At 37.8% G+C, this 57,671-nt stretch carries 45 protein-coding genes (1 of these 45 running past the window's edge); 39 read left to right on the top strand and 6 right to left on the bottom strand.

What is annotated here, in order from left to right; translation table 11 throughout:
- A protein-coding gene (locus AC1DDK_RS19525; protein WP_337718077.1) for an undecaprenyl-phosphate glucose phosphotransferase crosses the window boundary here: on the top strand, window positions 1-896 show its 3' portion. 499 nt of this gene lie to the left of the window's left edge; 896 of the gene's 1,395 nt are visible here — the last part of the coding sequence; the start codon falls outside the window, past its left edge; its stop codon occupies window positions 894-896.
- Here AC1DDK_RS19525 and AC1DDK_RS19520 read toward each other — a convergent pair.
- Entirely contained in the window at window positions 871-1,611 is a 741-nt protein-coding gene (locus tag AC1DDK_RS19520) for a tyrosine-protein phosphatase (RefSeq protein WP_337718079.1), read from the bottom strand. The two genes, AC1DDK_RS19525 and AC1DDK_RS19520, sit on opposite strands and share 26 nt — an antisense overlap.
- A 208-nt stretch (window positions 1,612-1,819) precedes the next feature.
- On the opposite strand from AC1DDK_RS19520, the gene AC1DDK_RS19515 reads away from it, so the two are divergent.
- The 21 genes from AC1DDK_RS19515 (at window position 1,820) to AC1DDK_RS19415 (ending at window position 25,751) form a co-directional block, all read left to right on the top strand.
- Window positions 1,820-2,596 (top strand): polysaccharide biosynthesis/export family protein, encoded by a 777-nt coding sequence (locus tag AC1DDK_RS19515; protein ID WP_337718081.1) that lies wholly within the window; start codon window positions 1,820-1,822, stop codon window positions 2,594-2,596.
- Window positions 2,597-2,611: 15 nt separating this feature from the next.
- Window positions 2,612-4,999, top strand: a complete 2,388-nt coding sequence (locus tag AC1DDK_RS19510) for a GumC family protein (protein ID WP_337718083.1) — start codon at window positions 2,612-2,614, stop codon at window positions 4,997-4,999.
- Window positions 5,000-5,017: 18 nt separating this feature from the next.
- Window positions 5,018-5,995 carry an SDR family oxidoreductase gene (locus tag AC1DDK_RS19505; protein WP_337718085.1) on the top strand — a complete coding sequence of 326 codons (978 nt, stop codon included), beginning with the start codon at window positions 5,018-5,020 and terminating at the stop codon, window positions 5,993-5,995.
- A gap of 17 nt (window positions 5,996-6,012) precedes the next feature.
- Window positions 6,013-7,305, top strand: a complete 1,293-nt coding sequence (locus AC1DDK_RS19500; RefSeq protein ID WP_337718087.1) for a nucleotide sugar dehydrogenase — start codon at window positions 6,013-6,015, stop codon at window positions 7,303-7,305.
- Window positions 7,306-7,317: 12 nt separating this feature from the next.
- On the top strand, window positions 7,318-8,505 hold the full coding sequence (locus tag AC1DDK_RS19495; protein ID WP_337718089.1) for a UDP-N-acetylglucosamine 4,6-dehydratase: 1,188 nt from the start codon (window positions 7,318-7,320) through the stop codon (window positions 8,503-8,505).
- Between the two features lies 1 nt (window position 8,506).
- On the top strand, window positions 8,507-9,649 hold the full coding sequence (locus AC1DDK_RS19490; RefSeq protein WP_337718092.1) for a LegC family aminotransferase: 1,143 nt from the start codon (window positions 8,507-8,509) through the stop codon (window positions 9,647-9,649).
- Between the two features lie 97 nt (window positions 9,650-9,746).
- The gene (gene neuB, locus AC1DDK_RS19485; protein ID WP_337718094.1) at window positions 9,747-10,760 is read left to right on the top strand and encodes an N-acetylneuraminate synthase; all 1,014 of its coding nucleotides are present in this window, start codon (window positions 9,747-9,749) and stop codon (window positions 10,758-10,760) included.
- Window positions 10,761-10,762: 2 nt separating this feature from the next.
- The gene (neuC, locus tag AC1DDK_RS19480; protein WP_337718096.1) at window positions 10,763-11,857 is read left to right on the top strand and encodes a UDP-N-acetylglucosamine 2-epimerase; all 1,095 of its coding nucleotides are present in this window, start codon (window positions 10,763-10,765) and stop codon (window positions 11,855-11,857) included.
- Window positions 11,858-11,861: 4 nt separating this feature from the next.
- Window positions 11,862-12,908, top strand: coding sequence for a nucleotidyltransferase family protein (locus AC1DDK_RS19475; RefSeq protein WP_337718098.1), 1,047 nt, complete (start codon window positions 11,862-11,864; stop codon window positions 12,906-12,908).
- Window positions 12,909-12,917: 9 nt separating this feature from the next.
- Window positions 12,918-13,607: an acylneuraminate cytidylyltransferase family protein gene (locus AC1DDK_RS19470; RefSeq protein WP_337718100.1), complete on the top strand. Its 690-nt coding sequence runs from the start codon at window positions 12,918-12,920 to the stop codon at window positions 13,605-13,607.
- 62 nt (window positions 13,608-13,669) lie between these two features.
- On the top strand, window positions 13,670-15,127 hold the full coding sequence (locus AC1DDK_RS19465; protein WP_337718102.1) for an MATE family efflux transporter: 1,458 nt from the start codon (window positions 13,670-13,672) through the stop codon (window positions 15,125-15,127).
- A gap of 17 nt (window positions 15,128-15,144) precedes the next feature.
- Window positions 15,145-16,167 carry a hypothetical protein gene (locus tag AC1DDK_RS19460; protein ID WP_337718104.1) on the top strand — a complete coding sequence of 341 codons (1,023 nt, stop codon included), beginning with the start codon at window positions 15,145-15,147 and terminating at the stop codon, window positions 16,165-16,167.
- 8 nt (window positions 16,168-16,175) lie between these two features.
- The gene (locus tag AC1DDK_RS19455; RefSeq protein ID WP_337718106.1) at window positions 16,176-16,676 is read left to right on the top strand and encodes an acyltransferase; all 501 of its coding nucleotides are present in this window, start codon (window positions 16,176-16,178) and stop codon (window positions 16,674-16,676) included.
- 13 nt (window positions 16,677-16,689) lie between these two features.
- Window positions 16,690-17,916, top strand: coding sequence for a right-handed parallel beta-helix repeat-containing protein (locus AC1DDK_RS19450; RefSeq protein WP_337718108.1), 1,227 nt, complete (start codon window positions 16,690-16,692; stop codon window positions 17,914-17,916).
- Between the two features lie 2 nt (window positions 17,917-17,918).
- Complete coding sequence (locus AC1DDK_RS19445) at window positions 17,919-19,031, top strand: hypothetical protein (RefSeq protein WP_337718110.1); 1,113 nt, start codon at window positions 17,919-17,921, stop codon at window positions 19,029-19,031.
- Window positions 19,028-20,164 carry a glycosyltransferase gene (locus AC1DDK_RS19440; RefSeq protein ID WP_337718112.1) on the top strand — a complete coding sequence of 379 codons (1,137 nt, stop codon included), beginning with the start codon at window positions 19,028-19,030 and terminating at the stop codon, window positions 20,162-20,164. The genes AC1DDK_RS19445 and AC1DDK_RS19440 overlap by 4 nt, the downstream gene beginning before the upstream one ends.
- A 91-nt stretch (window positions 20,165-20,255) precedes the next feature.
- Window positions 20,256-21,350, top strand: a complete 1,095-nt coding sequence (locus AC1DDK_RS19435) for a glycosyltransferase family 4 protein (RefSeq protein WP_337718114.1) — start codon at window positions 20,256-20,258, stop codon at window positions 21,348-21,350.
- A complete protein-coding gene (locus AC1DDK_RS19430; protein WP_337718116.1) occupies window positions 21,331-21,933 on the top strand; it encodes a sugar transferase in 603 nt (200 codons plus the stop codon). Before AC1DDK_RS19435 ends, AC1DDK_RS19430 begins: the two co-directional genes overlap by 20 nt.
- Window positions 21,934-22,542: an acetyltransferase gene (locus AC1DDK_RS19425; RefSeq protein ID WP_337718118.1), complete on the top strand. Its 609-nt coding sequence runs from the start codon at window positions 21,934-21,936 to the stop codon at window positions 22,540-22,542. It abuts the gene before it with no gap.
- Window positions 22,542-23,669, top strand: a complete 1,128-nt coding sequence (locus AC1DDK_RS19420) for a DegT/DnrJ/EryC1/StrS family aminotransferase (RefSeq protein WP_337718120.1) — start codon at window positions 22,542-22,544, stop codon at window positions 23,667-23,669. Before AC1DDK_RS19425 ends, AC1DDK_RS19420 begins: the two co-directional genes overlap by 1 nt.
- A gap of 150 nt (window positions 23,670-23,819) precedes the next feature.
- Entirely contained in the window at window positions 23,820-25,751 is a 1,932-nt protein-coding gene (locus AC1DDK_RS19415; protein ID WP_337718122.1) for a polysaccharide biosynthesis protein, read from the top strand.
- Between the two features lie 345 nt (window positions 25,752-26,096).
- Here AC1DDK_RS19415 and AC1DDK_RS19410 read toward each other — a convergent pair whose 3' ends face one another.
- Window positions 26,097-27,923 carry an acyltransferase family protein gene (locus AC1DDK_RS19410; protein WP_337718123.1) on the bottom strand — a complete coding sequence of 609 codons (1,827 nt, stop codon included), beginning with the start codon at window positions 27,921-27,923 and terminating at the stop codon, window positions 26,097-26,099.
- A gap of 802 nt (window positions 27,924-28,725) precedes the next feature.
- Between AC1DDK_RS19410 and glmS the strand changes: the two genes are divergently transcribed.
- From glmS to AC1DDK_RS19345, 13 genes are all read left to right on the top strand, one after another.
- Window positions 28,726-30,564 carry a glutamine--fructose-6-phosphate transaminase (isomerizing) gene (gene glmS, locus AC1DDK_RS19405; RefSeq protein WP_337718125.1) on the top strand — a complete coding sequence of 613 codons (1,839 nt, stop codon included), beginning with the start codon at window positions 28,726-28,728 and terminating at the stop codon, window positions 30,562-30,564.
- Window positions 30,565-31,000: 436 nt separating this feature from the next.
- Entirely contained in the window at window positions 31,001-31,804 is an 804-nt protein-coding gene (locus AC1DDK_RS19400) for a polysaccharide biosynthesis/export family protein (RefSeq protein ID WP_048903529.1), read from the top strand.
- Window positions 31,805-31,831: 27 nt separating this feature from the next.
- On the top strand, window positions 31,832-34,183 hold the full coding sequence (locus tag AC1DDK_RS19395; protein ID WP_337718127.1) for a GumC family protein: 2,352 nt from the start codon (window positions 31,832-31,834) through the stop codon (window positions 34,181-34,183).
- A gap of 1 nt (window position 34,184) precedes the next feature.
- Window positions 34,185-35,738, top strand: a complete 1,554-nt coding sequence (locus AC1DDK_RS19390; RefSeq protein ID WP_288883501.1) for an MATE family efflux transporter — start codon at window positions 34,185-34,187, stop codon at window positions 35,736-35,738.
- 23 nt (window positions 35,739-35,761) lie between these two features.
- The gene (locus tag AC1DDK_RS19385; protein ID WP_288883500.1) at window positions 35,762-36,745 is read left to right on the top strand and encodes a nitroreductase family protein; all 984 of its coding nucleotides are present in this window, start codon (window positions 35,762-35,764) and stop codon (window positions 36,743-36,745) included.
- A 4-nt stretch (window positions 36,746-36,749) separates the two neighbouring features.
- Window positions 36,750-37,865, top strand: a complete 1,116-nt coding sequence (locus AC1DDK_RS19380) for a polysaccharide pyruvyl transferase family protein (protein WP_337718129.1) — start codon at window positions 36,750-36,752, stop codon at window positions 37,863-37,865.
- Window positions 37,866-37,875: 10 nt separating this feature from the next.
- A complete protein-coding gene (locus AC1DDK_RS19375; RefSeq protein WP_288883498.1) occupies window positions 37,876-39,126 on the top strand; it encodes an O-antigen ligase family protein in 1,251 nt (416 codons plus the stop codon).
- A gap of 28 nt (window positions 39,127-39,154) precedes the next feature.
- The gene (locus AC1DDK_RS19370; protein WP_337718131.1) at window positions 39,155-40,270 is read left to right on the top strand and encodes a glycosyltransferase family 4 protein; all 1,116 of its coding nucleotides are present in this window, start codon (window positions 39,155-39,157) and stop codon (window positions 40,268-40,270) included.
- Between the two features lie 2 nt (window positions 40,271-40,272).
- Window positions 40,273-41,409, top strand: a complete 1,137-nt coding sequence (locus AC1DDK_RS19365; protein ID WP_337718133.1) for a polysaccharide pyruvyl transferase family protein — start codon at window positions 40,273-40,275, stop codon at window positions 41,407-41,409.
- A gap of 57 nt (window positions 41,410-41,466) precedes the next feature.
- Window positions 41,467-43,449, top strand: coding sequence for a right-handed parallel beta-helix repeat-containing protein (locus AC1DDK_RS19360; RefSeq protein WP_337718134.1), 1,983 nt, complete (start codon window positions 41,467-41,469; stop codon window positions 43,447-43,449).
- Entirely contained in the window at window positions 43,446-44,402 is a 957-nt protein-coding gene (locus AC1DDK_RS19355) for a glycosyltransferase family protein (RefSeq protein WP_317171721.1), read from the top strand. The genes AC1DDK_RS19360 and AC1DDK_RS19355 overlap by 4 nt, the downstream gene beginning before the upstream one ends.
- The gene (locus AC1DDK_RS19350; protein WP_172661992.1) at window positions 44,399-44,947 is read left to right on the top strand and encodes a CatB-related O-acetyltransferase; all 549 of its coding nucleotides are present in this window, start codon (window positions 44,399-44,401) and stop codon (window positions 44,945-44,947) included. Before AC1DDK_RS19355 ends, AC1DDK_RS19350 begins: the two co-directional genes overlap by 4 nt.
- A gap of 603 nt (window positions 44,948-45,550) precedes the next feature.
- A complete protein-coding gene (locus AC1DDK_RS19345; RefSeq protein ID WP_337718136.1) occupies window positions 45,551-47,035 on the top strand; it encodes a Fic family protein in 1,485 nt (494 codons plus the stop codon).
- Between the two features lie 252 nt (window positions 47,036-47,287).
- Here AC1DDK_RS19345 and fcl read toward each other — a convergent pair whose 3' ends face one another.
- The 3 genes from fcl to gmd are packed head-to-tail and all read right to left on the bottom strand — an operon-like array spanning window position 47,288 to window position 50,090.
- The gene (fcl, locus tag AC1DDK_RS19340) at window positions 47,288-48,220 is read right to left on the bottom strand and encodes a GDP-L-fucose synthase (protein ID WP_288883489.1); all 933 of its coding nucleotides are present in this window, start codon (window positions 48,218-48,220) and stop codon (window positions 47,288-47,290) included.
- Window positions 48,217-48,966 carry a WecB/TagA/CpsF family glycosyltransferase gene (locus AC1DDK_RS19335; protein ID WP_337718138.1) on the bottom strand — a complete coding sequence of 250 codons (750 nt, stop codon included), beginning with the start codon at window positions 48,964-48,966 and terminating at the stop codon, window positions 48,217-48,219. Before AC1DDK_RS19335 ends, fcl begins: the two co-directional genes overlap by 4 nt.
- Window positions 48,967-48,977: 11 nt before the next feature.
- Window positions 48,978-50,090, bottom strand: coding sequence for a GDP-mannose 4,6-dehydratase (gene gmd, locus AC1DDK_RS19330; protein ID WP_172661989.1), 1,113 nt, complete (start codon window positions 50,088-50,090; stop codon window positions 48,978-48,980).
- A gap of 433 nt (window positions 50,091-50,523) precedes the next feature.
- On the opposite strand from gmd, the gene AC1DDK_RS19325 reads away from it, so the two are divergent.
- Window positions 50,524-51,945: a UDP-glucose 6-dehydrogenase gene (locus AC1DDK_RS19325; RefSeq protein WP_172661988.1), complete on the top strand. Its 1,422-nt coding sequence runs from the start codon at window positions 50,524-50,526 to the stop codon at window positions 51,943-51,945.
- A 38-nt stretch (window positions 51,946-51,983) separates the two neighbouring features.
- Entirely contained in the window at window positions 51,984-52,925 is a 942-nt protein-coding gene (locus AC1DDK_RS19320; RefSeq protein WP_172661987.1) for a nucleotidyltransferase family protein, read from the top strand.
- Here the strand turns inward: AC1DDK_RS19320 and AC1DDK_RS19315 are convergent.
- Complete coding sequence (locus tag AC1DDK_RS19315; RefSeq protein ID WP_337718140.1) at window positions 52,922-54,430, bottom strand: capsule assembly Wzi family protein; 1,509 nt, start codon at window positions 54,428-54,430, stop codon at window positions 52,922-52,924. The genes AC1DDK_RS19320 and AC1DDK_RS19315 overlap by 4 nt on opposite strands.
- 482 nt (window positions 54,431-54,912) lie before the next feature.
- Between AC1DDK_RS19315 and AC1DDK_RS19310 the strand changes: the two genes are divergently transcribed.
- Both AC1DDK_RS19310 and AC1DDK_RS19305 read left to right on the top strand, forming a co-directional pair.
- Window positions 54,913-56,304 (top strand): undecaprenyl-phosphate glucose phosphotransferase, encoded by a 1,392-nt coding sequence (locus AC1DDK_RS19310; protein WP_172661985.1) that lies wholly within the window; start codon window positions 54,913-54,915, stop codon window positions 56,302-56,304.
- Between the two features lie 19 nt (window positions 56,305-56,323).
- The gene (locus AC1DDK_RS19305) at window positions 56,324-57,400 is read left to right on the top strand and encodes a mannose-1-phosphate guanylyltransferase (protein ID WP_337718142.1); all 1,077 of its coding nucleotides are present in this window, start codon (window positions 56,324-56,326) and stop codon (window positions 57,398-57,400) included.
- Window positions 57,401-57,671 lie beyond the last annotated feature (271 nt).

Here is a 57,671-nt window from a genome sequence, read left to right as displayed (position 1 = left end):
GTTATAAGGTGGTTGGTTTTTTTGACGATGATATTGCGGATGATGATGAGGGCTTTAATATTTTGGGTAAGGTAAGCGACTGCATCGATTACGTTAAGGGGAGCAGTATTCGGGAGATCTTTTGCGCATTACCCGATAGTTCATTGGATAAGATAAATACCCTGATGCGGGAGGCAGATAAGGAGATGATCCGTTTTAAACTTGTACCCGACATAAAACACTATTTTAAAAAGAATGTTAAAGTGCAGGTGTATGGGCATATACCCATATTGAGTCAGCGGATGGAGCCTTTGGAGATCATGATTAACCAGGTCGTTAAACGGATCTTTGATGTGGTGTTTTCGCTTATGATCATTGTTTTTGTGATGAGCTGGATGCTGCCACTTATGGCAATTTTGATCAAGCTGGAATCAAAAGGACCTGTTTTTTTTAAGCAGCTGCGATCAGGAAAAGACAACCAGCCCTTTTATTGTCTCAAATTCAGAAGCATGAAAGTGAATTCGGATGCAGATTGCAAGCAAGCAACTAAAGACGATGACCGGATTACTAAAATTGGTGCGTTTATGCGTAAGAACAGCATTGATGAGTTGCCCCAGTTTTTTAATGTATTGATGGGAGAGATGTCTGTGGTAGGGCCAAGGCCTCATATGTTGCAGCATACTGCCGAATATTCCGCCATTATAGACCAATTCATGGTCAGACATTTTTTGTTGCCGGGCATTACCGGCTGGGCGCAGGTTAAAGGATTCAGGGGTGAAACAAGGATCGACGATTCTATGGCTGCAAGGGTTGAAGCCGATATCTGGTACTTAGAAAACTGGTCCTTTCTTTTGGATTTAAAGATTGTATTCTTAACGGCCTGGCAAGTGCTTACTGGCCATGAGAATGCAAGGTAGTATTCTTTAGTAACCCACTGTGTAGCAAACGTTCGAAATGCTTTGTTAATGGAACTCTTTTTAAACCTTCCAGGTGCCTAATGTGGTGGATATCTGTTCCAATAAAATCAATCATGTCTTTTTCAATTAATTTTTCCGCAATTGATTTTACATGTTTTCCATAATGTTCTGTTAAGGATAGTGCATTAATCTGCAATTCAACGCCCATTTCTTTAATTCGTTTGTAGTAATCGAACTGTTTGTGAAAGAACAAATATCGTTCTGGATGGGCAAGGATAATCTGATAACCTTTAATGCCAAGATCAAAGAAAACCTCTTCCAGGTCATGAGGTCTTGATATCTGACTAAATTCTACCAACAATCTATTACCCGGCAATGGCATTAAATTCCCTTCCGTAAGTTGATTTTGAAATTGTTCGTCAAGATAATATTCTGAAGAAAGGTTTAAGGTAATTCCATCGGGTAACTTGCCCTCTAGTTTAGAATGTCCATCTCTTAAGGTTTCGGTGGTATTGGGGTGGATGTCTTGTAAAGTGTGCGGTGTAGTAATCAAATGATGAAACCCTAATTCTTTTAATCCGGAAATTAATTGAATACTATCTTGTATGTCCTTTGAGCCATCGTCAACCCCTGGAATTAGGTGAGAATGCATGTCAATGCCTATTGAGCTAAAATCAGTATACTTAAATTTACTGGAACGATTGAAAAAAAACATGTGATCTTTTTTTATAATAATTAATCAATACGAAGCTAAGTATAAAATTTAAAACTTTATGGTATGGAATTTGTGATTGGGGCTGTGAATTAGAACAGAGGATAATTTGTATTTATTATTGAACCTAATAATTAATGATTATTTATCATAGAGGAGTAAATCTTAAGTATTATCTTTGGAAAATTTAATAAATGTGCTATATAAGCCTATGAGAAAATTTCTTTATTTAATTGTTGCTGTACTCTTTATGAGTTCTTGTGGCGTGAAATATAAAACCGTACCCTATTTTACAAACCTACCAGCTGATTCATTGCTTCAAGAAAACATCTTGAATAAGGTAGTGTTTAAAATTCAGAAGAATGATATTTTAGCCATTACTGTGAGTAGTTTAAATCCTGAAGCGTCTGCTATTTTTAATATGGGCACAACGAGTTCTTTGCAGGGAAGTACTGCAGCAAATGTAAATCCATCAAATACTGCTAATGGCTTTATGGTAGATGATAGAGGCGAAATTCAGCTACCTTTATTAGGCCCTGTTCGGATAGAAGGTTTGACTACAAGTGAAGCCAGAGCCTTAATTCAGAATAAATTAGTGAATTACCTTAAGGAGCCTGTAGTTAGTATCCGACTAGTTAATTTTAGAGTATCTGTTTTGGGAGATGTTGCTAGGCCTGGGGTTTATCCTGTAAATAATGAGCGTGTAAATGTTTCGGAAGCTTTGAGTATGGCTGGCGATTTAACGATTACTGCTGTGCGTAATAATGTATTATTGGTTCGCGAGATTGATGGTAAAAGACAATACATTCGACTGGATATGCAAAATAAAGAATTGTTTAATTCTCCTTACTATTATTTGCAAAACAATGATGTCTTGTACATTCAACCTGGCAAGGCGAAATACGCAAGTGTGGACTCAAGCTACAGAAATGTAAGTATTGTTCTATCTGCGTTGTCAGTAATTGCATTAATCATTAGTCGCTTTTAATAGAGTATTATATTTATGAATGAAATAATGAATTCTGAAAGTGTTAATGATTTAAGCATTGACCAAGATAAAATAAATTTAGGGGAAATTATAAGGAAGTACTTGTATCACTGGCCTGTTTTTTTTCTAGGAATAGTCTTCACACTAATTTTAGCCTTTTTATATTTACGTTATACCAAACCTGTTTATGGGATTAGTAGTACGCTATTAATTAAGGATGAAAAGAAGGGGACAGCTTCTGATGACATGCTAAGTCAGCTGGAGTTATTTGGTGGGTCAAAAGTCGTCGATAACGAAATTGAGATTTTGCAATCTAAAACATTAATGAGATCTGTCGTTAAAAGATTGTTTCTAGATGTTAATTTGAGCGCAGAAGGAAGGGTTGTAAGTACGGATATCTATAGTGATCGGCCAGTCAATTTTCAAACCTTTGAAATTCAGAAGAAATATTTTGGAAAGGAGTTTATTCTTTCATTTCCAAACAGCAATCAATATGCTCTTGAGAATGCTGAAACAGGAAAAAAAATAACGGGTCCACTGAATCAATTGCAACGGAATTATCTAGGTACCTATAAAATCGATAAAACTTCTTTTTTCCCAAAACAAATACAAGAATCGTTTACATTTTCTTTTAGTAACCCTGAAAAAGTTGTAGATGAATGTTTATCTAATTTATCAGTTGAGGTAGCAAGTAAGCAATCAACTGTATTGAAATTAACATATCAGAGCACAGTTGCCAACCGAGGTAAAGACGTTTTGAATACGTTAATCCAGGTGTATAACGAGGCTGCTTTGAGAGATAAAAATAGAACAACTCAAAGTACGATCGATTTTATTGATGAACGATTAGCTTTGATTACTGGAGAATTGGTCGAAGTTGAAAAAGACGTAGAAGGTTTTAAAAGTAGCCAAGGTTTAACCGATATAAGTAGCGAAGCATCCCTCTATTTGGATAATGTTAAGGCTAATGATGCAAAGTTAAATGAAGTAAATCTGAAATTGGGAATAATAAAGAATTTGCAGAGGTATGTGGATTCGGAAAGCGCCCAAGAGAAATTACCAAGTACTATGGGCATTGATGATCCTGTACTTTTAGGTCAGATTAATCAATTGAGTGAGTTACAATTGAAGAAAATAAATTTGTTGGCTACTACGCAACCAAACAACCCTATGTTTGAACCTATTAATCAGCAAATTGAGGCAACTCGAGCAGGGATTAGAGCAGGGATAAAAAATGTCCAACAAACTTTAGAAAGCACCCTAAAGGGTTTGATGTCAAATAACACTCAATATGAGGGGTCGATTAAAAAAATTCCCGGCCAAGAGCGTAAATTTATTAGCATTAAACGCCAGCAAAGCATTAAAGAGAGCCTTTATTTGTACTTACTTCAAAAAAAGGAAGAGGCTGCTTTATCTTATGCGTCTGCAGTTGCAGATAGTAGGGTAGTAGATGCTGCATTTGCAACAACGAATCCCATTAAACCAAAGAAAGCTTTAACTTATTTGATGTCTTTTTTAGTCGGGCTATTATTACCTATAGGCTATTTATACAGTAAAGATTTGATAAATAATAAAGTGATTTCATCTTCTGATATATCTAAGTTAACTTCGACGCCTGTTTTAGGAGAATTAATGTATGAAGATGGTGGAGAACCTATTGTTGTTCAGGTTAGCAGTAGAAAGGCTATCGCTGAACAGTTCCGGGCAATTCGGACAAATTTACAATATATACACGGTAAGCAACATGAGAAAAAGGGGATAGTTACCCTAATCACTTCTAGTATGTCTGGCGAGGGCAAGAGCTTTGTTGGAAGTAATATTGCAACTGCACTTTCAATCAGTGGCAAAAAAACTATTCTATTAGAATTAGATTTACGTAAGCCAAAGGTTAGTAAGTATTTAAATTTAAGCAATAAGATGGGACTGAGTAATTATTTGATTGGAAAAGCCAGCTTTGCTGATATTATCCAACCATCAGGTATAAGTCCTAACCTTATGGTTATTGGTTCAGGACCAATACCTCCAAATCCATCAGAATTATTGACTGGTAATGAAATGGAGGAGTTATTTAAATATTTAAGAGAGAATTTTGAGGAAATAATAATCGATACGCCTCCAATTGGTTTAGTAACTGATGCGCAAATACTGGCACGTTTGGCAGATGCAAGTTTATACATTGTTCGGCATGGCGTAACCTTTAAACATCAGATCTCCCAATTAGATAATTTACATAAAGCTAATAAATTCCCTAAATTAAATATTGTTTTTAATGGTGTTCAAATTGGCGGTAACTATGGGTATGGATACGGATATGGATATGGTTACGGATATTATTCTGACGATGTAAAGCATGGAAGTAAAGGATTATCTGAATTATTAAAAGATTTCTTCAAGCGGTTTTAATTTATACGATCAATAAAAATGAGTGATAGTAAAGTAATTTTAATTACTGGCGGAGCCGGTTTTATCGGATCTAATCTATGTGAATATTTCTTATCCAAAAGCTATAAAGTACGTGTGTTGGATAATTTTTCGACAGGTCATAGATACAACATAGATCCTTTTATGAAAAATGAGAATTTTGAATTGTATGAGGGGGATATTCGTAATATAGAAGATTGCAATAACGCACTTAAGGGAGTAACTTATGTTCTGCATCAAGCAGCTTTAGGTTCTGTTCCTCGATCAATTAATGATCCTATAACTACAAATGATGTAAATGTCTCAGGTTTTCTTAATATGTTAGTCGCATCTCGCGATGCTAAAGTTAAACGATTTGTTTACGCGGCAAGCTCCTCTACATATGGTGACTCACAGAATCTTCCTAAAGTCGAGAATGTCATTGGCAAGCCTTTGTCTCCCTATGCAATTACCAAGTATGTCAATGAGTTGTATGCAGACATCTTTTCTAAGGCATATGGTTTAGAAACTATCGGCCTGCGTTATTTTAACGTTTTCGGTCGTAGGCAGGATCCAAAAGGAGCATACGCTGCTGTTATTCCTAAATTTACTATGCAATTCATGAATCATGAAAGCCCCATTATTAACGGAGCCGGGGATTACTCACGAGATTTCACTTATATAGATAATGTAGTTCAAATGAATGAACTAGCTATGACTACTGAAAATTCAGAAGCAATTAACACTGTATATAATACTGCAGTTGGGGATCGCACTACATTGAATCAACTAATTGAATATTTAAAAGAGTTTTTAACAGAATATGATACTGAAATCGCAAAAGTTGAAGTGACACATGGACCCAATAGAGCTGGAGATATTCCTCATTCTCTAGCTAGTGTTGAAAAAGCTGTAAATCTTTTAGGTTATAAGCCAACACATGTAATAAAAGAGGGTTTAAAAGAGGCTGTTAAATGGTATTGGAATAATTTGAAATAAAAATATTAATAAAATATATGTCATCTCTAGAAAATATAAAAATCACAGTTGTTGGTCTTGGTTATGTAGGTTTACCTTTGGCGCGTTTGTTTGCTACGAAATACCCTGTAGTCGGTTTTGATATTAATCAAGGAAGAATTAATGAATTAAATTCAGGAACTGATTCCACACTGGAAGTATCGGCTGACGTGCTGCAGTCTGTTTTAGTTGATAAACCTTCAGATTCAAATGGATTATACTGCTCATCAAATCTAGCTGATATAAAAGGTTGTAATGTGTATATCATAACAGTTCCTACACCAGTTGATAAGAATAATCGTCCTGATCTAACACCTTTGTATAAATCCAGCGAAACAGTCGGCAAAGTATTGTCTAAAGGTGACATTGTTATTTATGAATCAACTGTTTATCCTGGAGTAACGGAGGAGGAGTGTATTCCCGTTTTAGAAAAAATATCGGGTTTGATCTTCAATAAAGACTTTTTTGCAGGTTATTCTCCAGAGCGCATCAATCCAGGTGATAAAGAGCATACGGTAGAGAAAATTTTAAAAGTGACATCTGGCTCTACACCAGAAATTGGACAGAAAGTCGATCAATTATATAAGTCTGTCATTATAGCGGGGACACACTTAGCACCATCTATTAAGGTGGCAGAAGCAGCTAAGGTAATAGAGAATTCACAACGAGACATTAATATTGCCTTTGTAAATGAATTGGCTAAAATATTTAATAGATTGAATATTGACACCCATGCAGTATTGGAAGCTGCAGGTACGAAATGGAATTTCCTTCCATTTAAGCCAGGGCTGGTAGGCGGGCATTGTATTGGAGTTGATCCTTATTATTTAGCACAAAAGGCTCAAGAGCATGGATATCATCCCGAAATTATTTTAGCTGGGAGAAGACTAAATGATGGTATGGGTGAGTATGTTGCTCATGAGGTTGTTAAATTGATGGTGAAGAAAGATATACCAGTAAAAAACGCCAATATCCTAGTTCTTGGTATAACTTTTAAAGAGAACTGCCCAGATGTTCGGAACACTAAAGTCATTGATGTATTAAATGCGTTAAAGGACTATGATGCAAATATCACAGTTTATGATCCTTGGGCGGAACCTGCTGAAGTTAAGCATGAATATGGTTGGGATTCCATTAGAGAGCTAAACGACTTCAGAGATTACGATGCAATTGTTTTAGCGGTAGCACATGATCAATTTAAAAAATTAGACTTAATGGCTCTTTGCAAAGAAAACAAAGTAATTTACGATGTGAAAGGTATACTTGGTGATATTGCAGACGGTAAATTGTAATAATTTATACAGATGAATATTTTAAATCTAATTGGGCGAAATCAGGAGCTCTTTCCTGGCGATATTCGTAAACACGAAAGTGAACTAAAGAATATTGTCTCAAATTCAAAGTTCTTGGTTATTGGCGGAGCGGGATCTATTGGACAGGCGGTCACAAAAGAGATATTTAAACGAAATCCTCTAAAACTACATGTTGTTGATATTAGTGAGAATAACATGGTTGAATTAGTTAGAGATATTCGGAGTTCTTTTGGATATATCGGGGGCGATTTCCAGACCTTTGCTCTGGATATTGGCTCCGTTGAATATGATGCATTTATTGAAAGTGATGGTAAATATGATTACGTACTAAATCTGTCTGCTTTAAAACATGTACGTAGTGAAAAAGATCCGTTTACGTTAATGCGTATGATTGATGTAAATGTTTTTAACACTGATAAAACAATTCAGCAATCTATTGCCAAAGGGGTCAAGAAGTATTTTTGTGTATCGACTGATAAAGCTGCAAATCCAGTAAACATGATGGGAGCATCTAAGCGCATTATGGAAATGTTTTTGATGCGTAGAAGTAAAGATATAAATATCTCAACTGCACGTTTTGCAAACGTCGCTTTTTCAGACGGTTCATTGTTACATGGCTTTAATCAGAGAATTCAAAAACTACAACCAATAGTAGCGCCTAACGATATTAAACGATATTTTGTAATACCGAAAGAATCTGGAGAGCTTTGTCTGATGTCTTGCATTTTTGGTGAGAATCGCGATGTGTTCTTTCCTAAACTTAGTGAAAGTCTGCACTTGATCACCTTTGCAGATATTGGGGTTAAATATTTAAAAGAGTTAGGATTTGAGCCTTATTTATGCGAAAGTGAAGATGAGGCCAGAGAACTAATTAAAACATTGCCTAAAAAAGGACAATGGCCTTGCTTGTTTACCAATAGTGATACTACCGGGGAAAAGGATTTCGAAGAATTCTTCACCGAAAATGAAGTTTTGGATATGGAGAGGTTTGATAATCTAGGGGTAATAAAGAATGAATTTTATTTTAATGATGAACTGTTAAATTTGTTTTCGTCACGAATCAAAGAGCTGAAATCAAATAAATCGTGGTCTAAAGAAGATATTGTTGAATTATTCTTTAAGATGATCCCGGATTTTGGACATAAGGAAACAGGTAAATATTTAGATGCAAAAATGTAATATGAAGGATCTGAAAGATATTATTTCGTTTATTCAAAATTCATATAACACCAAAGAGTTCATTCCATTGCACGAACCCAGGTTTAGAGGTAATGAAAAAAAATATTTGCTGGATACTATTGATTCTACTTTCGTTTCTTCCGTAGGTGCATATGTTGATCGTTTCGAAGACATGATGCAAGTAGCGACTGGTTCACAGAAAGCAATTGCGGTTGTGAATGGCACAGCTGCGTTGCAGGTGGCTCTTCGACTTGCTGGAGTTGAATCAGGAGATGAAGTAATTACACAGGCACTAACTTTTGTAGCCACTGCTAATGCTATTGCTTATAATGGAGCAATCCCTGTTTTCGTTGATGTTGACCTTGACACAATGGGCTTATCTCCAATAGCAGTTGATGCATTTTTGGAAGAATATGCAGAACTTAGAGACGATGTCTGTTATAATAAAACAAGTGGCAGAAAGATTTCAGCTTGTTTGCCTATGCATACTTTCGGCTTTCCTGTTCATTTGGACAAGCTAATTACGGTTTGCAATAAATGGAATATCCCGTTAGTAGAAGATGCAGCCGAGTCTCTTGGGAGTAAATATAAGGGGCGTAGTACTGGAAGCTTTGGTAAGCTAGGCATATTCTCTTTTAATGGGAATAAAACAATAACCTGTGGTGGCGGTGGTGCCATTGTATCAAATGATCTTGAGATTGGAAAAAGAGCAAAGCATTTAACAACTACTGCTAAGAGACCCCATCCTTATGAGTTCTATCATGATGAATTAGGGTACAACTATAGAATGCCCAATCTAAATGCTTCATTAGCATGTGCACAATTAGAACAACTTCCATTAATGTTGCAAAGTAAAAGAGAATTGGCAGACATATATCATGATTTTTTTGCGGAACAGGGTGTGAATTTCAGAACAGAGCTTCCGGATACGAAAGCGAATTACTGGCTGATGTGTGTAGAACTGGAAAATAAAGTAGAGAGAGATCTTTTCTTAAAAGAAACTAATGAAAATAAAGTAATGACACGTCCTATCTGGCAACTAATGTATCGCTTGCCGATGTACAATCATTGTCAACGCGATGATCAGAAAAATGCTGAGTTTTTAGAAGAGCGAATTGTAAATATACCAAGCAGTGTTCGATAAGATTCACATGATAGGAATGTCAGGTCGAGGGGGTGTTATAGCTGATATAGTTCATGTACGCCAATCATAAAATTGCAGGTAATCCAGATATAATGATATGAAAAAGGAAAGTGTAATAATTATTGCAGAAGCAGGAGTAAATCATAATGGAAGTTTGGAAAATGCCTTTCGCCTTGTTGATGCAGCAGTTGATGCTGGTGTGGATTACGTAAAATTTCAAACCTTTAAAGCTTCAAATTTAGTTTCTATAAAGGCAAAGAAAGCTGAATATCAAATAGAAAATACTAAAAATAGTACGGAATCGCAATTGCAAATGCTTCAAAAGCTTGAGCTTTCGGAAGATGATCACGAAAAGATCATCGCATATTGCAATTTGAAGAATATTAAATTCTTCTCCACTGCATTTGATTTAGATTCTTTGGAATACCTGTCAAAAATAGGTATGGATATGGTTAAAATTCCATCTGGAGAAATCACTAACCTTCCTTACCTGAGAAAGGCCGGGAATTTATTTAAGAGAGTCATCATTTCAACGGGGATGGCTACTTTGAATGAAATAAAAGATGCTGTTGCTGTTTTTGTCAATGTTGGAATTAAAAAAGAAGACATTACAATATTGCACTGTAATACGGAATATCCTACACCGATGAAGGATGTGAACCTGTTGGCTATGTTACATATTGGAAAGGAATTTAAAACTTCCATTGGTTATTCTGATCATACGCTAGGAATTGAAGTTCCAATTGCTGCCGTTGCTTTGGGAGCTGTGATGATTGAGAAACATTTTACTTTGGACAAAAATATGGAAGGCCCTGATCATAGAGCTTCTCTAGAGCCTGCAGAACTTAAAGCCATGTCTTTAGCGATTCGTAATATTGAGCTGGCTATTGCTGGTTCAGGATTAAAAGAGCCTTCAGAATCGGAAATGAAAAATATCGCTATTGCAAGAAAAAGTATTGTAGCGAAAACAGATATAAACAAGGGAGATGTGTTTTCAGAGGAAAATCTAACGGTCAAGCGTCCTGGTGATGGTATTTCTCCAATGAGATGGGATGATCTTATGGGTAAGATTGCGATGGAAGACTTTGAAGCTGATGATTTAATTCGATAGACATGAAAATCGCAGTATTAACAAGTTCAAGAGCTGATTACGGGATTTATCTGCCTTTATTAGAGCAAATAAAAGAAAGCCCGGATTATACCCTGGAAATTATAGCTTTTGGTACTCACTTATCTAAATATCATGGGTATACAATAGACAACATTAAGGAAGACGGCTTTGAAAATATTTATGAAATTTCATCTCTTCTTACAAATGATGATGAAACTTCAATTTCTACCGCTTACGGCTTAACAGTATTAAAATTTGCAGATTTTTGGAGGAGTCATCAATTTGACTGGGTATTTTGCCTGGGCGACCGATATGAAATGTCGGCAGCTGTTCAAGCTGGCATACCTTATGGTGTAAAATTTGCACATATTCATGGCGGAGAGACTACTTTGGGTGCAATAGATAATATTTATCGTCACCAAATATCTTTGGCTTCTAAAAAGCACTTTCCAGCTACTGAAGTTTTTGCAAAAAGAATTGAAGAATTAGTTGGTAGCTCTGAGAATATTTTTGCCGTAGGTTCTTTATCTATTGATGAGCTGGCGGAGATGCCGATACCTACTGAATCAGATTTCCGGGAAAAATATCAGATCAAAGATGAGTTTGCCTTATTAACTTTTCACCCCGAAACAGTTTCTCCTGAGAAGAATGTTGAGTATGCGACTGAAATGCTGAATGGCCTGAAGGAGATTTCTAAGGGAATTTTGCTTGTAATCACAATGCCAAATGCTGATACATTTGGAACAATCTACCGTGATGCTTTATTCAAGTTAAGAGAGTTGACAGCAGAGCGTGTAATTCTAATAGAGAACTTTGGCAAGTTAAATTATTTTGCAGCCATGCGTTATTGCAAACTGCTGATTGGAAATACATCCAGCGGAATTATTGAAGCCGCATCATTTGGTAAATACGTATTAAATGTAGGCGACAGACAAAAAGGAAGAGCTCAAAGCGATAATATAATAAATGTTCCATTCTCCGCCACCGAAATGGTTAGGGCATTTTTTCTTGCTTTAGAAAGAAAAAATTTTAAAGGAAATAATATTTATTATCGTTCCGGCACCGTGAACTTAATACTTAATAACCTGAAAAGTTAGCAATATGAGAAATTATAAAGATCATTTAATTCCATTTAATAGCAAAATAATGCAAGCCCTTGTCCAGTTGGATTATCTTGCTAAAGATGCAATATTATTTGTAGTAGATGAAGAAGATAAGCTAATTGGTTCATTAACGGATGGAGACGTTAGGCGTGGTTTAATAAAAGGAATGGCGACATCAGATCCTGTTAGCAATATCATTCAGTCTAATCCGCGTTATCTTCGAAAAGGAGAAATGGATATAGATAAGGTTATTGAGTACCGGGAAGGTAATTTTCGAATTCTTCCAATCCTTGACAAAGATAGTAGGGTGGTTAATGTGATTAATTTCAGGGAAACGAGATCCTATCTCCCTGTTGATGCAGTTATTATGGCTGGAGGCAGAGGGCAAAGGCTTAAACCATTAACGGATACTACGCCTAAACCTCTTCTAAAGATTGGCAATAAACCGATCATGGAACATAACGTAGATCGTTTGGCGCTATATGGAATTGATGATTTTTGGTTTTCTGTAAAATATTTGGGAGAACAAATTGAAAATTATTTTGGTAATGGAGAGAATAAGAATGTTCTAATCCGGTACGTTTGGGAAGATGAACCATTGGGTACGATAGGTGCTGTCTCGAAGATTAATGATTTTGAGCATGATTACGTGCTAGTTACTAATTCCGATGTTTTGACAAACCTGGATTATGAACACTTTTTTTTAGATTTCATCAAAAAAGATGTTGATTTTGCAGTGGTGACCATCCCTTATGAGGTAAATATACCGTATGCAGTTTTGGAAACTACAGATGGTCATGTACAAAGTTTTAAGGAAAAACCTACTTATACATATTATTCTAACGGAGGGATTTACCTGATGAAAAGGGAAGTTCTGAAGTATCTGCCTAAAGAGTCTTATTTTGATACAACAGATCTCATGGAAAAGTTGTTGGCTGAAGGCTGTAAAGTGCTGTCTTATCCATTGGCAGGTTATTGGTTAGATGTTGGAAAACATGAGGACTTTGAAAAGGCTCAAAAGGATATTTTACAAATTAAATTTTAGAACTTTCATATGTTAGCCATTATTCCAGCTAGAGGCGGTTCAAAAGGGTTGCCAGACAAAAATATAAAAATGCTTAACGGAAAGCCTCTGATTGCATATACAATTGAAGCTGCCATCTCAGCTAAGTACGTTTCAAAAGTGATAGTAAGTACCGATAGTGAAAAAATAGCTGCTGTCGCTATTTCTTATGGAGCGGAATGCCCATTTATGCGCCCTGATCATTTAGCTGACGATAATTCTCGATCTATTGATGTATACAGATATACAATTAAAGAATTAGAGAACAAAGAAGACATCCTTATTAATGAGTTTATAGTTTTGCAACCAACAAGTCCCTTTAGGACAGGTCAAGACATTGATGATGCTATTAAATTGTTTAAAGATAGAAATGCAGACTCAATCGTTAGCTATTGTAAAGAACATCATCCTATTAAATGGCACAAATACATTGATGAAAGCGGGAGATTTGAAAATATTTTTGAGAATGTAGCAACTAATCGTCAATTAGAAAGAACTTCGTATTTTCCAAATGGGGCAATTTACATCTTCAAAACCCATTTAATTGAGAATGATAATTATTACACAGAAAACTCATTCGCATATTTGATGGATGCGATAAAATCAGTCGATATAGATACAATCGATGATTTTAATTTTGCAGAGTTTTTGATGGGTAAACAAACCAAAGGAAGAAAATAAAAACAAATTATCTGTAGTTTTTATAGCCATTTAATTTAAAATTATTATTAAATATTTGAAATGTGAGTAAAAGTCTAATTAAAAAAGTATTGGGAAACAAGATAATTGTTTATTTATCTAGTCGATATCTCATCTATTTACTGCAGTTTATAAATTCCATAATAATTGCAGTGAATTTGGGGCCCTATTATTTAGGAGTTTGGGGCTTTTCGAATTTAATAATTCAATATTTTAATCAAATTGATTTTGGAGTAACTCAATCATTTAACGCATTGGGATCAATACACAAGGAGGACAATGAATATGTATCAGAATTATTGGGGTCAACTATTATTATTGAATTTGTTCTCTGCGCCTTAGCATGTATGTTTTTAATCCTTATTCAGAATTCAAGTATTGGTCTTGGTGATAAGTACAATTTTTCACACTATTATTTAGTCGTAATCCTAAGTATTATCCTCAATTACTTTGTCCCGACGCTCTTGTCGTTATTGAGAATTTATGGGGATATTCAGATTATTTCAATTTGTCAGAGTTTATTGCCAATTCTGAACTTCTTATTTATGTTTTTCTTTAAAGGTGAGGTTCTTTTATTAATAATGTTATGGCTTGTACCCGTATCATTAATATTGACAGTTGCTTTATGTCTTATAAAATTACCGATCAAGATAAAATTTAGTTGGAATTTTGAATTAACTAAAAAGCTTATGAAAAAAGGGCTTCATCTGTTTCTTTATAGCTCCAGCTTCTATTTTATCCTTTACTCTACGCGTTCATTTGTTAGTATGAAATATACTGTAGAAGAATTTGGATTATTTACTTTTGCTTTCTCTTTAGCTAATGCAATTATTTTATTGTTTAAATCATTTTCATTCTTGGTATTTCCAAAATTAATTAATCGTTTATCAAAAAGTGGTAAGGACGCTTTAGCTTTAATTTCAGGCCCGAGACAAGAGTATATGACAATGACTCATTTAGTTGCCCATCTCGCAATACTCTTTTTCCCTTTGTTCATTTATTTTATACCGAAGTACACTGGTGCTGTTTCTATGTTTAGCCTGACTGTTTTAGGTCTTATTATATATAATAATTGCTATGGATTTCAGGAGCTCCTTATAGCTAAAGGCAGAGATAGAAAACTAGGTTCAATAGCATTTATTTCTTTAACTGTAAATGTTATAGCGGGGTTAATATTAGTCTTTTATTTCTTTGTGCCCCCTCATATAGCAATATTTTCAATTGTAATTTCTTATTTCACTTTTCTTTTTTTACTAGCTATTGCTTGTAGAAGTATTTTGGAAATACCTGTAGATTATAAAGAAATAATTATGGATGCTTTCCCCATAAGATTACTTGTGCCGTATTTATTTAGCATGTACGTGTCATTATCTTCCTATAATAACTACTTCCTCTATATTATTGTTCTATTAATATTTTTGGTTTTAAACCGTAAAGAGTTATTAAATATAAAAAAGACAATAGTTGTGATATTGAACAATCCGAATCTTGTTAACGTTTAACTATTTAACAATTTAATATGAATAAATTAAAAGAATTTATACAATTATTAAAGAGATACGTTCTTATTAAAGAGCTTCTCCCATATCACAGGAAAGGCTTTAATCGTGTCTTTAAATTTGTTATGGTCAGAGATTATAAAACAGCCTTACTTATGCTTAATGAGACTCTTAAATCAATAATAGCTATAAAGGGTTCAGTAAAAGATGGCTATAACTATTTAAATACTAAAAGTATTTCGGATAATAAAAAGTCAGATACGCTGTTTATATTAGGTAGTGGCCCGAGTATAAACGAAATAACAGATGAAGAATGGTCTTATATAAAGAAAAATGAATCATGGGGATTTAACTTTTGGTTTTGTCATGATTTTATCCCATCCGCTTACATTATCCAATCTGTTTATAGAAGAAGTGATGACAAGCAAAAGGCATTTGCCGATAGCTTAGATCAATTAATGACAGATATGTTGACAGATAAAAAAGAGAGGTACACTAAAGTGAATTTTTTTGCGAGAGGAGATGGTGTCAATAACCAAAAATTCTTTAATTCAAAAATTGGCACGTTTATAAAGAACAACTTTAGGGAAAATATTTTTCTAATGCCGGAATGCCCAATTAGTTCTAAAAATAAGGTTAATCCATACCTCTTTATGCAAGTGTTAAACAAGAATGGATTTCTCACTTCTACGAAAGAAGTATTACCGATTCCAAAATTCGGTAGCACAATAGGGGAGTTAATTCCCTTAGCTCTTATTCTGGGATTTAAGAAGATCGTCCTTTGTGGAATAGATATGAATGATGGGGCACATTTTTATGATAAAGAAATTAATTATGAGAAGTATCCTATGCTTAGGACGCTTAGCGAACTAAATAATAATAGAGAGAAGCACGAACATATGGATTCTTCTACACGCTTATATACAGTGAAAGACATAGTTATTGAACAAAATCGCTTTGCAACGGAGAATATGGGGGCGAAAATTTATACATTTAAAACATCAAGTTCCTTATATCCAGATATTTCTAAATTTGAATATTAAATAGAAGAATGAAAATATTAAGTTTATATAGTCAAATTAGATCGTACTTTTGGACGTACTTGGTACGTAAAAGTTGCGGATCGTATAAAGGTAGAGTAAAGGCCAATAGAAAAACCATCGTTAATAAAAATGTACATTTAGGTTCAAATGTAAATTTTAACGGGATGCTAATATCAAAAGGGGGAATTGTACAAATTGGAGATAATTTTCATTCTGGAGCTGAATGCAGAATTATTGCTCAGAACCACAACATTAATGGAGATGCAATCCCTTACGATAAAACATATATTAAAAGAAATGTTACTATTAAGGATAATGTTTGGATTGGTCATAGAGTAATTATTCTAGGAGGGGTAACCATTGGTGAAGGTGCTATTATTCAGGCCGGAAGTGTTGTTGTAACCGATATCCCTGATTTTGGTATTGCAGGTGGGCATCCAGCTAAAGTTTTTAAATATAGAGATCAAGATCATTATCGTAATTTAAAAAACCAGGAAAAATTTCATTAAAACATTAAATATCATGAGAGTAATTGATTCCATTTCTTTGCCTAATAGAACTTTTAGATTCAAGAGAATGCATTCGACATTTTTTAGTCTGATATTTATAGGATGTATATGTCTAGTTTTAGATTCTTATGGCCAGCAACAATTTTATACAAGAAAGAGTGTGCCGTCAGAATATGTTTCCGTATCTAATGAGCTGAAAAAACAAGCATTCGATATGACAAAGGTACTTCCAGCTGGTTATGTCCAAAATGGTGGCGCTGACTATACTCAATTTTTGCAAACTGCTATTGATAAACAATCTATTGTTCTTATGCCTGCATTTCCAGTACTGATAAATGAAAATGGTTTGAAACTTAGAGATAATTCGATACTTATATTTCAAAGGAATTCAAGAATCTTAGTTAAACCTAATAAGCGAAAAGATTACGTGATAATAAGTATTATTGACGTTGCTAATGTTAAAGTTTATTACCCAAACATTGTGGGAGACAGAAATAAGCACTTAAGTAAGATAGGGGAATGGGGAATGGGGATATCTATACGTGGCTCAAAAAATATTTCGATAATTGGAGGGCAAATAAATAATTGCTGGGGAGACGGTATATATGTTGGGAATGATAATGGAGTGACGAGTGAAGCAGTGAGTATATCTTATACCCGAATTAGTAATAACAGGAGAAATGGGATCTCAATTACCTCTGGAAGAAATATTACCCTTGATAATTTGTATGTATCGAATACAAATGGCACTGCTCCGCAAAGTGGTATTGATATTGAGCCTAATAACCCGTCTGACATTATAGAAAATATCAAAGTCAACGGAATAGTAACAGAAAATAATGCTGGAGATGGAATTTCAGTTATTCTATCTGGACTTGTTCCTAAGAATATGACACGCTCAGGAATCAAAAAAGATGTTCAAATAACAATTGCTGATCATATAGATGTGAAATCTAAATCGGGAATGCGTATTAATGGAAGACTCAAGAACCCGAATTCAAACAATATGATTTTAAACGGAAGTATTAATGTTATAAATCCTAAATGGTATGGACAGAGTGACCCAATGATTTTCGGGCCATCTAAGGAAAGAGAAAAGGTTATGGAGTGGGGATTTATTCCCAAAATAAATATTAGTAATCCTATGATTTATGACAAGGGAGGAAAAATCGTTGATAAAGACAATTCCTTTGTTGAAAAAGTCAGATTGAAGAATAAAAATCTAAAAATAAACCAGTAAGGATGTTGCCTTTAAAAAAAGTACAGTTCGATTTACCTTCACTAATTGTAACACTTTTCCTAGCCTTAGAAATCCTAAGCTTTTTCTTTTTAAATAAATCATTTTTTGATTTTGCATTCATTTTTATAGGGTTAGTAATTTTTGCCACGCAGTTCAAATACATCGTCAATTATAAAATTGGCATGTTTATGCTATTTTTAATCACTGCAGGTTATTCTTTCTTTATTCTTTATGCTTTCCAGGGTCGCATTACGACGATTCCACTAAGGCTAATTATGCATTTTTCGTTGCTAATATTATTAATTCGTTACAGGATTAATCAATTATATATTAAAATTTTATTATATATTTTCGTCGCATATACTTTTTTTTATACTCTTGTTTTAGGTCAAACCTTAAGAGGGATGCTGGCAGGTGGTAGTGAGAATTTTGTGGGATGGTTAGCCTTGTCTTTGGGGGTATATTATTATCTTTTGTGTTATGTTAATAAAGATAAAATGAAATTGCAAGTTGCAATTGTCGTTCTAATTGCTGCAATTAGTTACCTTGGAAGAGGGACGATTGGTGGGGCTATAATACTATTTGCAGCTGTTACTTTTTACTTAATCTCGAGCAAACCACTAAAGTATAAAATATTTGTTTTCCTCGTTATTTCTTTATTTTCAACTGTACTTCTTTTAAGTGATACAATATCAGAGATCTCCAATTTAGCATTTAGGAAATTCAATGAAAAGGGGATAGATTTGGATGAGAGGGATATGATTCTTCGTGACTATATTGATAGAATTAATCTTCAGACTTTTTTTACTGGAATATCACCGGATCATTACCCCTTTACCCTCCATCATGGGAACTTTCATAACTCCTATTTATTAGTTCACTCGCAATTTGGACTCATTGGAGCGATGTTCATTGGCCTTATTTTACTTACATTTTTGCTGAAAATCTGGAAATCACCTTTTCTATGCCTGTTGCTACTGTCAATTTCCCTTAGGGTATTTACAGATGTTATAGCATACATTGGTTACATTGACTTCTTTATATTTTATCATTTATACATCATCTGGAATAATAATTATCTAAAAAAACGTATGAAATTAAATTTTGTAAAATGAGAATTCTAACTCTGGTCAATTCATTGAATATGGGTGGAGTTGAAAAGACTTTGCTTAATTGTCTGCCTTACTTAGGCAAAAATGGGGATAGCCTAATTATATGTTGTTTCCAAACCCATGGGGAACTGGAAAAGAGATTTCTGGAAAATGGTGTGGAAATTGTAAGTATAAAAAAAACTGGAAGTATTTTGTTGGATTGCATCCAGTTGCTCAAAGTAATAAAAAAATATAAAATCGATATAGTTCATAGCAGATTCAGTTATACTTCAGGAGGCTTTGTATTAGCTGCTTTTTTTATGAATAGATCAAGCATAGTGTCTATTCATAGTTCAAAACCAGTTGGTTTTGGAAAGTACAAGAATATTTTTCCTATTGGATTTCTTTTAAAACAACAACTTAAGCTTCATAAATTGATCGTTCTCGGTCTAGCTGATAGAATAGTAGGACATTCACGTGCAAATTTGAATGTTAATTTTAAAAATTGGGATAATAATAAGAAATTTAAAGTAATTCACAATGGCGTTGACTTTATAGAGCTAAGTGGCGGGGCTATTGATAGTTCAATTTTAAATGATTTTATAAAAAATAGCCGATTTAATATTCTGCACATTGGTTCCATGCGATCGCCAAAGAACCATATGTTCTTATTGGATTGTTTTAAATTATTGGAGCCAAAAAAAAATGACTATAGACTTATACTGGTAGGTGGGGGAGAGTTGAGCTCGGCAATTACGCTAAAAATAGAGGAGTTAGAATTGAATGATTATGTTTATTTAGCGGGCTTTGACTCAAATATTGGAACATACTTATCTGTAGCAAACATGTTTTTTTTCCCTTCCATCATCGAAGGATTTGCAAATGTACTTGTGGAGGCTCAATATATGAAAGTGCCAATTTGCGCTTCTAATCTTCCTGCGTTTGACGAATCGGTATATCATGAGTATCACAAATATTTTTTTGATCCACACAATCATAATGATGCAATTGATTCTTTTAAGCGGTTAAAATTTGATATCGATAATGGTAATTTAAAAGAGACCATAGAAAACGCACGAAAATATGCTATTGATAATTTCGAGGTTACGAGCATGGCCAACTCCTTATTAAGTTTGTACAACGAATTAAATAGATAATCAATATTTTCAAGTAAGAATGTTAAAGCTATTTAGAATTACTACTGTCCCAATTTCGTTAAAGACTCTTTTAAAAGGACAACATCAATTTATGTCAAAATACTATGATGTTACAGGGGTGTCTTCAGCAGGAAGTGAATTGGAAGATGTTGCGAAAGATGAAGGTATTAAAGTAGTGGGTTTAGAGATGACACGCGTAATTTCACCATTCAAAGATTTATGTTCATTAGTGAATATGGTTAGACTTTTTAAGAAGGAAAAACCATTCATTGTCCATACTCATACACCAAAAGCTGGCATTGTGGGAATGTTTGCAGCAAAGATTGCTGGTGTGCCAGTCCGATTACACACTGTAGCGGGATTACCACTGATGGAAACCATGGGTGTTAAGAGAAGAGTATTAAATTTTGTGGAAAAATTCACATATAGTTGTGCAACTGCAGTGTATCCCAACTCAAACGGGTTATATGATTTTATTGTAAAAGAACGCTTTGCCTCACCCAACAAATTAAACGTCATTGCCAATGGGAGTTCAAATGGCATAAATACTTCCTTTTTCTCATCTCAACATTATAGCCTGAACCAAAAATTAGAATTAAGAAAAACTTTGGGGATTGACAAGAATGATTTTGTATTTATTTTTGTCGGTCGTTTGGTCGGTGATAAGGGTATAAATGAACTCATAGAAGCTTACAAGAAAATTAGCAATGAAATTAATAATACTAAACTCTTATTGGTTGGTCCAGTGGAGCACGAGTTAGACCCATTAATTACAAGTACTTTGATGGAGATTGAAAATAATCCCAATATCATTTCCGTAGGCTATCAAACAGATGTTCGACCCTATTTCTTGGTTTCTGATGTATTAGTGTTTCCCAGTTACCGAGAAGGTTTCCCCAATGTGGTAATGCAAGCTGGCTCAATGGGGCTTCCTTCAATTGTTTCCGATATAAATGGTTGTAATGAGATAATAATAGAGGGAGAAAACGGAATCATTATACCACCAAAAGACAAAAAAGGCATATATGAAGGAATGATAAGACTTCTTAGTGACAGAGATTTAATGAACAAATTGAAAAGTAATTCAAGAAAAATGATCGTTGAAAGATACGAGCAGAAGGTTGTTTGGGATGCTTTATTACTTGAATATAAGAGATTAGAAAAAGATGTACAAAAATATAATTAAAAGGCTCTTAGACTTCATAGTTGCTTCAATGGGATTTCTTTTTTTATTGCCTGTACTCTTTTTAGTGACATTGTTATTATTTCTAGCCAATCAGGGTAAACCATTTTTTTTTCAAGTTAGGCCAGGGAGACATGGAAAACTGTTTAAGATAATCAAGTTCAAGACTATGAACGACAGAAGAGGTTCGAATGGACAGCTCTTATCTGATAAAGAACGGCTAACAGCAGCAGGATCCTTTGTTCGTAAAACATCTCTGGATGAAATACCCCAGCTGTTGAATGTAATTAAAGGTGATATGAGTTTAGTAGGGCCAAGACCATTACTCCCTGAATACCTGCCTCTATATTCAAAAGACCAAAATAGGCGACATGAAGTTCGCCCAGGTATTACTGGTTGGGCGCAAATAAATGGGCGAAATGCGATTGGTTGGGCGCAAAAATTTGAATTGGATGTATGGTATGTAGATAATCTAAGTTTTTGGTTAGATTTGAAAATCATATTGTTAACTATTAAAAAGGTGATAGTTAAAGAGGGGATATCATCTGATACCTCAGTAACTATGGAAAAATTTACTGGAAATTAAATGCACGTTATAGGAGCAGGAGGACACTCCAAAGTTATAGTTGATATATTATTGGAATCTCACATTCAAATTAATGGAGTATGGGATGAAAATCCTGATCTTAAAGTATTCATGGGATACCCTGTTCGTGGGAATTTTGATGCATTTAAAAAAGTGAAAACTGATAAGGTAATCATCGCGATAGGCAGCAATCTGATTAGAAAAAGAATTTCAGGTGAAATACCTGAAAACACTGCGGTAGCGATTCATCCGAAAAGTGCAATATCAAAGTATTCTTCAATTGGGATTGGGACAGTCATAATGCCGAACGCAACAATTAATGCTGGCTCAATAATTGGGGTATACGTAATTGTTAATACTAATTCCTCTGTAGACCATGATTGTAATCTTGGCGATTTTGTGCACATCTCGCCGCAGGCTGCTCTAGGGGGAAATGTGACAGTAGGAGAAGGTACCCACATTGGCATTGGTGCTAGCGTTATACAAGGAATAAAAATAGGTAAATGGGCAACGATTGGTGCCGGATCAGTGGTGATAAGAGATGTTCCAGATTACGCCGTAGTAGTGGGTAATCCTGGAAGAATAATTAAATACAATAAACTAACATAATGAACGATAAAATATGGCTTTCTTCTCCACACATGGGAGATAATGAACTTAAATATGTTACCGAAGCTTTCAAAACTAATTGGATTGCCCCTCTTGGTCCTCACGTTGATGGCTTTGAGAATGACCTCGCTGCCTATACTGGTTCAAAATATGCCGCGGCCTTAAGTTCCGGAACTTCTGCGATTCACCTTGCTTTAATTATGCTGGGTGTTAAAGCAGGCGATGAAGTGATTTGTCAATCTATGACTTTTTCTGCAAGCGCCAATCCTATTTCATATGTAGGAGCAACACCAGTTTTTGTAGATAGCGAGAAGGAAACCTGGAATATGTGTCCGGATTTATTACGCGAAGCCATCACAGACCGAATTGCAAAAGGCAACAAGCCTAAGGCGATTATCCCTGTACATTTGTATGGGATGCCTGCCCAAATGGATAAAATTATGGCCATTGCGAACGAATTTGAGATTCCAGTTATCGAAGATGCTGCGGAAGCTCTTGGTTCAAGTATCAATGGAAAAGCGATGGGCACTTTTGGCCTAATGGGTATCCTCTCATTTAATGGGAATAAAATTATTACAACCTCTGGTGGGGGCGCTTTAATTTCTGATCAGGAAGAATATATTAAGCAAGCCCGGTTTTTGGCAACTCAAGCAAGAGATAAAGCACATCACTATGAGCATAGTGTTATTGGTTATAACTATAGAATGAGCAATGTTTCTGCAGGAATTGGTAGAGGGCAAATGGAAGTTTTGCAGGAGCGCGTAGATAAAAGAAGATCGAATTTTGAATTTTATAAAAAAGAATTAACTGTGTTTGAAGGCCTAAGTGTTTTAGAAGAGCCTCAAGGTTATTTTTCAAACAGATGGTTGAGTACAATTCATGTGGATCCTGCTAAAACTAAAGGGGTTAACAAAAAGAGTCTTTACAATATACTTTTAGAAGACAACATTGAAAGTAGACCGCTTTGGAAACCGATGCATATGCAGCCTGTTTTTGCAACTAGTCCTTTTTATGGCAATGGAGTCTCTGAAGAGTTATTCCGCAATGGTTTATGTCTTCCTTCGGGATCAAATTTAAGTGATGAAGATTTAGAGAGAGTAATAAAAGGGATCTCAAGGGTATTTTAAATATTTTATAAACACCAAAAAGCCTTAATTACTAATTAATTAAGGCTTTTTGCTTTACATTTTTTATGGTTTAATAAATACCTATTTATGGGTATTTAAAATTTGGTTTAATTATTGTTAGTTTGCTTTCGGATAAAAATCGCCCAATGAATGTTCACTAAACTAGAAATCGTACCGCGCTGGATTATATTCACAATAGATATTTGCTTGAGTATATTTGCACTCGTGCTTGCAAAAGTTCTTAAAAATAATTTTATAATAGAAAATATAAATTTATTAGCTTTATATAAATCGGTATTACTTGTTGTTGTGGTAAATACCCTCGTTTTTTTTAATATTAAAACTTTTGCTGGTATCGTTCGATATACAAGTGCCCAGGACTCGTTCAGAATTCTATTTGCGGTAGTGTTAAGTTCTCTTACAATTTTCTTTTCAAATGCAATTATTATCGTATTAGGAGGGGATCGAATTCTTAGCAATGTTACTATAATTATTTACTCCTTATTTAGTTTCCTGTTCTTAATAACCTACAGAGTGATTGTAAAGTACTTTTTTATGTACATAAAAAACGCTAAGCTGGACAAGATCAGGATAATTATCTATGGTGCCGGTGAAGCAGGAGTTGCTACCAAGAGAACTTTTGATCATGATGCCAAGGTAAATAAAACAATCATTGCCTATGTTGATGATGATCTGCGGAAGGTTGGTAAGACCATTGATGGAGTTAAGATTCTTGATGCAGCCACGCTTGAGACCTTAATCATCAAACACGAAGTGGATGAAGTGATATTTGCATCTTATACCATCCCCTCGGATAGAAAAGAGCAAATCGTTGATGTTTGTTTGGAGAACGATGTTAAGATACTTAATATCCCACCACCGGATGTTTGGGCGCGTGGTGATGTAAGTACGGCACAGATTCAGAACCTCAACATAGAAGATCTATTAAACAGAAAGCCAATCCAAATCGATACTGAGGGTATAAAAAATCAATTAAAAGATAAAAGGATTCTAATTACTGGTGCTGCGGGATCTATTGGCAGCGAAATAGTAAGACAAGTATTGAAATTTGAATCGGGCTTGATCATTCTATGTGATCATAGCGAGACTGCTTTGCATCACCTATATCTTGAACTTGAGGAAACCCATAAAGACATTAATTTCCATGCCTTCATTGGCGATGTGAAAGACGAGAAACGTATGAATTTCTTGTTTGATACCTTTAAGCCCCACTACGTATATCATGCGGCAGCATATAAACATGTGCCTATGATGGAAGATAATCCGGCAGAGGCCATTAAAACTAATGTGCTGGGCACAAAAACAATTGCTGACCTATCGGTAAAGCATGGTGTTCAGAAATTTGTTATGATCTCTACCGATAAGGCAGTTAACCCGACAAATATAATGGGTGCGTCTAAACGTATTGCGGAGATCTATGTGCAATCATTGAACAACTCCTTAACCACTAATGATTTTGTATTCTCAAATGGATTAGGATACATTAATGATTTAAATGTAAAACCGATTACCAGATTTATTACTACCCGTTTCGGAAATGTATTAGGCTCTAATGGATCAGTAATTCCAAGGTTTAAACAGCAAATAGAAAAAGGTGGCCCTGTAACGGTTACCCATCCAGAGATTACCCGTTATTTTATGACCATCCCTGAAGCATGCAGGTTAGTGCTTGAAGCAGGTTGCATGGGTAAAGGTGGAGAGATCTTTGTTTTCGATATGGGTAAATCTGTTAAAATTGTTGAACTGGCTAAGAAGATGATTCGTCTTGCAGGTTTGGTGCCTAATGAAGATATAAAAATCACTTACTCTGGCTTAAGGCCAGGTGAAAAATTATACGAGGAGCTTTTGAATGATAATGAAAACACCATGCCTACGCATCATGAAAAGATCATGATTGGCAGAGTGCGTGAGTATGTTTTCAATGAAATAGAAGCCCAGATTTATAAACTTGTGGAACACGCTGTAATCAACGATAACAGAAAAGTCGTTATCCAAATGAAAACTATTGTTCCGGAGTTTAAAAGCAAGAACTCTAAGTTTGAAGAGTTTGATGTTGTATAGGAAAGGGGTGTTGTCCTATAATTTTCAATTTGTAATTTATTACGATAGAAATGAACATATTCTACCACTTATATTTAAGTTTCATCCTGTTTTAGCCTAATCATTAAAGTCTGCACCGTCCCTAAGATCTATTTTTATTTCACTTACTGTATTTAAATTATATACGGAAAGTTTTAGGATCTTCACGGCTGAATATAATAAGATCCAAAAAGTTACTCCCAATATCTCTTAGTGGCAGAAGTTAAGGTTTATAGCCTTAAGTATGCTGTTGCTTATTATAATTTGGTATAAATAGGTGTTGATTTGATTCGGGATATTGAAGTTTAGATTGATTGGAAATACTTATTAATTTCTCTCTATTAAAGTATTCAAAGTTTCCATAAATTCGTTCTCTGTATTTTCCGCATAAACCCTAGAGCCATATGCATTCAGATGACCTTTATCATAGTACATGAGGGTGTCTCTATAAAATGGAGCATTTTCAAATACCCTACTTTTTCCTAGATTTAGATAGTAGCAATTGGAATTCGCGTTTATAATTTTCAAAATTTGCGGAGACATTGTTTTAAAGCTTATCTCGTAATTCTGGTTTCTATTAGGATTTTTTACTACTCCCCTATTTTCTCTTACGGGATTTTTATTTACTGAAGGATAGTCAGAAAGAACAATTAAACTTTGATTAGATTTTAAACCATCAATCAAATTTTTTATGGCAGGGATCCATAATTCGCCGCTTCCGGAGAATTGCAAAATAATGATATCTGTTTTTGGAATGATCTTGTTCACTTCATTAATTAAGTCTTGATATTGGATATAATATCTGTGTTCTTTAATCGTTTCCTGTGTAAGCCCGGGTAATGTAGGATACCTATCATTTGTTGCCGTTTTAAAAGAGAATGAATTCTTCTTTCCTAAAATATCTAAATAATTCTTCATTCCTAATGCATGACTGTCACCTATCAATAATATTTTTTTTCCTGTATAGGAGGTATCGCCATATGTCTCAACTGATTTAAATGTCTTTCCATGAGATTCCAAGCCAATCGTTGGAGCTATATATTCAATGGGAAGTTTTATAAGCTTTTTATTCATCCAGGGAATATAATTTATTAAAGCGACGATAGTAAAAGAAATATATGCAAAAGGAAGATAAAATTTCGCGCCTGTGGCGTTTCTAAAAGTTCTTTCAATAAGAAAATAGGACAATAAAGAGAGTAAAATGGTTAATGAAATAACCAAGAATATTTGAATAGTATTAAAATCGTTAATACCATAATAGTACCTAATAAATGCCATTATAGGCCAATGCCATAAATAAACTGAATACGAGACCTCACCAAGAAAAACAAATGATTTATTTGCTAGTATGCTGTTGATTCTATTGTTGGAGGATATTAAAATTAATACAGTTCCTATGCAAGGAATAGCAGCTAAACTTCCAGGGAAAAATGATGTTTCATTAATCAAGAAGGAACTCGCACCAATTATTAATATTCCAATTAAGCTTACCCACAAAGAATTACTTTTTACGAAACTATTATTCCTTAGGGGGAGTAAAGTTGCTAATACTCCTATAAAAAATTCAGGACTTCTGGCTAATAAAGAATAATACATAGAACCTTTATTATTGGATAAAACTTCAAACGTTCCATATCCTAGGAATATTAAAGTGATTATTGTTAAGGTTAGGATTAGTATCTTTTTATTTTTTATAAAGAGTAACAGAATAGGTAAGAATAGATAAAACTGCATTTCCACTGCAAGTGTCCAAGTATGCAAAATTGGATTTTCATTACTTGATGCTCCAAAATAATTGTCCAATGTCGCGAAATAATTATTTGAGTTAAATATAGCTGACCAAAAAAGCCCTTTTCTTAAACCTGCTATATCACTTGGAACAAATATAAATGCTGAAATTGCTGCTAATGCAATTAATAATACTAAATACGCCGGGACAATTCTTTTTATCCGGCCATAATAGAAATCTAGCAAAGAAAATTTATTATTATCTATCTTATGTAAAACAATTGATGAAATTAAGTAACCTGAAATGACAAAAAATATATCCACTCCAATAAAACCACCTGGTAAAATTTGAGGCGAAAGATGGAAAGTAAAAACCAGTAAAACAGCAATTGCCCTTAAACCTTGAATATCATTTCTAAATTCCATATTAATAAGATGCTTTTTGGGTGGTAAATATATGAAAATTGTAATATAAAGAAGTTGCGTGTATATCGCTAGTTCGCTAGTGAATTAGTTGCAAACAATGAAAACTATTGTTCCAGAATTCAAGAATAGGAAATTTCAAATTGAAGGAGTTTGATGTTGTTTCATATACGTTTCTATTCTAAATAGAATGTGGTCAATTTTCATTGACAAAAACAGATAGGCGCAAGACGTTAGTTTAAATATTAACTCCTGTGTTATTAAACTGGAATAGATGTATTACAAGGATCAGGAAAATTCTAACGGTTTATCTAGGGTCACCATCGTGATAAAGTTGAATTTTCATTTGTTCTTTCGAAAGAATTTCAGATACCTAACCAGAAACATGTGGATGATAATGAAAGCAAAATTTCACGCATTATGAAAAGATTATGATTGGCAGAGTCAATTAGTGTGTTCAATGAAATAGGGTCCAGGTCAATGAACTTGCGCGACACGTTGTAATTAATGATAACAGAAAAAGTGGCTATCCAAAAGGAAACAATTGTTCCGGAGCTTAAGTATTAAAAACACAAAAAAGTTGCAATGACATCATGCTATAGTTTGCCCAGTCATTTCGATAGGAGAAATGATTAAGTGGTGCTGACGAGCAGTGGGAATGCTGTAGCGCGGTAAAACATGCAAACGTTTGATTTTGCCATTGGGCCCCGATTTTTAGAAAAAAGGATTATAAAATTCAAGTTTAAAGCTGTAAATTCGACAAATTTTATTACCCATTTTTTATTTATTTACCTATTGAAAAAATATGTGTGGAATAGTTGGTTACATAGGCCATAGAGAAGCCTGGCCTTTAGTTATTAAAGGATTAAAGCGGTTAGAATATCGCGGTTACGATAGCGCTGGTATAGCACTAATCAATAATGACGGTTTGAATATATACAAGAAAGCCGGAAAAGTACAGGAACTTGAAAATTTTGCTGAAGGCAAAAACCTTTCTGGAACCATTGGTATCGGACATACCAGATGGGCAACACATGGTGCTCCGTCTGACAGAAATTCGCACCCGCACACTTCGCATAGTGGCGACTTATCCATCATCCATAACGGAATCATTGAAAATTATGCTACCCTGAAAGAAATGCTGATCAGCAAAGGGCATGAGTTTAACAGTGATACGGATACTGAAGTATTGATTCACTTGATTGAAGAAATCTATAAAGAGGAAAACATCGACCTGCTGGAAGCAGTAAGGCTTGCCCTTCATGAAGTGAGCGGAGCTTATGCCATCGTTGTAATGGACGAAGCAAAGCCTGATCAGCTGATTGCAGCAAGAAAAGGTAGTCCTATGGTTATCGGTGTTGGCCAGGGTGAATATTTTATCGCTTCTGATGCGACACCAATTGTAGAATATACTAAAAACGTGATCTACCTGAACGATAACGAAATCGCATTTTTAAAACGCGATGAGTTAATGATCAAAAGGCTAGATAACGTGGTGCAGACTCCTTATATCCAGGAGCTGAACTTGAAATTGGAAATGCTTGAAAAAGGTGGTTACGATCACTTCATGCTTAAAGAGATTTATGAGCAGCCACGTTCAGTTAGAGATTGTTTAAGAGGTCGTATCTATCCTAACGAAGGAAGGGTGCAGCTTGGTGGAATCAGCGAGTTTGCGCATAAACTGAAAAATGTAGATCGCATTATCATTGTGGCCTGCGGTACTTCGTGGCATGCCGGATTAGTTGGCGAATACTTAATTGAAGAGTACTCCAGAATTCCTGTTGAAGTTGAATATGCTTCGGAATTCAGATACAGAAACCCGATCATTACCGAGAAAGATGTAGTAATTGCGATCTCTCAATCGGGAGAAACTGCTGATACCATGGCTGCTATTGAAATGGCCAAAGAAAAAGGGGCAACTATTTTCGGGGTATGTAATGTGGTTGGTGCGTCTATTCCACGTCTTACACATGCTGGTGCGTATACCCATGCCGGTCCTGAAATTGGTGTGGCTTCAACTAAAGCCTTTACTGCCCAGGTTACCGTGTTAACTTTGATCGCTTTCCACCTTGCACAACAGAAAGGAACCTTAACAAGCTCAAAATTAACAGAGTTGTTAACCGAATTGGATAACATCCCTCAGAAAATTGAAAAAGCACTGCAATCAGAAGGCCTGATAAAAGAAATCTCCGCTAAATTTAAAGATTCAAGGAACTGCTTGTTCTTAGGCAGAGGGAGTGGTTTCCCTGTAGCATTGGAAGGTGCATTAAAGCTTAAGGAGATCTCGTACATCCATGCCGAGGGTTATCCTGCTGCAGAAATGAAACACGGTCCTATCGCCTTAATTGACGAGGAGATGCCGGTTGTGGTTATTGCAACCAAAAACTCATCTTACGAAAAAGTAATCAGCAACATTCAGGAAGTTAAAGCCAGAAAAGGAATTGTTTTGGCAATTGTAACAGAAGGTGATACCGAAGTTAGAAAAATGGCAGATTATTGCATTGAGATTCCTGATGCAAGTGAAGCGTTCTTGCCTTTATTGGCTACTATACCATTGCAACTATTGTCTTACCACATTGCAGTAATGAGAGGCTGTAATGTAGATCAACCAAGAAATCTGGCCAAATCGGTTACAGTAGAGTAACATAAATCATTTTAATGATGTTAAAGGGTCCCAATTGGGACCCTTTTTGTTTACATATATTTTTTATGTGGTTTATTTTAAGTTTTTTATGTTAATTTATGGTTGTTTTAATGTTAATTGTGACTTTTATTAATGATTTTTCTTAATTTTTTGTAATAATCTCAGTATATTTGGTCAATCATTCCTCTTTTTATTGCAATTATTGTGCTTTTTGGGATGATTACGTAGTAATTACTTATGATTGCATGTGAAATGAAGATAAACTATGTATTAAGTTTCTGTTATGTTTGGATTTTTTTAATATTCATTCCTTTTTTAGTCTTTATTTTCATTTTTCTTCAAGATTTTGTAATTACTTGCTCAAATAAATTACGCACCTCTTTTTGTCGGAACACTTTTTTAGAATCTACCTATTATAGACTATTGCTACCTACCTATGAGAAAAAGAAAACCCAGTATCCCTTTAAAGAATTTAGCAGGATTGCTAATTACATTGTTTATTACTTCCTGCGTCAGCACCAAGAACGTCCCGTACTTTCAGGACATTTCCCTAGCAGATAAATCTGCAATGGAAAAGACGGCTCAATTTACAGACCCTGTAATTCAGCCCGACGACATACTTGCTGTGTCTATTTTTACAATAGATCCGCTAAGCTCGGCAGTGGTTAATCAAACCACCACCGGACAGGCCTTAGGAGCAAGTTCAGCATCTACCATTGGTCAGCAGCAGGTTAGCGGTTATCTGGTTGATAAGAACGGAGAGATTGAACTGGCGGTTATTGGAAAGATCAAGCTTGTGGGATTGACTACTTTTGAAGCAAGAGATCTTATCAGAAAAAAAGCTGCCGAACTTTATAACAATCCCAGTGTTCAGGTACGCTTCGCAAATTTCAAAATTACCATATTAGGAGAGGTGGTAAGACCTGCAGCTTATACCTTGCCGAATGAGAAGGTTAACATTTTAGATGCGATTGGCCTTGCCGGCGACCTCACCATTTATGGCAAACGAGAGAATGTATTGCTTATCCGTGACAACAACGGTAAGAAAGAATTCGCCCGCTTTAGCCTGAATTCCTCAGAATTATTTAACAGCCCATATTTTTATTTGAAACAGAACGATGTGATTTACGTAGAGCCAAATAAGGCACGTATAGCTGCGAACAACGCATCGAGAACCCAGACTTTTGCAATACTCGGATCAGCGCTCTCCGTTTTAATTATTTTAATTACAAGGCTTTAATCATTTTTTCATTAGTAATCATCCCCTATGAGTACAAGATCAAATCAACTTCCAAAAGATGAAGGCCTGGATATTAGCAAGCTACTGCCCAAGATTATCAGAAAATGGCCATTAATATTGTTATCGGTAATAGTTTGTTTAGGCCTGGCCTATTTATACCTGCGATACACCACCCCTATGTTCCGGATTTCGGCAAGGGTTTTAGTAAACGATGAAAAAAAGGGAGGTAGCGCGCTTGGCGCCGCAGCCGATGCGCTTGGTGATCTTGGTGGCCTGCTTGGCACCAAAAGCACTGTAGATAATGAAGCAGAAATTCTGCAGACCAGGTATCTGATGGAACAGGTGGTAAAGGACATGCACCTTAATATTACCTATATTAAAAAGGGACGTGTTAACGACATAGAAATCTACAAAAGCCCGTTTACAGTTCAATTTGTTGTACCGGAAGATACCATTAAAGCAACAGGTTTTGATCTGGAACTGCTGAAAAATGGCAAAATCTCGCTAAAATCTGGCCTGTTAGATACTGTAGTAGAGTTTAACGGTAAAATCACTTTCCCTAAAGTCGGGACATTTATCATTACCAAAACACCCGGACAGCTTTTTGTTCAAGATGAACGCTATAAGTTCTCTATTGTTTCCATAGATGAGAAGGTAGCCGGATTAATGAACGACCTGAGCGTATCAGTTGGAAATAAGCTGATCACGGTAATTGACCTGACCATTAATCACCCCATTCCTAAAAAAGGTGAGGACATTTTAACCGAGCTCATTCATAAGTACGTTCAGGGAAATATTGATGATAAAAACGAAGTTGCCGACAGTACCATTAAATTTATAAGGAACAGGCTGGCCTTTATCAGCTCGGAACTGGGTGACCTGGAAGGGAACATTCAGGGTTTTAAGCAAAAAAACAACCTTGCCGACATGACCGAGCAATCTAAATTGCTGGTGCAAAATACCAGTTCATTTATGAATGAGTTGTCGAAGGTAGAAACGCAGCTGAGTATCCTATCGAATCTGCAGGAATACTTAAAAGATGAAAGTGGAAACCGCGTACTACCCAGTTCAATTTTGCCGGGAGATATGGTTTTTACGGGATTAATTGATAAGTATAATGCCTTGCTTTTAGACCGCGACAGAAGATTGCTTGGTGTAACGGAAACGAACCCGGTGATTACCAATTTGGATAAACAGATCAAGAACATGCGCACGGATATGCTGGCCAATCTGATCTCTACTAAAAACGGATTGGAGATTACCAAGGCGCAGTTGCAAGGACAGATGAAATCGGTTGAAGGACAAGTTCAGCAGATACCTGCTACCGAAAGAAATTATTTAAACCTGGCCAGACAACAACAGATTAAGCAGGAGCTATACATCTACCTGATGCAAAAGAGTGAGGAAACGGCGATTTCCAAAACCTCTAATATCGCGAATTCGCGGACTATTGATCCGCCAAAATCTGAATTTAAGCCTTTTAGTCCAAAGAAATCTGTAGTGGCATTAGTTGGTTTGTTTATGGGTCTGGCCATCCCAATTGGGATCATCTACCTGCTGGATGTTTTAAATAATAAAATAAATACCAAGGAGGACATTACTGAAGCCACAGAGGTTCCGATTTTAGGAGAAATTAGCCATAGTGATGATTCGGCTAACCTGGCTGTTTCTGACAATTCAAGGTCTGCCATTTCAGAACAGTTCAGGGCATTAAGAACCAATTTGTCCTTTTACCATAACGAAAACGAAAAAACAAAGGTTATTTTGCTTACCTCCAGCATGTCTGGAGAGGGAAAGTCCTTTGTGGCAATTAACCTGGGCAATGTGTTGGCCATTACCGGAAAGCGTGTGTTGCTGATGGAGCTGGATTTAAGAAAACCGGGTATGTCTGGTAAATTAAATACCTCCAATGGTGTTGGTTTTACCAATTACGTTGTCGACAAAAGCCTTACCGCTAAGGATATTGTAAAGCCTCTGGATATCCACGAAGACCTGTTTATTGTAAGTTCTGGCCCTATCCCGCCAAACCCTGCGGAAACGTTGTTAAATCCGCGTACCAAGGAGTTAATAGATGAGCTCAGAACGCAGTTTGACTATATAATTATTGATGCCCCGCCAATAGGTATAATTACCGATGCCCAGTTGCTTGAGCCCCATGCTGATGTTTGCCTGTATTTAGTGCGGCATAAGTTTACGCTTAAAAACCAGCTGCATATTGTAGATGATCTGTTCCGTACCAAAAAAATGAAAAAAATAGGAATAGTAATAAACGATATCGTGCTGTCTGATTCCTATGCTTATGGCTATGGTTACGGCTATGGCAGTTATGGAGAGGAAATAGCGAAAAAAGGTTTCTGGAAACGAATTTTTAAAGGGTAATATGAAAGCCGCTAAAAAAGTTTTTTACAACACCGGTTTCCTTTACGGAAAAGTGGTGATTACCATGTTTATCGCATTGTTTTCGACCCGTTTGATATTGAAATCTCTGGGAACAGAGGACTTTGGTATCTTTAATTTGCTGGCCGGGGTTATTCTGATGCTTTCTTTTTTGAACGGCGCGATGACGGTAACTACCCAGCGCTACCTCTCGTTTTTCCTTGGAAAGGGGGAAGTAGACAAAAACAAAGAGGTATTTAAAACCAGTATCACCCTACACTTAATTATTGGATTGCTGGTTGTTGCCCTGCTGGAAATTGCCGGACTGTTTCTTTTTGATGGCGTGCTGAATATACCGGCCGCCAGGATTGAAACGGCAAAGTATGTTTTTCATTTTATGGTGGTGAGTACATTTTTTACCATAAATGCAGTGCCGTACGATGCCGCAATTAATGCAAACGAAGATCTTTTATTTGATTCGTTAAGTGGTATTCTGGAGGCGGTATTGAAACTGGGTATTGCCTATTACCTGTTGTATACACACTTTGATAAGCTGATCACCTACGGGATTCTGATTGCTGCGGTAACTATCCTGATCAGGATGATCAAGACGATCTGGTGTTCGGTAAAGTATGCAGAATGTAAGTTTAGTTTCGGCTTTTCGGCCAATTACACGCTGCTGAAGGAAATGGCCTCGTATGCAGGATGGAATTTGTTTGGGGCCTTGTGTTATGTGGCCAGCTCTCAGGGGCTGAGCATCATATTGAACAGGTTCTATGGCGCTAAGATCAATGCATCTTATGCGGTTGCCAATCAGGTTAACTCCCAAATGCAGTCCTTTTCGGTCATGATGGTAAGGGCCTTTAATCCGCAGATCGTTAAAAGTGAAGGGGGGGGCGACAGGGAAAGGATGATCAGACTGGCTACTCAATCCAGTAAGTTTTCTGTTTTCTTGCTGCTGTTCATGGTTATTCCCATGCTCATTGAAATGCCCTTTATTTTGAAGTTCTGGTTATCCAATGTACCTCAGTATACTGCTGCCTTTTGTACGATTGTACTGATGACCAGTGTCGTTAGTCAGATGTCGACTGGATTGAAAACAGCAGTTCAGGCTACTGGCAAGATTAAACTATATCAGTCCGTTGTAGGGTCCACCGTTTTACTCACTTTGCCACTTTCGTATTTTCTGCTTAGATCCGGTTATCCGGCCTACTCAGTTTTAATTGGCGGGCTGTGCCTCGAAGCGATTTCGCTGGTGATCAGGCTAAGGATTGTTCACACCTTAACGGGCTTGTCTATAAGTGCTTTTTTCAAGAATATCATTCTAAAGGTTGCGGTGATTACTGCAGTGGGAATAGGGGTGTCATTTTTACCGGGACTTTTTATGCCGGAGGGCTTTATTAGGTTGGGTGTGGTACTGGCACTGAGCTTCTGCTCTACCTCGTTATTGATATGGAATTACGGCTTTGTGCAAGCTGAACGTGATATGGTGGCCGGAATTGCAAAAGGCCTTACAAAAAAGTTATCCGGAATTCAGGTGAAATTCGCCGGAAAATAAATAAGATAATAAAATTTAATTATATGTCTTTCATAAAAAAAATCGTCCCGAAAAAAGTTAAAATCATAGCCAAGTTGTCGAAACTTTATGCTTACGATTTTAATCGATTTATTAAGAATTCGAATGTTTATCAAACCTTCGATACTGAAAACAAACTTAAAGGCAAGCTAACCATCTATTACCATGTTTTGGAGAAGGGGCTGACCATGCCCGATACCAGGCTTGGGTTTGGGGAGCCTGTTGTGCTTGAACTGATAGATATGATGAATATGTATTTGGATAAAAAATACAATTTATCTAGTCTGGAGTTCGTTCATTCCATGAATGTACTGGAAGAATATGTTGAATTCCATGACAAAAAAAGCTTTGCGTTAAAGCAGGCCATTACCGATCAGGTAGCCAAATTAAGGCTGAGAATTACCGCATACGAAACACCAAAACAATTTGAATTTGACAGAGACGTTTATTTCGCCCACAGGGAATCGTCGTTCGATAAGTTCTGCCTTTCCAGATACAGCTCCAGAAATTACAGCGATGTGCTGATTCCCGAAGAGGTGTTGATGAAGTGCGTAAGGCTGGCGCTAAAATCGCCTACCTCCTGCAACAGGCAGGTGAACAGGATTTACATGGTCAGATCTGCTGAGATGAAGCAGGAGGTGCTGAAACTGCAATATGGCAACAGGGGATTTGGGCATCTGGCTGATACCCTGTTTGTGATCACAGCTGATATTTCAGTTTTCCAGGGCCCAAATGATAGAAATGAATCTTTTGTGAATTCAGGGATGTTTGCGATGTCGCTATTGTATGCGCTGCACAGATATGACATTGGTGCCTGCCCTTTGAACTGGAGCGTGGAGGTGCACAGGGATTTGAAATTAAGACAGCTGCTGGGCATCCCGAACAATGAAAGAGTGGGTCTGGTGGTTTCCTGCGGATACCTGCCTGAGAAAATTAAAATAGCATCCTCGCCAAGGCTGGATGCAGAAGAAGTGGTTAAAATTTTATAAGGACATGAAAGACCAACAAACAAAGAATATTGGGTTAGTTACCTTCCATAATGTGTACAACTATGGAGGCGTTTTACAGGCTTATGGCTTATGCAGGGCACTGGAAACACATAATATAGAGTGTATCGATTATCAGCAGCAGGATCTTGATCTGAAATACAATCATAAACTGTACGACGGCAGAAGATCACTAAAGCAGAATGCGAAACATTTTGTAAAGCACTTTATTTTAAAAAAAGGGGTTAAAAAAGAAAATAAGATCAAAGAGTTTATTACCGAGTATATCCCCTTGAGTAAGGGTTCTTATAAGAACCTTACTGAGGTGGATGTAAACAGTAAGCAATATGATGTACTGATCAGTGGCAGCGATCAGATCTGGAACCCTCAGTTTACCGGAGGCAAGCTGGATCCTGTGTACTTGCTGGCCTTTGGAAACGACAGGGTAAAAAGATTGTCGTACGCCTCCAGTGCGGGTGCGCATAAGTTCGCCAATGGCGACAGGAAGACTTTAACTGCATCTTTAGGTGCCTATAAGAACATCTCGGTAAGGGAGCAGTTTTTAAAGGATCAGATTTCAACCTTTATGGATAAAGATGTGCAGGTGGTGGTGGATCCGACATTATTGCTGACCGGTGAGCAGTGGAGGACGATTGCCAAACCGCTGTCGCGCGAAATACCAAAGGACTATGTACTGATCTATACCTTTGACAACAATAGTGTTTGCATTAACCTGGCAAAAGACATTGCTAAAAAATTAGGCTGCAAGGTGGTGTTCATCAGCAGTAAAAAACAGAAAGCCGATCTGGTTGATGTGTGCTTAGAGGATGTCGGGCCTAATGAATTCATCTGGTTGTTTGATAATGCCAGGTTTGTGGTAACCAATTCTTTCCACGGAACTACTTTCTCCCTTATTTTCCAAAAGAACTTTTACAGCATTTATAAGAATTCTAACCCTTACAGGGTATTGAACTTATTGGAGGTACTGGGGCTGAAGGATCGGTTGATCAAAAATACGGACGATCTGGCTGATGTGACTGCGCCTATTGACTATACCATTCCATCGAAATTATTAAGTGAACGTAGGGAAGACTCAATTAAATTTTTATTTGACTCCCTGTAATAGATACTAAATGACAGTTACTGAAGAACTTTTACCCGAGCAGCAGATAGAAAGCGAAGAGCAGATAGAAAAGAAGTCGAAACTGATCTCATTCATTCTGATCTTTAATCTTTCTTACTTCTTCTTTTTCAGGCCATTAAATTTAAATGATGACCTGTTAAAGGCATTCTATTATGTGCTGTTAGCCGGGATGATCTTCTATTCGAGAAATTACATATTCGGGTCGTACAGGGACAGGTTCTCTTATGTCATAAGGACGATGTCGTTGTTTACTTTCATCTCCGTATTTTGTGCAACGCTGTTCTGGAAACAGGGTTTCCTGGATACCTTCATTTCGACCATCCCTAATTTTTCGTTCCTGTTTTACTTCTATTTAGCAAAGAGCCAACCCAAAATGAATGAGGTGGAGCGCTTTATATGGGTGTTTGTGGCCATTTACCTGGTCTGCTTTTATGTGGGGCTGGCGGTTTCCCCGTTCAGGCTGTTTAAAGGCTACGGTGAGTTGGATAAGGAGATTGATACGAGTCGCGGGATTTCGAGAATAAGGCTCACCTTGATTGGGGCAGGTCCGCTTTACCTTGCCTATTTTCTGTCCATTTCGAAAATAAAGTATGCTTTTAATAAGAAATGGGTGGTGGTATGTGTGGTATTGTTTGTGACCATTGTGCTCCACCTGGGCAGACAGGCGATTATTTTCAGCTTCATTTTAGGCTTGCTGTATTTTCTGGATAACCTGAGTTTGATGAAAAGGCTTTTGGTTGTTTTTGGCTTTGTTGCAGCCTTTTGGGTGCTTTTGATCGTGAGTCCGGTGATCTCTGCATTAATTGAAAAAAGTGAGACGGAGTATTCCGGTCAGAAGGAAGGAGATGAGAACCCGAGGGTGGGAGCTTACCGGTTTTATTTTACAGAGGTCTCTCCGAATGTGATCACCGATTTGCTTGGCAATGGCAGGTACTCGCTTGGCAAATCAAAATACGGAGATTTTATAGATAAGTATGGGCGCTCTCAGGGCTATGTGGCTGCTGATGTGGGCTACGCCTCTATATTTTTATATTTTGGTTTTGTAGGGCTGTTCCTGTTTTTCAAACTCCTGATCTCTACTTTGAGAACCCGGGTGCCGAATGAATTTGCCTACGCAAAATATTACATTTTTTTCCTGTTCCTGGGCAATATTGCAGGGAGCACATTATTAGGAACTGTCCCCGTTTTATGCGTCGCTTTATATGTGATCAATATTTCCAGAGAGCTGGTTTATAAGTAATAAGTTTTAAACAATAAAATTAACGTATATGTGTAAAGTTAAAGTTGTCCACGTTGTTCATGATTTCCTTTTTGGCGGAATTGAAGCCTTTCTCTTTTATTTAACCCAGGCGCAGGCAAAGAATCCGGAGCTTGATGTGAGTATACTTTGCTGTCAGGATAAAGATGCGGTTGCCAATAAACGGATCGTTAATACGGGAATCCCGATCTTTTATGTGAAGCTAAATCCTTTTGACTATAACATAAGGACGTATAAAAAGATCCTGAAGATCACCAATACACACGACATTGTTCACCTGCATATCTTTAAGCCGCTAATGGCTGAGGCGCTGCGCTTTTCTAAGGCGAAGATCATCTATACCAATCATAGTGCGGGAGTAGACGGCCGGCCGGATACCATTTCTTTTAAAGCGAAAACCAGATTGCTGGTGCGCTTTCTGAATTCTATTTGCGATTCGGTGACCAATAATTCACTCTACACAAAAGATTTCTGGATTAAGATGGGGGTTAAAAATCCATCTAATTCGGTGATCTATAACGGGGTTCTGTTTAAGGATAGCTGGAATGAAAAACGGGCACTGGAGGAGTTTCCATCCTTGAATGAAAAGTTCATTATAGGCACCACCTCCAGGTTTATCAGCTGGAAGCGGGTGGAGTATTTGATTGAGGCTTTTTTTGAGATGCAAAAGAATAACGATGATGTGATGTTATTGCTGGTTGGTGATGGAGAGACCAGAGAAAAGCTGACGGCTTATGTAGAAGAGTTGGGGATAACCAAAAAAGTAATATTTGCAGGATTTCAAACCAATGTGATCGATTACCAGGCGGTAATGAATTTATGTGTGTTTGCATCGAGCTCTGAACCTTTTGGTTTGGTTGCAGTTGAATGTTTGCATCTGGGCAAACCAACAATTGTATTTAAAGATGGTGGTGGCATAACAGAGATCATTGAAGGCATAGAAAAGGATTTTATTGTTGATGATATCCCGCAGCTGACCAGCTTATTGCAAGCAAAATATACGGAGTTTGCGGAAGGTGAGGTTGATGATTCGGCCCAAAAACGGATTGAATATGCGGAAAAGTTTAATGTTGTGGAGATCGAAAAGGAGTTTTATGATTTATACAAACAAACGGTAAATTTTTAGTTATGAAGAGCTTTATATATCCTTCGAGAATAAAGGATTCTAACCTGGGTGATGTTTTGATCAATGCCTTGCTGATACGCGAAATATCAAAATTCGGAAAGGTTTTTATAGATGGTAAAGTGCCCTCATTGTATGACCTGGTGACCTTAAATAATCCCTTTGCTAAAAACATCGTTATTGTTGAGGGGATTAAGGCTTTTGAGGGTAAACCGGTACTGAGGTGGCTGAATTTAGCCTCGGTTATTGGTAAGGTTGACTTCGTTTTTGACCCTCCGGGCGCCTATTTTGAAGGTAAGGATGCGGCTAAGGCAAAGTTTAAGTTTTATAAGTATTTTTTGAGAGCGGTAGTATTGAAGACCGCCAAAATAGGCGTGCTCAGGTGGGGCGTGAGTTTGGGCCCATACTCTGATGGCGGCTATGCTGATCAAAGGAAACTCTCGAACGTTTATACCGATATAGCGGTTAGGGATTCTAATAATTATGACCATTTGAAAGAGAAGGGTTTTAACAATCTTTCTTTGATTGATGACCTGGCGTTTTTATATGATATCGGTGATTTTCAAGCTGTAATTGACCGCGTTGAGCTGGATTATAAGGGCGACAATTATGTGGTGGTTTCTATAAGGGGTGATATTGAGGGTAAGGAGCTGAACAAGGCTTATTTGGATCAGATTGCAGTGAACCTGATGCGGATGTTTGCAGATACGATTGTAAAAAATGAAGAGATTGTTCTGGCCTATCAGGTGGTAGAAGACCTGGAGTCTTTACAGTACCTGAAAGACATTTTAGAACGGAACAATTACAAGTGTAAGCTGCTGGATAAGCAATTGAGCTTTGCACAGGCTATTGGCCTTTATGCGGGTGCAAGATTTCTATATACAAACCGCTTGCACGTAGCTTTATTGTCTATTTTAAACAATACGGTGCCTATTATTCTGACGGATCTGAAATTGCACCATAAGCTGGTGAATGTGTTTAAGGACCTTGATCTTGAAGCACTGTTGATTGATACCAAACCGGATACCGAGATTAAGTTTAGCATAGATGCTGAGCATTCTTATCTGGAAAAATTCAGTCATTTTAAAAAACAAAAGGCCAAGACAATTACCGATCATTTTGGCCGGCTTTTCCTGAACTAAAGCTGCGCAACAGTTTACGTTAATAGGATACATTTTGAAATATTAATTATGAAAAGTATGAGGTTATTGGTTTTTTTTCTTCTCTGTTCATTCAATATTTTCGCTCAAAATAATGATAAGATTTTTTATGTTGCTCCTGGTGGAAACGATCAGTCGGCCGGAAGCATAGATCAGCCTTTGCGCAGCTTAAATGGCGCATTGCAAAAGGCTGCCTCCGTAAAAGGTGGATCCGTTTCCATCCTGATCAGGGGTGGCACTTATTTTACGGATAAAACAATAAACATTGGCAGTAACGACAATGTGAAGCAGCTTACCATTGCCAATTATAAAGGCGAAAAGGTGCTGCTTAGCGGAGGAGTTAAAATTGATAGATCTGCTGTGAAGAAAACTGCTGCAAGCATTTATCAGATTGACCTGAAGAAAGCAGGCATCGCCGACTATGGTGAGTTGCAGCAGCATGGCCATAGAAATGCCGTTACCGCTCCGCTGGAGCTGTTTTATAAAGGTCAGGCTATGGAGCTGGCCAGGTGGCCAAACAAGGGCTTTTTGTCTATTGGAAAGGTTAGTAATCCGGGAATAAAGGATAAGCGTGTGACGGGTGCTCAGGCAGGGGCGGTGTTTGCGTACAGCGGAGACCGGCCCGCAAAATGGAAGAAATCGGACCAGGTATGGGTGAGTGGTTTTCTGGCCAATGGGTTTGCAAACGATAATGTGCCGGTTAAATCTATCGATGGAAATGAAATAACTTTAGATGCTACTACGAGTTATGGCGTAAAAAGTACGGATGAGGCATCGCCTTTCAGGAGGTTTTTCTTTTACAATATCCCGGAAGAACTGGACAGTTCAGGCGAGTATTATTTAGACAGAACAACCGGGATTCTATCTTTTTACCATTCGGGTGATCTGGCAGATGAGCTCTTTGTTTCTGTGTGCAGTACGCCTATCATTTCCTTAATCAATTCAAATAATGTAACCTTAAGCGGATTGGAAATTGGTTATGGCAGGGATATGGGTATTTATGCGCAGGGCACCAAAAACATTAACATCAAGAACTGTACGATAATGAACCTGGGTACGGTGGGTATCGGGATTGGAAAGAACACTGCTGATAAATCTTTGTATAAGAGTTATGAAGAGCTGATCTCTTTTGATAAGACCTCGGCTTTTGCCATAAAATCGTGCAAAATCTACAATACCGGAACCGGAGGTGTTTTCATGACAGGAGGTGATAGACAAAATCTATTGCCGGCAGGGAACATAATAGATAATACTGAGATTTACAATTATGCAAGAAGGAATTGGGTGAGTTCTCCGGCTATATTTTTGGGTGGGGTAGGCAATACCATAAAGAACTGCTTTATTCATGATAGCCAGGGACAGGCAATTATGTACTGGGGAAATAATCATGACATCTCGTACAATAAAATTCAAGATGTGGTGCAGGAAATAAATGACCAGGGCGCGGTGTATACGGGACGCGACCGCTCATCAACAGGGACGCGGATCCATAACAACCTTTTTGAGAATTTGGTGAGCCCCAGAGGCTATATGGTTGCCGCGGTATACATAGACGATGGAAGTGGAGGCATTAAGGTGGACAGTAATGTTTTTAAAAACTGTGGATCTGTACAGGGTAAGCAGAAGTTTGGTGCAGTTCATATAAATGGCGGCGGGGACAATACATTTGCCGACAATAACTTTGTGAACTGCGGGCTGGCGGTTTCCATGACTTCCTGGACTGATGAGAAATGGAAGGCGCTGATGGGTACAAAAGAGATGAGCAAGAAGCTGAAGAGTGATGTGAATTCAAATTCGGCACTTTTTCTAAAGCGGTATCCCTATTTAAAGAAGCTGGCTTCAAATGATTACAGGCCGGGACCAAATAAATTCAAAAATAGTTTATGTATAAATGTTGGCCGGTTTTCGTCGAATAAATCGGTATTAGACAGCAATACGATTTCCCTTGGTAAGGATCCCCGAGGGGCTGCTTTAAAAGGATTAAAACAAATTAATGTTTCGAACATCGGACTGAGAAAATAAAAATTCTTATCCGCAAAAAAAATAATCAAACCCTATCTAAAAAAATGAATATAGCTCCAATTTTATTATTTACCTATAAGCGGCTGGATACCCTGAAAACTACGGTTGAAGCGCTTGCAAAAAACGAACTCGCAGCGGATAGCGAGCTCTTTATTTTCTCTGATGCTGCCAAAGTTGAAAAGGATGAAGTGATTGTAAAGCAGGTTAGAGATTTTATAAAAACCATAACCGGATTTAAAGCGATTACAGTAGTGGAGGCAGAGAAAAACAAAGGCCTGGCGAAGTCGATCATTGACGGCGTTACTTCTGTTTTTCAGAAATTTGATACGGTTATTGTGCTGGAAGATGACCTGAGTACCACCAGTAATTTTCTTACCTTCATGAACACCTGCCTGGAGAAATACAAGTCGGATCCGGCGGCATTTTCTATTTCGGGTTATGCTTTTAACCTGGGGCAGTCTAAGGATGATCATGATGATGCTTATTTCTTAAAGCGTGGTTGGTCCTGGGGCTGGGCTACCTGGAAAGATCGCTGGTCGGATGTGGATTGGGCGGTTAAAGACTATGCGCTTTTCAAAAAGGATTCCAGAGCACAAAGAGAATTTGCTGTTGGCGGTTCGGATTTGAACAAGATGCTGGCCGAGCAAATGGAAGGTCGCCTCGATTCCTGGGCGATACGTTGGTTCTACCATCAGTTCAGGAAGGGCGGGTTGACGATTTATCCGGTTTTCTCGAAGGTATTTAACAATGGTTTTGACCAGTTCGCTACGCATACCAATGGTTCCGGCAGAAGGTATTTGCCTGCATTGGATACCGAAGAACGGATGAGCTTTTCCTTGCCGCATAAAGTTCAGGTAAATCAATTTTATCAAAATAAGTTTATCCTTAAAATGGGATTGGTATCGAGAATCATCTCGAAAATTGAAACAATTTTTCAAAGGGTGTTCAAATGAGTGTAGTAGGCTTAATAAAGGATTTGAGGGATTTGTATCTGGCCAAAATAAAATGGGCCAGGTACGATATTGCAGAGGGTTTCCATGCGGGTGTAAGGGTAAGGTTGTGGGCGAAAAATCAGATTAAGATCGGTAAGCATTTTTACATCGGGAGAGATTCGTTAATAGAGACGGATTGTGTGATTGGCGATTATGTAATCTTTGGAAACAGGGTGGGTATTGTTGGGCGGTATGACCATCATTTTCAGCAGGTAGGTACGCCGATAAGGATTGCCTCGTCTATTCGTGAAGAAAGCTACGATTGGAAGGGCAAGGGCCTGGTGACCAGGATTGGCAATGATGTTTGGGTGGGCTACGGTGCAACGATAATGCAGGGGGTGGTGATCAATGACGGAGCAATTATAGCCGCGGGATCTGTAGTGACCAAGGATGTGGAGCCGTATAGTATTTATGGCGGGAACCCGGCCAGGAAAATTAAGGACAGGTTTGACTCGGAAGAGGAATTGAGTAATCATTTGAGGGAATTGAATAGCATGATTAGCTAGAGGTTCTTTATTCGTGAAGTTCATTTCACATATTGGGCCTGTCAGTTCTAGTGGGTATTTACCCAAAAAGATGTTTGGGACCCTGTTGTAGAAAACGCGTCTCAAAGTGAATTTAAAAATTGACATTTTCCGGCAGCCGGCGCTGGATATACTTCCGGATTGATCGTATAAAAAGATTTATAGATAGTTACCGATATCACATGGGCAAGGATAAAAGCATGCATAATATTTCGTAGCTCCTCATCTCAGCGTTTTTGGATATGTGGGTAGGGTTATAGCTAACTGCCGGCGGTGTTATCCTGAGAAATTTGGGTATGTTATCGAATTGCGATTAGAAATTTAACATTTTTCTGGTTTTATGCTGAGTTAGCATTGAATTTTTGCAGGGTATCCATTTGCTTTATTCTTTAATAATGCTGACTGTAACTTTCGATCTTCTTCGAAAGTCAGTATTGAGGTACGTAAAGGGTGTCAATTAAAATTCTGATTTTGTACTTATGCTTAAAAATTTGTAATTTTAACATTATTGTAATTAAAAATTTAACAAACGCTCCCATTTAAGTCAAATTGACCTTAGATTTTTGCATCCTAAATCTTCAAACTATGGATAAGCACACTCCTTTACATTTGCAGGAAATTATATTTTCTTCAAGTAATCCTTCGATTAGCAGAAGTATTTCCTATCTGGAAAGATCAGGGCAGCTTAAGAAGATTGCTCCCAGGATTTATACGTCTAATTTAAATGAATCTCCTGAAACCATCATTCGGAGAAACCTCTTTAAAATCATTGGTCATTTGTTTCCAGGGATTATGTTGAGTCATCGTACAGCTTTGGAGTATAAACCCACAAGTACGGGTGATATGTTCTTTACTTATCCTTCACAGCGGATAGTTAAACTTCCTGGAATTACTTTAAATCTTATGAAAGGTCCGGGGACAATGGAAAGGGATACTTTAAATGAAAACTTGCGTGCATCCAGTCAGGAACGGGCATTCTTAGAGAATCTTCAGGAATCACGTAAGCCCGGCCCCAAATCTAAAACATTAACCATACCTGAATTAGAAGAACGATTGGATAATATTGCAAGGAGCCGTGGTGAACAAGGGCTTAACGAATTCCGTGATCAGGCACGTCATATCAGCGAAGAATTGGGGATGCAAAAAGAATTCGAGAAGCTTAATAAATTAGTCGGTGCTATTCTGACCACGAAACCATCCAGTATTTTAAGATCTCCTCTAGCTATTGCAAGAGCGTTTGGTCATCCTTATGATCCTGTAAGGATCGCACTGTTTGAAAAGCTTTTTGTAGAGCTGCAACAACGGGAGTTTGTTAATCTACCCGAAAGAAATACAACTCAGCTGGCCTTTCGTAATTTTGCTTTTTTTGAAGCATACTTTTCTAATTTTATAGAGGGTACTAGATTCGAAATCGAAGAAGCGAAGCAAATCATAGAAACTAGCAGGCCTCTACCCTCCAGAGACGAAGATTCACATGACATTCTGGGGACTTACCATTTGGTTAATAACACCAAAGAAATGTCAATTACTCCTGATTCTCCCGACAGACTTATGGAAATTCTCCAGTATCGGCATAAAATTTTACTTAGCGCAAGACCCTCGAAAAACCCCGGGTTATTTAAGGCCAGAAACAATCAGGCTGGCGATACATCATTTGTAGACCATGGGTTAGTAACCGGGACATTGACGCAAGCCTTTGATTTTTATAAGGGGCTGAAGAATCCTTTTGCAAAAGCAGTTTATATGATGTTTATGATTAGTGAGGTGCATCCCTTTGATGATGGAAATGGAAGGATTGCACGAGTGATGATGAATGCTGAATTGGTTTCAGCAAGACAGACTAAGATTATCATTCCGACAGTATTTCGAGAAGATTACCTTGGAGGATTACGCGGGCTTACCCGAAGACAAGAGCCAGATACCTATATCAGGATGCTGCAAAGAGCACAGCTTTTTAGTTCTGTGTTGGTTGGGGAGGATATGGCTAAAATGCAGGAGATACTGGAATATAGCAATGCATTTAAAGAGGGTGAAGATTATATTCTCCAATTTGTTGACCCAAGTGCTTAGGCCAAAGAATGGGTTTCGACCGAATAGTATGGTGGTAGACTAAAGAAATGGATTGTCGAAAATTGCTAAAACAGATTTGCCAGGAGATTTTTAAAAAATGCGCTAATCGTGTAACAACAGGAGGTTTAGGTGTATGGATGCAAAAATCACGGTGTTGACATTAGGGAAAACCATGACCAGAGGGATCAAAAAAAGAGGACGCCCGATGTGGTGCGTCCTCTCAGCTTAGGGAGGTTAGGTATTAATAGGGACTTAATTCCAATTCATTTCCTTTACTTCATTATATACTTTTTTGATTCCTTCTTCGAGGGATACTTTTGCTTTCCAGCCTTGTGCATTTAATTTGCTTACATCCATTAATTTTCTGGGTGTGCCATCTGGTTTAGAAAGGTCTTTGATGACTTCACCCTGGTAGCCCACAACTTTTACCACAAGGTCGGCTAAGTCTTTAATGGAGATGTCTTCGCCTACGCCAATGTTAACCAGGCCTGGTTCGTTGTAAGTTTCCATCAGGTGGATGCAGGCATCCGCAAGATCATCTACATATAGAAACTCTCTTTTTGGTGTTCCTGTGCCCCAGATGGTCACTGAAGGCTCTGCATTGTTTTTTGCAGCAATTACCTTTCTGATCAATGCGGGTAAAACATGTGAGTTGTTCAGGTCGTAATTGTCATTAGGGCCGTACAGATTGGTAGGCATAACAGAGATGTAATTACAGCCATATTGTGACCGGTAAGCATCACACATTTTAATGCCGGCGATCTTTGCGATGGCATACGGCTCATTGGTTTGCTCCAGCTCGCCTGTGAGCAGATATTCCTCTTTTAAGGGTTGTGGTGCCATTCTGGGGTAGATGCAGGACGAACCCAGGAACATCAGTTTGGTCACGTCATTCAGGTACGAGGCATGGATCACGTTGTTCTGGATCATTAAATTCTCGTATAGAAATTCGCCCCTGAAGACATTGTTTGCCATAATACCGCCCACTTTAGCTGCGGCCAGGAATACATATTCCGGTTTTTCGGTTGCGAAAAAGTCGTTTACTTCCTGTTGATTCCTTAAATCTAATTCTTTTGAACTGCGTGTGATAATTTGGGTATAGCCTTGTTGCTGCAATTTTCTTGCTATTGCAGATCCGACCATACCGTTGTGACCGGCTATATAGATTTTTGAAGTATGTTTCATGACTTGGTTTTCAGTTTTTCTTTGGCAAGCAAGTATAAAAACTTACTGTTTGTTGTTAAATACCTCTTAAATAGTCTTTTTGGTTCCTGTATTAAGCGATAAACCCATTCCAGACTATTGTCCTGCATCCATTTTGGTGCCCGCTTTTGTGCGCCTGTGAATACAGGTAGTGCACCTCCGATACCAATCATTAATGCAGGGACTTTGCCTTTCATTTCGGCCATCCACATTTCTTGTTTAGGGCAGCCCAGGGCAACAAAGATCAGGTGAGCGCCGGAATCTTTAATCCGTTGCTCATCCTCCAGCTTTTCTGCGTCAGTAAGCTTGCGAAAGGGTGGGGAATACAGGCCTGCTACCCTTAAAGTTGGATAAGCCTCGCGGATATACGTTTCTGCGGTGTTCAGTGTTTTCTGATCGCCACCGTAGAAATAAACAGACAGGTCGCTTTTCTCGCACTCGGCAAGGAGTGCAGGCAGCAGACTCATTCCGTCTACGCGGTCCTGTTTCAGGTTGTATTCATATTTGAAGCCTTGCGCCAAAGGCATACCATCTGGAGTTACGATATCGGCCTGATTTACCACATCTGCATATTTAGGGGTGTTGTGTGCCTCAATGAGCATATGCACATTGGCAACACAAACGTAAGATGAAACCCTTTCTATGGCGTATTTAAGAATAGCGCCTATAAATTCGTTGTACGATCCACTTGATACATCAATGGAAAGAAGTCGTTTTTTTACTAACATAATGATGCATTTTATTCAAATTGATTTTTAACTGCATATCCTGATTCTTTTAGCATTCTTTCCTTTTGGAAGTGCTGTAAATCTGAGTTCATCATATCGTTGACCAATCCTGCCAGGTCATATTTTGGCTCCCATTTTAATTTTTCTTTACATTTTGAAGGGTCACCGATCAATAGGTCCACTTCTGTAGGGCGGAAGTAACGCTTGTCTACTGCTACAACTTCTTTCCCGATTTCGACCAGGTAGTCCGGATTGCTGCAGGAAACAACTGTTCCTACTTCGTCTACACCTTCGCCGGTAAACTCAAGGGTGATGCCTACTTCATCAAAGGCCATTTTGATAAAATCACGTACGGTAGTGGTAATTCCTGTTGCGATCACGAAATCCTCAGGGGTGTCATGCTGCAGGATCAGCCACATGGCTTCAACATAATCTTTGGCATGTCCCCAGTCTCTTCGTGCATCGAGATTTCCCAGGTATAATTTATCCTGCAATCCCAGTGCGATTTTAGCCGTTCCGCGAGTGATTTTTCTGGTTACAAATGTTTCTCCGCGTAATGGACTTTCATGGTTGAAAAGTATGCCGTTGCAGGCAAACATACCGTAAGCTTCGCGATAGTTGACCGTGATCCAGTAAGCGTACATTTTTGCAACCGCATAAGGTGAGCGCGGATAGAAAGGAGTAGTTTCTGACTGTGGCACTGCCTGTACCAGACCATATAGTTCAGAGGTTGAGGCCTGGTATACTTTTGTTTTCTTTACCAGCCCCAGAATTCTGATGGCTTCCAGGATTCTGAGTGTTCCTATGCCATCGGCGTTGGCGGTGTATTCAGGAGTTTCGAAACTTACCTGAACATGGCTCATTGCACCTAAATTATAAATCTCATCAGGCTGTACTTGCTGAATGATCCTTATTAAGTTAGTTGAGTCGCTTAAATCTCCGTAATGTAATACGAAGCGGATGTCGCTTTCGTGTGGATCCTGATAGAGGTGATCAATACGGTCGGTGTTGAATAGCGAGCTGCGACGTTTAACGCCATGCACTTCGTAACCTTTTTTTAACAGCAAATCTGCCAGATATGCTCCGTCTTGTCCTGTAATACCTGTGATAAGTGCTTTCTTCATAAATAGGGATGATTTAATTGGGAATGATTTACTTGTTTTTTAAAATTTGAGGCAAAAACAACAATTTGGTGGTGTTGTTTGTGTATGCTTGCCTTATTTGTTTGTAAAAATAAGGTTATATGATGAGAATTGGTAATTATTTATGATAAAATAGTAAATTTTTTTATCTTTTTTAGTTTATATGTGCTTAAAGCTTGAGTTTTTGCCTTCTATTATTACTATAATGATATATTATTATGAATAATTGGTTATTTTAATATTATTTTTTTGTTAAAAATGGGAAGTCTTGTTCTTTTTGTAGCTTAAATTATATATTTGTAAGGCATTTGGTTGTTTTATGCAAAAAAAATGACGATCAATGTTATCTTTTTGTTAAGTTTTATTAAAAATCATCTGAATCCTTATTGTTTTACTTAAATAATGTTAACTTATCATGCAAATTACAAACATATGTTGTATCGGAGCCGGTTATGTAGGTGGCCCTACAATGGCGATTATTGCTAAGCAGTGTCCTGAAATAAAAGTAACCGTGGTGGACCTGAATGAGGCCCGGATAGCTGCCTGGAACGACCAGGATATGGACAATATGCCGGTGTATGAGCCGGGGCTTAGCGATGTGGTTGCTCAAGCCAGGGGTAGGAATCTCTTTTTCTCTACTGATGTGGATAAAGCCATAGACGAAGCGCAAATGATTTTCATTTCTGTGAATACGCCAACCAAAACTTATGGTTCGGGCAAGGGGATGGGCGCGGATTTGAAATGGATTGAATTGTGTGCAAGGCAGATTGCAAGAGTTTCGAAGTCAAATAAAATTATTGTGGAGAAATCGACCCTGCCTGTAAGGACCGCAGAGGCGATAAAGGATATTTTGCAATATGCAGGCAATGATATCGAATTCCAGGTATTGTCTAATCCTGAGTTTCTTGCTGAAGGTACTGCGGTGGAAGATCTGCTGAATCCTGATCGGGTGCTGATTGGTGGGGATTCTTCGCCGGAAGGCAAGCGTGCTATTGAGTCGCTGGTTGAAATTTATAACAACTGGATTCCCAGAGAGCGTATTTTAACAACTAATGTATGGTCATCTGAGCTTTCTAAATTGGTTGCGAATGCATTTTTGGCGCAGCGGATCTCTTCGATCAATGCGATATCTGAGTTGTGCGAGAAAACTGAAGCGGATGTAAATGAAGTTGCCAGAGCGATAGGGATGGATAGTCGTATCGGTCCTAAGTTCCTGAAAGCGTCTGTAGGTTTTGGTGGTTCGTGTTTTCAAAAAGACATTTTAAACCTGGTATACATATCGAGGTCATTCGGGCTGACGGAGGTAGCTGATTACTGGGAGCAGGTGATCATTATGAACGATCATCAGAAAAAAAGATTTGCGTTAAATATTGTTCGTAAACTTTACAATACGGTATCGGGTAAAAAGATTGCGTTTTTGGGCTGGGCTTTTAAAAAGGATACCAATGATACCCGTGAATCTGCAGCGATCTATGTGGCAGATTATTTGTTGAATGAGCAGGCTGAACTCCGGGTGTATGATCCGAAGGTGGTTGAAAGGCAGGTTTATGCGGATCTGGATTATTTGGGTTCCAGAACTGCTGAGCAGAACAGGGCGAGTATAGGTGTTGGGGCTGATCCTTATGAGGTGTGTAAAGGTGCGCATGCAATAGCTGTGCTTACGGAGTGGGACGAGTTTAAGGATTACGATTGGGAAAGGATTTATGACGGCATGTTGAAGCCGGCAAAAATTTTTGACGGACGAAATTTGCTGGATGCAGACAAATTAAGGTCGATTGGCTTTATTGTTCAGTCTATAGGAACCAAGTCTTTAAAGAAGCAGCTGGTTGCTGTTTAAAATCTATATATTCGTTAATTAACATCCCTAAGTTTATTATGTTTAAGTCGAAACCTTCTTTGGTAATTCTGGCTGCCGGTATGGCGAGCCGTTATGGTGGTAACAAGCAAATCGAATCATTTGGCCCTTCGGGCGAAACAATTATGGAGTATTCCATATACGATGCCATTAAGGCGGGGTATGGAAAGGTAATTTTTATTATCCGGGAAGAGTTTTCGGATTCCTTTAAGGCGGCAATTGAGCCCAAGTTAAAAGGTAAAATTGAGCTTGAATATGTTTATCAGAGTTTAGATAAATATAGTGGTGGGCGCGCAATTCCCCAGGCGCGTGTGAAGCCTTTTGGTACGCAGCATGCCTTGTTGTGCTGTAAGGATGTTTTGGATGCTCCTTTCTCGGTCATCAATGCAGATGACTTTTACGGGTTTGATGCCTTTAAGCAATCGTTCGATTTTTTGAGTAATGGTATTGAGGATGGCAAGTATGCTTGTGTTGGATATGAGTTGAAAAATACGTTAAGTGATAACGGATCGGTTACCAGGGGAGAGATCAATGTGAATGCCGATGGTAATATTATTGGCATTACAGAACGGAAAGAAATCTACAAAAAAGACGGAAAAGCATTTACTAAAATTGCAGGGGCTGATCTTGAGCTTGCTTTAGATACCAAGGTTAGCATGAATTTCTTCTGTTTTACGCCGGCCTTTGTGAATTGGAGTGAACTGGAGTATTATAAATTCCTGGATGCGAATCTGGATGACCTGAAAGCAGAATTCCTGATTCCTGAGGTAACCGATACGCTGATTAACTCGGGGAAAGGTGCGGTGAAAGTGATTCCTACCGAGGCCAGGTGGTTTGGTGTTACGTTCAAAGAAGATGCGCCCATTGTGAAGGCGCAACTTCAAAAACTTAGTGATCAGGGGGTTTACCCTGCAAATTTATGGGAGCGGGAAGTGCTCTCGGTAGTTGACCAGGGGGCTTAAAAGCCTTTGATCAACCGAAGCGACGCTCCGAAGGAATTATTTAAAAGCTTGCCCTGGTCCAGCGCTGTAGCAAAACCAATCCTGTAATTATTTTTCAACGCCTTTAGTCCTTCAAGGTAGACTGAAAATTGCTGAACCGGGATGAATATGTTGTTGGACCTGGGGCTGCTGTTGTTTCCTGTTGTATTTCCGTAAATACTTGTTCCGAAGGTTCCGTAGTTCCAGGAATGAGTGATTTTAGTTGCAAACGTCCAGGTATCAATTTCACCTTCAAAACCCAGGTGTACTGCTACAACCCTGTTGTTGATAAAATAGTCTGCCTTTTTTGATGCCTGACCTTCTCTTGCGTCGCTTGCGGGCGTGATCAGGGGATTTCCGATCCCTGGTCCAAAGTAAGACCAGCCATTTCGGTAAAAGGCATTGTTGTAGTAGTCTTCGTCGCCGGACTTGGTTTTTTTAGACCATGGATAGCCTGCCTGATCTTTGGAGTAAAAGAATTCAAATAGCGCTTTTTTCCATTTGAATCCGCTGATTTTGGTGTTTTTGTCGTTGTTTTCGATGCTGACCCCATTTAGACCATCGGCAATGTTGGCGAGCTTTGCCAATGCCCCAACATCATAGAAGTTCTGGCGGTAGATCATGATCTTGAATTTCTCGAAGTTGTATTCGGCACCCAGGTCCAGTGATCCGATCTGGTTGCCGATCTTGGAGCGCCCAACGCCTTTGCCTTTATATGTTTTTCCCAGGAAGACATAATAAAGTGTTTCGAATTTGGATAGGTCGAAGTCCGCGCCGTAAAGATCTTTTTCGTTGCCCCAGAAAGTCTGGTGGTTGAAGCCTCCGTAGAGTTTTAGTTTCCAGTCGGGCTTGCCGATCCGCATGTAAAGGGACTTTTGATGTAAATAGCTGCTTTCTGTGGAGCCTTTTATTTTTCCGAGCAAGCCATGTGCGAAATTTCCCTTTATGGAAAAAAGGCCCTGGAATACCGGGATCGTATAGTAGTTCGGGATGGAGATCTCTAATTTAGGGATGCCCAGTGCGTTCCCTGACATGGTGAAGTTACCTGAGCTTAATGAGGTGTCGCCGTTTAGTCCCATTACATCCTTGCTTCTGCCGGCTTTTAGCTGGAATACGCCAACTCTTAATTTTGCGTAGGCTTCAATTAGGGTGAGGTTGGATTTATTGCCTGCATTTCCTCTTCCTTCGAAACCCATGCCCCAGTCGACTAGTTTTTTTCTGTTGCTATTGCTGTCGGTTTGCAGGTACTGGCTGTAAGGTTTATATGCTCGGAGGATAAGACTGCCGGATACGCCCTCGAGCGGTACGGATCCATATTGATTTGAGCGCATCCAGAAAGGTACTACATCTCCGGTGGTTCCCGTGGCTTGCAGTTCGGCTTCTGTCTGGATTTTATCGAAAATTTGGGCGTTTGTTTTGACGACAACCGTAAAGGTTATAAATAGAAAAAGTACTAAAGATCTGATAATAGGGTAGATAAAATTCATAGGGTTGATGTGATTTGTGTTCGATGTACAGGATAAAACGAATTATTTTTTGATTTTCTTACATTTTTGATGTTATTTTTTGGTTAAATATTGCTTTTAACAATTTATTTACATTTAGTTGTTGATTATTTAATGTTAAAAGTATAGTTTTAGTATTTTTTGGTTTGAATTTTGTTGATTTATTGATGTAAAATTACTTTTTTGCTGAAAATTATATCAAATATATTCTTTTTTCTGCTTAAAAATTTTAAATTTGTGTATGTTTTACACTAAGTCCTCTCCGTAATATGAATTAAACGACGAAATACCAGAAAATACCATTAATAACAGACATATAAATAAAAATCACTCCCTATGATAATAAAAAAAGTCTTAACAACAGGAGGTGTCCGAGTCATCGGTACCTGTATAGTGCTTGGGTTTGCATCAAATCGAATGTACTATGAAATTATAATTGCGGATAATACTAATCCTGAATTCCTATGTTAACACGTTACATCTACCTCCTCAGATATGTTTTGCTAATTACTGATGTAATTATGCTAAACATCGTCTATTTTAGCGCATATTACCTCTCTCTTAGTTTTGGAAAGTCAATTCCAGATGAACTTCACCAGCATTATCTTGTGGTTTGCAATTTAATCTGGCTATTTAATACCGCCGTATTTGGTTTGTATACACTGTATGGTGCCAGAAAACTCACCAGGATCTATCGAGGAACCTGGAGAAGTGTAGCTTTGCACATTGTCCTGTTTACCGGATACCTGATGTTGTCGAAGGATCATGACTTTTCGAAAACCTTCCTGCTGACCTTTTATGTCCTGCTTTGCTTTTCTTTCTTATTGAACCGTTTCTTGGGTACTGCGATACAGTACTATTTCTTAACCCGGTTTAACGGTGCGAAAAAAGTTGCCGTAATGGGCTCAAACCGAACTGCTGTCCGGATTTCGAATTATTTCCAAAAACAAAGGAACATACAGTTTTGTGGCATTGTTGGTGGTGATGAGCACATGTTTTCGGTGAGTGGGAATGAACTTTCTGAAGCGACCTGTACCAAGCTTGCAGAGGCTGCGGGTAATGGTGTGGTGGATCTTTACGTTGCCGTGGCGCCGGAAAGAATGACCGATGTGAAGCCACTTATGCTGGAAGCCGAAAAGCATTGTATCCGGCTTAAATTTATTCCTGATTTCGGAGGGTCTTTAGGGACTCCTTACACCGTAAGTTATCTGGGGGGTGAGTTTCCCATCATAACGCTCCGTAAAGAGCCACTTGAAGAAATGAGCAGCAGATTCAAAAAACGTTTGTTTGATGTGGTATTCAGCTCTTTGGTGATCATTTTTATTTTGAGCTGGCTTTATCCTTTAATCGCTATACTGATAAAGATGCAAAGCAAAGGACCTGTTTTGTTTAAACAGCTGAGAAGCGGCAGGAATGATGAGCCTTTCTGGTGCTATAAGTTCAGGAGCATGAAGGTGAATGATGCCAGTGATAAGAAGCAGGCCACTAAGGATGATGACCGAATTACGCCTATAGGTAAATTTCTGAGAAGATCCAGCTTAGATGAAATGCCCCAGTTCTTTAATGTATTTATGGGTAGCATGAGCGTAGTTGGTCCAAGGCCTCACATGCTGAAACATACCGAAGAATATAAAGCCATAATCAACCAGTATATGGTGAGACAGTTTTTGAAGCCCGGAATAACCGGCTGGGCGCAGGTTAACGGATTTAGGGGAGAGACAAAAGCGACCGAGGATATGGAGAACCGTGTGAAATGCGATATCCACTACCTGGAAAACTGGGATTCTATGTTCGATGTGAAAATTATTTTTATGACCGTATTAAATGTGATGCACGGTGAGGATAATGCTTTCTAATTTTTAACCTATAAAATTAATGAAAAACACCTACGTTTTAATTTTGGCAGGAGGCATCGGAAGCCGTTTCTGGCCAAAAAGCAGGAATAACTTTCCTAAGCAGTTTATTGATATTTTAGGTACTGGAAAATCATTGTTGCAGCTCACTTTTGAGCGATTTTCTGAGCTTTGTCCGCCCGAGAATATATATATCTTAAGTAATGATCAGTATGCGGGTTTGATTGCTCAGCAATTACCGGAGCTGCCGGTATCAAATATTATTGCGGAACCTACCAGAAACAATACCGCACCCTGCATCGCCTATGCGTCCTTTAAAATCGCAGACCTGAATCCGGAAGCAAATATTATCGTTGCCCCTTCAGATCAGCTGATATTGAAGGAAGATATTTTCCTGGAGAAGATCCGGATAGCGCTTGATGGGGCAGATAAAGATGACAGGTTGTTTACGTTAGGCATTTCGCCAAGCAGACCGGATACAGGTTATGGATATATAAAATATAACCCGACCACCTCAGGTGAGATACATCAGGTGATTCAGTTTCTGGAAAAACCAAACCTGGAAAAGGCTAAAGAATTTGTGGCCAGTGGTGATTACCTGTGGAATGCCGGCATTTTTGTATGGAATGTAAAATCGATATTGAAAGCTTTGGAAATACATGCACCCGAGATCTATGATCTTTTTAATAAAGGAAAGGTTTTTTACAATACCGAAGGCGAGAAAGATTTTATAAAGGAATATTACCCATTGTCGCCTAATATTTCCATTGATTATGCCATCATGGAAAAAGCCGACAATGTTTATACTGTGCCGGGTGATTTTGGCTGGTCGGACCTTGGGACCTGGGCCTCCCTTTATGAGGTGCTTGACAAAGACCAGTACAATAATGTTTTTTCCGGTCACCGGGTAAATCTGGCCGAGACAGAGAATTGTATGGTTCAGATTCCGAAGGATAAAGTAGCGGTGATTAAAGGACTGAATGATTATATTGTAGTTGACGATGGCAAAATTTTGCTGATTTATCCAAAAGCCCTTGAGCAAGAGATAAAGGCGGTATCCAATAATGTAATTGAAGTTTGTGGAAATGATTTTTCTTAAGGATTTCTAATAAGGTCAAATAAAGTATGTTTTAAGAACCGGCTATCCCAGCCGGTTTTTTTGTTTTTCTCTGGATATTTTCGTCGCAGCTATCTGGTTTGGTCAGGAGATCTCTCCTTCGCTCGAGATGATTGTTATGACTCATGCAAGTATTTTTTAATATAATTTATGCCGCAATTAATTGATTACTGACATAAGGTTTCTGATGACTTACCACTGCAACCACTCTTAGGGCAATCTTATTTCTTATTGCATTTAAGATGCTCATGGG

The organism is Pedobacter sp. 05T44 (genome assembly GCF_056395985.1).
Note: the sequence above shows the minus strand (reverse complement) of the source record. Positions and strands in the feature narration are given on the sequence as shown.

What these genes read in the sequence shown, in the direction of transcription:
- AC1DDK_RS19520 (WP_337718079.1), bottom strand. Translation starts at nt 1,611, where the DNA reads ATGTTTTTTTTCAATCGTTCCAGTAAATTTAAGTATACTGATTTTAGC.
- AC1DDK_RS19515 (WP_337718081.1), top strand. Translation starts at nt 1,820, where the DNA reads ATGAGAAAATTTCTTTATTTAATTGTTGCTGTACTCTTTATGAGTTCT.
- AC1DDK_RS19510 (WP_337718083.1), top strand. Translation starts at nt 2,612, where the DNA reads ATGAATGAAATAATGAATTCTGAAAGTGTTAATGATTTAAGCATTGAC.
- AC1DDK_RS19505 (WP_337718085.1), top strand. Translation starts at nt 5,018, where the DNA reads ATGAGTGATAGTAAAGTAATTTTAATTACTGGCGGAGCCGGTTTTATC.
- AC1DDK_RS19500 (WP_337718087.1), top strand. Translation starts at nt 6,013, where the DNA reads ATGTCATCTCTAGAAAATATAAAAATCACAGTTGTTGGTCTTGGTTAT.
- AC1DDK_RS19495 (WP_337718089.1), top strand. Translation starts at nt 7,318, where the DNA reads ATGAATATTTTAAATCTAATTGGGCGAAATCAGGAGCTCTTTCCTGGC.
- AC1DDK_RS19490 (WP_337718092.1), top strand. Translation starts at nt 8,507, where the DNA reads ATGAAGGATCTGAAAGATATTATTTCGTTTATTCAAAATTCATATAAC.
- neuB (WP_337718094.1), top strand. Translation starts at nt 9,747, where the DNA reads ATGAAAAAGGAAAGTGTAATAATTATTGCAGAAGCAGGAGTAAATCAT.
- neuC (WP_337718096.1), top strand. Translation starts at nt 10,763, where the DNA reads ATGAAAATCGCAGTATTAACAAGTTCAAGAGCTGATTACGGGATTTAT.
- AC1DDK_RS19475 (WP_337718098.1), top strand. Translation starts at nt 11,862, where the DNA reads ATGAGAAATTATAAAGATCATTTAATTCCATTTAATAGCAAAATAATG.
- AC1DDK_RS19470 (WP_337718100.1), top strand. Translation starts at nt 12,918, where the DNA reads ATGTTAGCCATTATTCCAGCTAGAGGCGGTTCAAAAGGGTTGCCAGAC.
- AC1DDK_RS19460 (WP_337718104.1), top strand. Translation starts at nt 15,145, where the DNA reads ATGAATAAATTAAAAGAATTTATACAATTATTAAAGAGATACGTTCTT.
- AC1DDK_RS19455 (WP_337718106.1), top strand. Translation starts at nt 16,176, where the DNA reads ATGAAAATATTAAGTTTATATAGTCAAATTAGATCGTACTTTTGGACG.
- AC1DDK_RS19450 (WP_337718108.1), top strand. Translation starts at nt 16,690, where the DNA reads ATGAGAGTAATTGATTCCATTTCTTTGCCTAATAGAACTTTTAGATTC.
- AC1DDK_RS19445 (WP_337718110.1), top strand. Translation starts at nt 17,919, where the DNA reads ATGTTGCCTTTAAAAAAAGTACAGTTCGATTTACCTTCACTAATTGTA.
- AC1DDK_RS19440 (WP_337718112.1), top strand. Translation starts at nt 19,028, where the DNA reads ATGAGAATTCTAACTCTGGTCAATTCATTGAATATGGGTGGAGTTGAA.
- AC1DDK_RS19435 (WP_337718114.1), top strand. Translation starts at nt 20,256, where the DNA reads ATGTCAAAATACTATGATGTTACAGGGGTGTCTTCAGCAGGAAGTGAA.
- AC1DDK_RS19430 (WP_337718116.1), top strand. Translation starts at nt 21,331, where the DNA reads ATGTACAAAAATATAATTAAAAGGCTCTTAGACTTCATAGTTGCTTCA.
- AC1DDK_RS19425 (WP_337718118.1), top strand. Translation starts at nt 21,934, where the DNA reads ATGCACGTTATAGGAGCAGGAGGACACTCCAAAGTTATAGTTGATATA.
- AC1DDK_RS19420 (WP_337718120.1), top strand. Translation starts at nt 22,542, where the DNA reads ATGAACGATAAAATATGGCTTTCTTCTCCACACATGGGAGATAATGAA.
- AC1DDK_RS19415 (WP_337718122.1), top strand. Translation starts at nt 23,820, where the DNA reads ATGTTCACTAAACTAGAAATCGTACCGCGCTGGATTATATTCACAATA.
- AC1DDK_RS19410 (WP_337718123.1), bottom strand. Translation starts at nt 27,923, where the DNA reads ATGGAATTTAGAAATGATATTCAAGGTTTAAGGGCAATTGCTGTTTTA.
- glmS (WP_337718125.1), top strand. Translation starts at nt 28,726, where the DNA reads ATGTGTGGAATAGTTGGTTACATAGGCCATAGAGAAGCCTGGCCTTTA.
- AC1DDK_RS19400 (WP_048903529.1), top strand. Translation starts at nt 31,001, where the DNA reads ATGAGAAAAAGAAAACCCAGTATCCCTTTAAAGAATTTAGCAGGATTG.
- AC1DDK_RS19395 (WP_337718127.1), top strand. Translation starts at nt 31,832, where the DNA reads ATGAGTACAAGATCAAATCAACTTCCAAAAGATGAAGGCCTGGATATT.
- AC1DDK_RS19390 (WP_288883501.1), top strand. Translation starts at nt 34,185, where the DNA reads ATGAAAGCCGCTAAAAAAGTTTTTTACAACACCGGTTTCCTTTACGGA.
- AC1DDK_RS19385 (WP_288883500.1), top strand. Translation starts at nt 35,762, where the DNA reads ATGTCTTTCATAAAAAAAATCGTCCCGAAAAAAGTTAAAATCATAGCC.
- AC1DDK_RS19380 (WP_337718129.1), top strand. Translation starts at nt 36,750, where the DNA reads ATGAAAGACCAACAAACAAAGAATATTGGGTTAGTTACCTTCCATAAT.
- AC1DDK_RS19375 (WP_288883498.1), top strand. Translation starts at nt 37,876, where the DNA reads ATGACAGTTACTGAAGAACTTTTACCCGAGCAGCAGATAGAAAGCGAA.
- AC1DDK_RS19370 (WP_337718131.1), top strand. Translation starts at nt 39,155, where the DNA reads ATGTGTAAAGTTAAAGTTGTCCACGTTGTTCATGATTTCCTTTTTGGC.
- AC1DDK_RS19365 (WP_337718133.1), top strand. Translation starts at nt 40,273, where the DNA reads ATGAAGAGCTTTATATATCCTTCGAGAATAAAGGATTCTAACCTGGGT.
- AC1DDK_RS19360 (WP_337718134.1), top strand. Translation starts at nt 41,467, where the DNA reads ATGAGGTTATTGGTTTTTTTTCTTCTCTGTTCATTCAATATTTTCGCT.
- AC1DDK_RS19350 (WP_172661992.1), top strand. Translation starts at nt 44,399, where the DNA reads ATGAGTGTAGTAGGCTTAATAAAGGATTTGAGGGATTTGTATCTGGCC.
- AC1DDK_RS19345 (WP_337718136.1), top strand. Translation starts at nt 45,551, where the DNA reads ATGGATAAGCACACTCCTTTACATTTGCAGGAAATTATATTTTCTTCA.
- fcl (WP_288883489.1), bottom strand. Translation starts at nt 48,220, where the DNA reads ATGAAACATACTTCAAAAATCTATATAGCCGGTCACAACGGTATGGTC.
- AC1DDK_RS19335 (WP_337718138.1), bottom strand. Translation starts at nt 48,966, where the DNA reads ATGTTAGTAAAAAAACGACTTCTTTCCATTGATGTATCAAGTGGATCG.
- gmd (WP_172661989.1), bottom strand. Translation starts at nt 50,090, where the DNA reads ATGAAGAAAGCACTTATCACAGGTATTACAGGACAAGACGGAGCATAT.
- AC1DDK_RS19325 (WP_172661988.1), top strand. Translation starts at nt 50,524, where the DNA reads ATGCAAATTACAAACATATGTTGTATCGGAGCCGGTTATGTAGGTGGC.
- AC1DDK_RS19320 (WP_172661987.1), top strand. Translation starts at nt 51,984, where the DNA reads ATGTTTAAGTCGAAACCTTCTTTGGTAATTCTGGCTGCCGGTATGGCG.
- AC1DDK_RS19315 (WP_337718140.1), bottom strand. Translation starts at nt 54,430, where the DNA reads ATGAATTTTATCTACCCTATTATCAGATCTTTAGTACTTTTTCTATTT.
- AC1DDK_RS19310 (WP_172661985.1), top strand. Translation starts at nt 54,913, where the DNA reads ATGTTAACACGTTACATCTACCTCCTCAGATATGTTTTGCTAATTACT.
- AC1DDK_RS19305 (WP_337718142.1), top strand. Translation starts at nt 56,324, where the DNA reads ATGAAAAACACCTACGTTTTAATTTTGGCAGGAGGCATCGGAAGCCGT.